This window comes from Nocardia barduliensis, assembly GCF_013315795.1.
GTDB lineage: Bacteria > Actinomycetota > Actinomycetes > Mycobacteriales > Mycobacteriaceae > Nocardia > Nocardia barduliensis.
Map to the genome: position 1 here is coordinate 1 of NZ_JABLTE010000049.1, position 54,283 is coordinate 54,283.

At 69.4% G+C, this 54,283-nt stretch carries 49 protein-coding genes; 37 read left to right on the forward strand and 12 right to left on the reverse strand.

Annotation, left to right across the window (positions count from 1 at the left end; all coding sequences use genetic code 11):
* From HOV91_RS21235 to HOV91_RS21265, 7 genes are all read left to right on the forward strand, one after another.
* The coding region (locus HOV91_RS21235) for a flavin-containing monooxygenase (RefSeq protein WP_174187161.1) at positions 1-1,453 on the forward strand (1,453 nt) is incomplete at its 5' end.
* Between the two features lie 180 nt (positions 1,454-1,633).
* Complete coding sequence (yajC, locus tag HOV91_RS21240) at positions 1,634-2,002, forward strand: preprotein translocase subunit YajC (protein ID WP_174187162.1); 369 nt, start codon at positions 1,634-1,636, stop codon at positions 2,000-2,002.
* A gap of 120 nt (positions 2,003-2,122) precedes the next feature.
* Positions 2,123-3,805 (forward strand): protein translocase subunit SecD, encoded by a 1,683-nt coding sequence (secD, locus tag HOV91_RS21245; protein ID WP_174187163.1) that lies wholly within the window; start codon positions 2,123-2,125, stop codon positions 3,803-3,805.
* A 7-nt stretch (positions 3,806-3,812) separates the two neighbouring features.
* Positions 3,813-5,048: a protein translocase subunit SecF gene (gene secF / locus HOV91_RS21250; protein WP_174187164.1), complete on the forward strand. Its 1,236-nt coding sequence runs from the start codon at positions 3,813-3,815 to the stop codon at positions 5,046-5,048.
* A gap of 17 nt (positions 5,049-5,065) precedes the next feature.
* Positions 5,066-6,787 (forward strand): ABC transporter substrate-binding protein, encoded by a 1,722-nt coding sequence (locus tag HOV91_RS21255; protein WP_174187165.1) that lies wholly within the window; start codon positions 5,066-5,068, stop codon positions 6,785-6,787.
* Between the two features lie 37 nt (positions 6,788-6,824).
* Positions 6,825-7,397 (forward strand): adenine phosphoribosyltransferase, encoded by a 573-nt coding sequence (locus HOV91_RS21260; RefSeq protein ID WP_174187166.1) that lies wholly within the window; start codon positions 6,825-6,827, stop codon positions 7,395-7,397.
* Positions 7,398-7,716: 319 nt separating this feature from the next.
* Positions 7,717-9,306 carry an ATP-binding cassette domain-containing protein gene (locus tag HOV91_RS21265; RefSeq protein ID WP_174187167.1) on the forward strand — a complete coding sequence of 530 codons (1,590 nt, stop codon included), beginning with the start codon at positions 7,717-7,719 and terminating at the stop codon, positions 9,304-9,306.
* Between the two features lie 93 nt (positions 9,307-9,399).
* On the opposite strand, the gene HOV91_RS21270 is transcribed toward HOV91_RS21265, so the two are convergent.
* Positions 9,400-9,813, reverse strand: a complete 414-nt coding sequence (locus tag HOV91_RS21270; RefSeq protein WP_174187168.1) for a nuclear transport factor 2 family protein — start codon at positions 9,811-9,813, stop codon at positions 9,400-9,402.
* 80 nt (positions 9,814-9,893) lie between these two features.
* On the opposite strand from HOV91_RS21270, the gene HOV91_RS21275 reads away from it, so the two are divergent.
* The 4 genes from HOV91_RS21275 to HOV91_RS21290 all read left to right on the forward strand — a co-directional run bounded on the left by HOV91_RS21275 (position 9,894) and on the right by HOV91_RS21290 (position 13,495).
* A complete protein-coding gene (locus HOV91_RS21275; protein WP_174187169.1) occupies positions 9,894-10,403 on the forward strand; it encodes a winged helix-turn-helix transcriptional regulator in 510 nt (169 codons plus the stop codon).
* Between the two features lie 133 nt (positions 10,404-10,536).
* The gene (locus tag HOV91_RS21280; RefSeq protein ID WP_174187170.1) at positions 10,537-11,484 is read left to right on the forward strand and encodes a hypothetical protein; all 948 of its coding nucleotides are present in this window, start codon (positions 10,537-10,539) and stop codon (positions 11,482-11,484) included.
* A complete protein-coding gene (locus HOV91_RS21285) occupies positions 11,471-12,751 on the forward strand; it encodes an adenylosuccinate synthetase (RefSeq protein WP_438822682.1) in 1,281 nt (426 codons plus the stop codon). The genes HOV91_RS21280 and HOV91_RS21285 overlap by 14 nt, the downstream gene beginning before the upstream one ends.
* Positions 12,752-12,859: 108 nt before the next feature.
* Positions 12,860-13,495, forward strand: coding sequence for an NUDIX hydrolase (locus HOV91_RS21290; RefSeq protein WP_174187171.1), 636 nt, complete (start codon positions 12,860-12,862; stop codon positions 13,493-13,495).
* A gap of 174 nt (positions 13,496-13,669) precedes the next feature.
* Here the strand turns inward: HOV91_RS21290 and HOV91_RS21295 are convergent, their stop codons facing one another.
* Both HOV91_RS21295 and HOV91_RS21300 read right to left on the reverse strand, forming a co-directional pair.
* Entirely contained in the window at positions 13,670-14,002 is a 333-nt protein-coding gene (locus HOV91_RS21295) for a YnfA family protein (RefSeq protein ID WP_174187172.1), read from the reverse strand.
* A gap of 14 nt (positions 14,003-14,016) precedes the next feature.
* Positions 14,017-14,772: a metallophosphoesterase family protein gene (locus tag HOV91_RS21300; RefSeq protein ID WP_312884722.1), complete on the reverse strand. Its 756-nt coding sequence runs from the start codon at positions 14,770-14,772 to the stop codon at positions 14,017-14,019.
* Positions 14,773-15,044: 272 nt separating this feature from the next.
* Here HOV91_RS21300 and HOV91_RS21305 point away from each other — a divergent pair, with 272 nt between their 5' ends.
* The 19 genes from HOV91_RS21305 (at position 15,045) to HOV91_RS21395 (ending at position 36,216) form a co-directional block, all read left to right on the forward strand.
* Positions 15,045-16,022 (forward strand): alkaline phosphatase family protein, encoded by a 978-nt coding sequence (locus HOV91_RS21305; RefSeq protein ID WP_174187173.1) that lies wholly within the window; start codon positions 15,045-15,047, stop codon positions 16,020-16,022.
* Between the two features lie 359 nt (positions 16,023-16,381).
* A complete protein-coding gene (locus tag HOV91_RS21310; RefSeq protein WP_174187174.1) occupies positions 16,382-18,790 on the forward strand; it encodes a RelA/SpoT family protein in 2,409 nt (802 codons plus the stop codon).
* A gap of 298 nt (positions 18,791-19,088) precedes the next feature.
* Positions 19,089-20,687, forward strand: coding sequence for a cutinase family protein (locus HOV91_RS21315; protein WP_174187175.1), 1,599 nt, complete (start codon positions 19,089-19,091; stop codon positions 20,685-20,687).
* 57 nt (positions 20,688-20,744) lie between these two features.
* A complete protein-coding gene (locus HOV91_RS21320; RefSeq protein ID WP_174187176.1) occupies positions 20,745-21,713 on the forward strand; it encodes a DUF8176 domain-containing protein in 969 nt (322 codons plus the stop codon).
* Between the two features lie 15 nt (positions 21,714-21,728).
* On the forward strand, positions 21,729-22,607 hold the full coding sequence (locus HOV91_RS21325; protein WP_174187177.1) for a MinD/ParA family ATP-binding protein: 879 nt from the start codon (positions 21,729-21,731) through the stop codon (positions 22,605-22,607).
* On the forward strand, positions 22,604-23,266 hold the full coding sequence (locus HOV91_RS21330; protein ID WP_043727602.1) for a DUF6668 family protein: 663 nt from the start codon (positions 22,604-22,606) through the stop codon (positions 23,264-23,266). The genes HOV91_RS21325 and HOV91_RS21330 overlap by 4 nt, the downstream gene beginning before the upstream one ends.
* 51 nt (positions 23,267-23,317) lie before the next feature.
* Positions 23,318-23,614 (forward strand): hypothetical protein, encoded by a 297-nt coding sequence (locus HOV91_RS21335; protein ID WP_043694168.1) that lies wholly within the window; start codon positions 23,318-23,320, stop codon positions 23,612-23,614.
* Between the two features lie 8 nt (positions 23,615-23,622).
* Positions 23,623-23,898 carry a hypothetical protein gene (locus tag HOV91_RS21340; protein ID WP_181724852.1) on the forward strand — a complete coding sequence of 92 codons (276 nt, stop codon included), beginning with the start codon at positions 23,623-23,625 and terminating at the stop codon, positions 23,896-23,898.
* Positions 23,899-23,926: 28 nt separating this feature from the next.
* Positions 23,927-24,580 carry a DUF8175 domain-containg protein gene (locus HOV91_RS21345; protein ID WP_246350502.1) on the forward strand — a complete coding sequence of 218 codons (654 nt, stop codon included), beginning with the start codon at positions 23,927-23,929 and terminating at the stop codon, positions 24,578-24,580.
* Positions 24,577-25,389 (forward strand): DUF8175 domain-containg protein, encoded by an 813-nt coding sequence (locus HOV91_RS21350; RefSeq protein WP_174187178.1) that lies wholly within the window; start codon positions 24,577-24,579, stop codon positions 25,387-25,389. The genes HOV91_RS21345 and HOV91_RS21350 overlap by 4 nt, the downstream gene beginning before the upstream one ends.
* A gap of 23 nt (positions 25,390-25,412) precedes the next feature.
* On the forward strand, positions 25,413-26,216 hold the full coding sequence (locus HOV91_RS21355; RefSeq protein ID WP_174187179.1) for a DUF8175 domain-containg protein: 804 nt from the start codon (positions 25,413-25,415) through the stop codon (positions 26,214-26,216).
* Positions 26,217-26,254: 38 nt separating this feature from the next.
* Positions 26,255-27,679 (forward strand): conjugal transfer protein TraG N-terminal domain-containing protein, encoded by a 1,425-nt coding sequence (locus HOV91_RS21360; protein WP_246350504.1) that lies wholly within the window; start codon positions 26,255-26,257, stop codon positions 27,677-27,679.
* A complete protein-coding gene (locus tag HOV91_RS21365) occupies positions 27,676-29,166 on the forward strand; it encodes an SCO6880 family protein (RefSeq protein ID WP_174187181.1) in 1,491 nt (496 codons plus the stop codon). The genes HOV91_RS21360 and HOV91_RS21365 overlap by 4 nt, the downstream gene beginning before the upstream one ends.
* A 7-nt stretch (positions 29,167-29,173) precedes the next feature.
* Positions 29,174-31,318, forward strand: coding sequence for a putative type IV secretion/conjugal transfer ATPase (locus HOV91_RS21370; RefSeq protein WP_174187182.1), 2,145 nt, complete (start codon positions 29,174-29,176; stop codon positions 31,316-31,318).
* Entirely contained in the window at positions 31,315-31,623 is a 309-nt protein-coding gene (locus HOV91_RS21375) for a transposase (protein WP_174187183.1), read from the forward strand. Before HOV91_RS21370 ends, HOV91_RS21375 begins: the two co-directional genes overlap by 4 nt.
* A 37-nt stretch (positions 31,624-31,660) precedes the next feature.
* On the forward strand, positions 31,661-33,325 hold the full coding sequence (locus HOV91_RS21380) for a peptidoglycan DD-metalloendopeptidase family protein (RefSeq protein WP_174187184.1): 1,665 nt from the start codon (positions 31,661-31,663) through the stop codon (positions 33,323-33,325).
* A gap of 86 nt (positions 33,326-33,411) precedes the next feature.
* Positions 33,412-33,954 carry a hypothetical protein gene (locus HOV91_RS21385; RefSeq protein WP_312884723.1) on the forward strand — a complete coding sequence of 181 codons (543 nt, stop codon included), beginning with the start codon at positions 33,412-33,414 and terminating at the stop codon, positions 33,952-33,954.
* 43 nt (positions 33,955-33,997) lie between these two features.
* A complete protein-coding gene (locus HOV91_RS21390) occupies positions 33,998-35,833 on the forward strand; it encodes a type IV secretory system conjugative DNA transfer family protein (RefSeq protein ID WP_174187186.1) in 1,836 nt (611 codons plus the stop codon).
* Positions 35,830-36,216 (forward strand): DUF4913 domain-containing protein, encoded by a 387-nt coding sequence (locus tag HOV91_RS21395; RefSeq protein ID WP_245559981.1) that lies wholly within the window; start codon positions 35,830-35,832, stop codon positions 36,214-36,216. The genes HOV91_RS21390 and HOV91_RS21395 overlap by 4 nt, the downstream gene beginning before the upstream one ends.
* An 81-nt stretch (positions 36,217-36,297) precedes the next feature.
* On the opposite strand, the gene HOV91_RS21400 is transcribed toward HOV91_RS21395, so the two are convergent.
* Positions 36,298-36,846, reverse strand: coding sequence for a hypothetical protein (locus HOV91_RS21400; RefSeq protein ID WP_174187187.1), 549 nt, complete (start codon positions 36,844-36,846; stop codon positions 36,298-36,300).
* A 409-nt stretch (positions 36,847-37,255) separates the two neighbouring features.
* Positions 37,256-38,134, reverse strand: a complete 879-nt coding sequence (locus HOV91_RS21405) for a peptidylprolyl isomerase (RefSeq protein ID WP_312884724.1) — start codon at positions 38,132-38,134, stop codon at positions 37,256-37,258.
* A gap of 140 nt (positions 38,135-38,274) precedes the next feature.
* Between HOV91_RS21405 and hisS the strand changes: the two genes are divergently transcribed.
* The 3 genes from hisS (at position 38,275) to HOV91_RS21420 (ending at position 41,450) form a co-directional block, all read left to right on the forward strand.
* A complete protein-coding gene (hisS, locus tag HOV91_RS21410; protein ID WP_174187189.1) occupies positions 38,275-39,546 on the forward strand; it encodes a histidine--tRNA ligase in 1,272 nt (423 codons plus the stop codon).
* A 135-nt stretch (positions 39,547-39,681) separates the two neighbouring features.
* On the forward strand, positions 39,682-40,329 hold the full coding sequence (locus HOV91_RS21415) for a hypothetical protein (protein ID WP_174187190.1): 648 nt from the start codon (positions 39,682-39,684) through the stop codon (positions 40,327-40,329).
* A 116-nt stretch (positions 40,330-40,445) separates the two neighbouring features.
* Entirely contained in the window at positions 40,446-41,450 is a 1,005-nt protein-coding gene (locus tag HOV91_RS21420) for a malate dehydrogenase (RefSeq protein ID WP_174187191.1), read from the forward strand.
* A 33-nt stretch (positions 41,451-41,483) separates the two neighbouring features.
* Here the strand turns inward: HOV91_RS21420 and HOV91_RS21425 are convergent, their stop codons facing one another.
* From HOV91_RS21425 to HOV91_RS21440, 4 genes are all read right to left on the reverse strand, one after another.
* A complete protein-coding gene (locus HOV91_RS21425; RefSeq protein WP_174187192.1) occupies positions 41,484-42,563 on the reverse strand; it encodes a 2-oxoacid:ferredoxin oxidoreductase subunit beta in 1,080 nt (359 codons plus the stop codon).
* Positions 42,560-44,560: a 2-oxoacid:acceptor oxidoreductase subunit alpha gene (locus HOV91_RS21430; protein ID WP_246350506.1), complete on the reverse strand. Its 2,001-nt coding sequence runs from the start codon at positions 44,558-44,560 to the stop codon at positions 42,560-42,562. Before HOV91_RS21430 ends, HOV91_RS21425 begins: the two co-directional genes overlap by 4 nt.
* Before the next feature lie 110 nt (positions 44,561-44,670).
* A complete protein-coding gene (locus tag HOV91_RS21435; RefSeq protein WP_174187193.1) occupies positions 44,671-45,687 on the reverse strand; it encodes an Rv2578c family radical SAM protein in 1,017 nt (338 codons plus the stop codon).
* A 31-nt stretch (positions 45,688-45,718) separates the two neighbouring features.
* Positions 45,719-46,723 (reverse strand): NAD-dependent epimerase/dehydratase family protein, encoded by a 1,005-nt coding sequence (locus HOV91_RS21440; RefSeq protein ID WP_174187194.1) that lies wholly within the window; start codon positions 46,721-46,723, stop codon positions 45,719-45,721.
* A gap of 212 nt (positions 46,724-46,935) precedes the next feature.
* Here HOV91_RS21440 and HOV91_RS21445 point away from each other — a divergent pair, with 212 nt between their 5' ends.
* Together HOV91_RS21445 and HOV91_RS21450 are read left to right on the forward strand one after the other, a co-directional pair.
* A complete protein-coding gene (locus HOV91_RS21445; RefSeq protein WP_174187195.1) occupies positions 46,936-47,265 on the forward strand; it encodes a type VII secretion target in 330 nt (109 codons plus the stop codon).
* Positions 47,262-48,875, forward strand: coding sequence for a hypothetical protein (locus tag HOV91_RS21450; RefSeq protein ID WP_174187196.1), 1,614 nt, complete (start codon positions 47,262-47,264; stop codon positions 48,873-48,875). Before HOV91_RS21445 ends, HOV91_RS21450 begins: the two co-directional genes overlap by 4 nt.
* A gap of 75 nt (positions 48,876-48,950) precedes the next feature.
* Here the strand turns inward: HOV91_RS21450 and HOV91_RS21455 are convergent, their stop codons facing one another.
* Entirely contained in the window at positions 48,951-49,487 is a 537-nt protein-coding gene (locus HOV91_RS21455; RefSeq protein WP_174187197.1) for a hypothetical protein, read from the reverse strand.
* A gap of 116 nt (positions 49,488-49,603) precedes the next feature.
* Positions 49,604-50,527, reverse strand: a complete 924-nt coding sequence (ypfJ, locus tag HOV91_RS21460; RefSeq protein ID WP_174187198.1) for a KPN_02809 family neutral zinc metallopeptidase — start codon at positions 50,525-50,527, stop codon at positions 49,604-49,606.
* A 188-nt stretch (positions 50,528-50,715) separates the two neighbouring features.
* Between ypfJ and aspS the strand changes: the two genes are divergently transcribed.
* Together aspS and HOV91_RS21470 are read left to right on the forward strand one after the other, a co-directional pair.
* On the forward strand, positions 50,716-52,509 hold the full coding sequence (gene aspS, locus HOV91_RS21465) for an aspartate--tRNA ligase (protein WP_174187199.1): 1,794 nt from the start codon (positions 50,716-50,718) through the stop codon (positions 52,507-52,509).
* A gap of 74 nt (positions 52,510-52,583) precedes the next feature.
* Positions 52,584-53,552: a DUF389 domain-containing protein gene (locus tag HOV91_RS21470; RefSeq protein WP_174187200.1), complete on the forward strand. Its 969-nt coding sequence runs from the start codon at positions 52,584-52,586 to the stop codon at positions 53,550-53,552.
* Positions 53,553-53,559: 7 nt separating this feature from the next.
* Here HOV91_RS21470 and HOV91_RS21475 read toward each other — a convergent pair.
* On the reverse strand, positions 53,560-54,283 hold a 724-nt coding region (locus tag HOV91_RS21475), incomplete at its 5' end, for a hypothetical protein (protein ID WP_217440979.1).

Consider the following 54,283-nt stretch of genomic DNA (forward strand, 5'->3'; position numbering starts at 1 on the left):
GTTCGGGGGCATGGGGGCGGGCATTCAGCTCGATCGGCTCGGCCTGAGCAATTACGTCATTCTGGAGCGGGAGGACGATCTCGGCGGCACCTGGCACGTCAACCACTATCCGGGTCTGGCGGTCGACATCGCGTCGGTCACCTACTCCTATTCGTTCGAGCCGAATCCGCACTGGTCGCGGCTGTTCGCGCCGGGCGCGGAGCTGAAGAAGTACGCCGAGCACGTCGCGGGCAAGTACGGCCTGCGCCGCCGGATGCGCTTCGGCACCCTCGTCGACGGCGCGCGCTGGGACGACGAGCAGCAGCACTGGGTGGTCTCGATCGCGGGCGGGGAGACCATCACCGGCCGGTATCTGCTGACCGCGACCGGGTTCCTCTCCCAGCCCTACACTCCGCCGTTCCCCGGCATCGATTCGTTCCAGGGCAAGATCATCCACACCACCGCGTGGCAGGACGACTTCGACCTCACCGGCCGCAGGGCCGCGATCATCGGCACCGGTGCCACCGCCGTGCAGCTGGTGCCCGAGGTGGCCAAGAAAGCGCAGGCGCTCACGGTGTTCCAGCGCACCCCCATCTGGGTGGTCCCGAAGATCGACACCGCGATCCCCGCGCCGGTGCGGAAGCTCTTCGAACGGGTTCCCGTCACGCAGAAGGCCGCGCGGCTGGTCAACACCAGCCTGCTCGAGGCCCTGATGGTGGTCGGGGTGCTGCACTTCAAGCAGGCCAAGCTGATGAACAAGGGTGCGGGCGCGCTGGCCAAGGCGCATCTGCGCGCGTCCGTGCGCGACAAGCAGACGCGCAGGCGGCTGACGCCGGACTACGATTTCGGGTGCAAGCGGCCGACCTTCTCCAACCACTACTTCACCACGTTCAACCAGCCGCACGTGCGCCTGGAGACCAACGCGATCGAGCGCATCGAGCCGGACGGCATCGTCACCGCCGACGGGCACAAGACCGAGATCGACACGCTGATCCTGGCCACCGGCTTCAACCTGTGGGACGTGAACTTCCCGGCCATCGAGATCATCGGACGCGACGGGGTGAATCTCGGAAAGTTCTGGCGGGACAATCGTTTCCAAGCCTACGAGGGCATCACGGTGCCGAAGTTCCCCAACTTCCTCAGCCTCAACAGCCCCTACTCCTACAGTGGTCTGTCCTACTTCACGACCATCGAGGCGCAGATGAAGCACATGGGCCGATTGTTCGGCGAGCTGCGCAGGCGGGGCGAGCACACGTTCGAGGTCACCGAGCGGGCCAACGCGGCGTTCCTGGACCGGGTCACCGCCAAGCTCGGTTCGTCGGTCTTCTACGGCGGCGACTGCGCCACCGCGCGCAGCTATTACTTCAACCAGCACGGCGAGGCCGCCCTGTTGCGGCCGACCAGCACACTCAACGCGCACCGCGAAGCGGTCAGCTTCCCGCTGGAGGACTACGTCTACGGCAAGACCGCCTGACCCGCGGGCCACATCGCGCACGAGTTCGCCCGCCGGAGTGTGTTCCGGCGGGCGATTCGGCGTGCGGGGGGAAGTTGTGGCTGTCCAGCGGGTGTGCGGGTGTGGCGTCCGCGCGACGAACTGGCAGACTGTGTGGGTACTTGTCCATCCCACCCACAACACTAGGGACTGACTTCGACGATGGAACTGCTGTTTCCGCTGCTACTGGTAGCCCTGCTCGTGCCGATGTTCCTCGGTGTCCGCCGTCAGAAGCGGGAGGCCGAGAAGGTCGCGAGCATGCAGGACAACCTGAAGATCGGCGATCAGGTCATCACCACGTCGGGTCTGTACGGCACCGTGGTCGAGCTCGACGACACCACGGTCGACCTCGAGATCGCCGAGGACGTGGTCACCACGTGGCTGCGTCAGGCCATCCGTGAGGTGCGCGCCGAAGACGCGGTGCACACCGATGCCACCGGCGCGGACGCCACGAGCTCGGACGACTCGGACGCGACCGCCGCCGTCGAGGAATCCACCGAGCAGACCGAGACCCGCCTGACCAAGGACTGATCGTTCCGGTTGTGCCCCGGCTCGCCGGATGTCGCCGCGGCCCTCCGTCCGCGCACCCGGCGTCGCTGGCGTCTGCCTGCTCGTTCCATCCTCGACTTCCCGCCTAGGAGATGACCTACCGTGCCACCCTCCCAAGGATCGGCGCACCCGCTCCGGCTGCTCGGCGTCTACGCCGCGCTGCTGGCCGTGGTCTACGCGCTGGTGTTCTTCACCGGTGACAAGTCCCCGACGCCCAAGCTCGGTATCGACCTGCAGGGTGGCACCCGGGTCACGCTGTCCGCGCGCACGCCCGACGGCAGCAAGCCGAGCCAGGACAGCCTGAAGAAGGCGCAGGACATCATCGAGAACCGGGTGAACGGGCTCGGCGTCGGCGGCTCCGAGGTCGTCATCGACGGCGACAACATCGTGATCACCGTGCCGGGCGACGACGGCCAGCAGGCGCGCGCGCTCGCCACGACCGCCAAGCTCTACATCCGCCCGGTGCTGCAGGCCGTGCCCGCCACAGGACGGGGCGCCACGCCGCAGACCACGCCGGGAACGCAACCCGCGCCCGCCGCGCAGCCGGAGGCGACGCAGCCCGCGACGCCGGAGTCCACGCAGACGCCGGAGACGACGCAGTCCGTTCCGCAGCAGCGGGTGTTCCCCGCCCAGCAGCCGACCGAGCCGCCCACCGACCCCGGCCTGACGCCCACCGAAGAGGCCACCAAGGAGATCCAGGCGGCCAAGGCGGTGCGGCAGAGCACCGACCCGGCCGTGCAGCAGGCCGCGCTCGCCACCCTGGACTGCGGGAAGGCCGATCCGCTCACGGGCAATGACGACCCGGCGTTGCCGCTGGTGACCTGCTCGACCGACGGCACCGAGGTCTTCCTGCTGGACAAGAGCCGCATCGACGGCCAGGAGATCAAGGACGCCACCTCGGGTCTGAACCAGCAGCAGGCCAGGCACGAGGTCTACTTGGACTTCAAGTCCGGCGGCAGCGACGCGTGGGCGGCGCTCACCGGCGAGTACGTCTACAAGCGAGTCGCCTTCGTGCTCGACTCGAGGGTGGTCAGCGCGCCGGTCGTGCAGCAGGGCCCGCAGCAGGGCGGCCGCACCCAGATCTCCGGCAACTTCACCGCGACGTCGGCGAAGGAACTGGCGAACACGCTGAAGTACGGCTCGCTGCCGCTGTCGTTCCAGACCTCCGAGGCCGAGACGGTCTCCGCCACGCTCGGTCTCTCGTCGCTGAAGGCGGGCCTGCTGGCCGGCGCGGTCGGCTTGGCGGTGGTGCTGCTCTACTGCCTCGTCTACTACCGGATGCTCGGCTTCGTCACCGGTTTGTCGCTGGTGGCCTCCGGCTTGGCCGTCTACGGCATCATGGTGCTGCTCGGGCGCTGGATCGGCTTCACGCTCGACCTCGCCGGTATCGCCGGTCTGATCATCGGCATCGGTATGACCGCCGACTCGTTCGTGGTGTTCTTCGAACGCATCAAGGACGAGATGCGCGAGGGCCGCAGTTTCCGTTCCGCGGCGCCGCGCGGCTGGCAGCGCGCCCGCCGGACCATCCTGTCCGGCAACGCCGTCAGCTTCATCGCGGCGGCCGTGCTGTACGTCCTGGCCGTCGGCCAGGTGAAGGGCTTCGCGTTCACCCTCGGTCTCACCACCATCCTCGACGTGGTGGTGGTCTTCCTGGTCACCTCGCCGCTGGTGCTGCTGGCCTCCCGGACGGCGTTCTGGTCCAAACCGTCGGTGAACGGCCTCGGCGCGATCCAGCAGGTCGCCCGCGAGCGGAAGGCGGCCGCGGCCGCCCTCGGGAAGGCGTGAGGACGCGATGACCAACAGCCACACCACCCCCTCGCTCGACAAGCCGGGCGCCACCGAGATCACCGACGTGTTCGAGGCGGTCACCGAGCCGCGGCCGCCCGAGCACAGTTTCTTCAACCGCCTCTACACCGGCACGGGCGCGATCGACGTCATCGGCAAGCGCCGGATGTGGTATCTCATCACCGCCGTGATCGTGCTCATCTCGCTGGGCAGCATTCTCTTCCGCGGCTTCAACTTCGGCATCGACTTCGAGGGCGGTTCGCGCATCCAGTTCCCCGCGGGGAACGCGACCACCAGCGAGGTGGAGGACGTCTACCGCGGCGCCATCGGCACCGACCCGGTCTCGGTGCAGACCGTCGGCACGGGCGGGTCGGCCACCATGCTGATCCGTTCCGAGGCGCTGGACCAGCGGCAGGTGGAGGCGGTGAACACCGCGCTGTTCGCGAAGTTCCAGCCCAAGGACAAGTCCGGCAACCCGAGCCTGGCCGCGATCAGCACCTCCGACGTCAGCGAGACCTGGGGCAGCCAGATCACGCGCAAGGCGCTCATCGCGCTCGCGGTGTTCCTCGTGCTCGTCGCGGTCTACATCGCGGTCCGCTTCGAGACGCACATGGCACTCGCGGCGCTGGCGGCGATGGCGTTCGACGTCAGCGTCACCGCGGGCGTGTACTCGCTCGTCGGTTTCGAGGTCACCCCGGCGACGGTGATCGGCATCCTGACCATCCTCGGCTTCTCGCTCTACGACTCGGTCGTCGTGTTCGACAAGGTCGAGGAGAACACCCACGGTATCCTGCACCTGACCAGACGCACCTACGGTGAGCAGGCCAACCTCGCGGTGAACCAGACGCTCATGCGCTCCATCAACACCGCACTGATCGGCATCCTGCCGATCGTCGGCTTGATGGTGATCGCGGTCTGGATGCTGGGCGTCGGGACCCTCAAGGACCTGGCGCTGGTGCAGCTGGTCGGTCTGCTGGTCGGCACGTTCTCCTCGATCTTCTTCGCGACTCCGCTGCTGGTCTCGATCAAAGAACGGTGGGGACCGGTGGCGGCGCACACCAAGAAGGTGCTGGCCAAGCGGGCGGGTGCGGCGAGCGCCCGCGCTGGCGTCGCGGCCGAGCGCCGGGCAGGCATGGCGGCGGGCCGGGAGATCGACGAGTCTCCCCGCGGCCAGCGCGCGCCCGGGCAGGCGCCGCGACCAGGCGCGCGCCCGAGCGGGAAACGGCAGAAGCGGCGGAACTGACACCAGGCAGGGGTTTGATGCGACAGCCACGCAGGGCGGTACGACTGATCGGAGCGCTCGTTGCGGGCACGGTGGCCGCCGGGACGGTGGTCGGCTGCTCCAGTAAGAACCAGGTGCCCTCCATCGGTTACGCGACCGATGCCACCATCGCCACCTATAACGGCGGCAGCACGCTAGGGGCGAGCTCCGGCTCGCCCGCGGTGTTCTCCCGGGTGCTCACCGGCTTCTACTACACCGGTCCGGACGGCCAGCAGGTCGCCGACACCGACTTCGGCACCGCCAAGGAGGTGCCGGGCGAGTCGCAGACCATTCAGTACCGGCTCAACCCGGACGGCGTCTACTCCGACGGCGTGCCGACTTCGTGTGACGACCTGGTGCTGGCCTGGGCCGCCCGCAGCGGGCGGTACACCAAACCGGGTGACCGGGGATCGGTTCCGCTCTTCGATGCCGCGAGCACCAGCGGCTACGCCGATATCGAGCGGGTCGACTGCCAGCCCGGCTCGCGGGATGCCACGGTGGTGTTCCGGCCCGGTCGGCGTTACCAGCCGTGGCGCAACTTGTTCACCGCGGGTGAGCTGATGCCTGCCCACGTCGTGGCTCGGGTGGCGAACGTGCCGAACGTCGTGTCGGCGTTGCAGACCGGCGATCCGAACGCGCTGGGCCGGATCGCGGAGTTCTGGAACACCGGCTGGCTCATCTCGGCCGACGGCAAACTGGACCTGTCCCGGTTCCCGTCCTCGGGCCCCTACCGCATCGAATCCTTCGGCAGCACGGACGGTCTGGTGCTGGTGGCCAACGAGCGGTGGTGGGGCAACAAGCCGGCGACCGGGCGAATCGTGGTGTGGCCGAAGACGTTCGACTTGAAGAAGAAGGTCGGCGAGAACGCCGTCGGCGTGCTCGACATCGGCGCGAACTCGGTGAAAGACCTGAGCCTGGGCGGCTTCTCGGTGCAGACGGTGCCCGGCCGAGGCGCCGAGCAGCTGGTGCTGACGACCGGTGGAGTGTTCTCCTCGGTCGAGGCGCGCCGGGCGTTCGCGCTGTGCCTGCCGCGGCAGGCGCTGTTCGACAAACTCGGCAAGGTGCCGGACGCGCCGAAGACGGGACTCGGCTCCGGCCCGCTCAACGCGCACGTGGTGCAGCAGGATTCGCTGTTCTATCCGGCGGTCATCGCCGCGTCCAACAAGTACTCCGGTGGCGACGTGGCGAACGCGACCAGGGCGGTGGCGGCCTCCGGTGCGCCGAACCCGACCGTCCGCATCGGATACCTGACTCCGGACGATCGCCGCGCGCAGACCGTCGCGATGATCGCCGATGCCTGCAAACCGGCGGGCATCACCGTGGTGGACGCCGGCTCGCCCGACTTCACGCCCGCCCGGCTCGCCGAGGGCAAAGTGGACGCCGTGCTGGGCAGCACCGCGTCGGCGCCAGGTCCGGCGGGCTCGCTCGCGGGAGTCACGGCGACCGGTGCGTTGCGCACCGGTAGCGGGCTGAATGTCGGTCGCTTCGGCAACGGCCGCTACGATGCGATCACCGATCAGCTGGGGGCCGACGACAACTCGGGCGCGCAGTTGAATCTGCTCATCGAGGCCGAGAACCTGCTGTGGGCGGAGCTGCCGAGCATCCCGTTGTTCGCCACCCCGCGCACGATCGCCTTCGGCAAGGGGTTGCGCAACGGGATCGCCGCCCCCAACCAGGCCGGATCCGGCTGGAACATGGACCGGTGGGTGCTCGAGCGGTGACAGACGGTGTGGGTGATGTGATCATGGAGAGGTGTCGATGAGCAAGCACGCGGCGATCGAATCCGAGGACGTAGCCGCCGAACGGACCACCAAAGCCGCCGAGGTGGTCGACCGTTTGACCCGTTGGCACGACGATTTCCCCACGGCCGGAGTCCGTTTCGCTGATCTCACCCCGGTATTCGCCGATGCCGAAGGTTTCCGCGCGGTGGTGGACTGCCTGGCCTCGTGCGCGCCCGACGCCGATCTGGTGGCCGGCGTCGACGCCCGCGGCTTCCTGCTCGGTGCCGGTGTCGCCGCGTCCCTCGGTACCGGTGTGCTCGCCATCCGCAAGGCGGGCAAGCTGCCGCCGCCGGTGATCAGCCGGGAATACAGCCTCGAATACGGCACCGCCGCACTGGAGATCCCCGCGGACGGTATCGACCTGTCCGGCCGCCGCGTTCTGCTGCTGGACGACGTCCTGGCCACCGGCGGCACCCTCGCCGCCGCCGCCGAGCTGTTCAAGCAGGCCGGTGCGGAAGTGGCCGCCGCGGCGGTCGTGCTGGAACTGAGCTTCCTCGGCGGGCGTGCGCGGCAGGGTGACTACCCGCTGACCTCGATCGTCGAGCTCTGAGTCCGTAACGGCACAGGCCGGCGCGGCGCTGGTGCCGGTGTTCGCGTGGACACTGTTGTCCCGGCAGTTTGGGGCCCCGTTCCGCTGCGAACGAGGAAACGCCCCGATCCGCTGCTTGCGACCGTGGCCGCCGCGATCGGCGTGTCGCGCTGACGCGCAAGTGTGATCCGAATTGCACTGGCGCATCCGCCGGAGTTGTGTTTAACCTGTACAGGTCTTATTCCCGTTGATCGGAGTTCTGCCGTTGCTCATCTGAGGTAGCCACACGTGCGGCCCGCATTCGCGCGCCGTGTCTCGTCGCAACCTCCGGGAGCTTGGCATGACCAATCTTTCTTTTTCCGATCTCACTTTCGGCTGGCCGGACGGCACCCCCGTTTTCGAGGGGCTCGACGCCGTCCTCGGTCCTGGTCACATCGGCCTGGTCGGCGGAAACGGCGCGGGCAAATCCACTCTGCTGCGGTTGATCGCGGGGGAGCTGAAGCCCGTCCGCGGGTCCGTCGCGGTCACCGGACATCTCGGGTACCTGCGCCAGGACATCGGCCTGGGCGCGGGTCAGCGCGTCGACGCGGTGCTCGGCATCGCGCCGTTGCGAAAAGCGTTGCATCGCATCGAATCCGGGACCGGAAGTGACACCGATTTCGACCTGGTCGGCAATCACTGGGACGTCGAGGAACGAGCCTTGGCGTTGCTGGCCCGGCTCGGCCTGCACTATGTCGCCGACTCGGTGCAGCGGCTCGATCGCACCCTGGACACGCTGTCCGGCGGTGAGACGGTGTTGCTGGGACTGGTCGCCGAGCTGCTCGCCGAACCCGACGTGCTGCTGCTGGACGAACCGACGAACAACCTGGATCAGGTGGCTCGCGCACGGCTCTACGACGTGGTCGGGCAGTTCTCCGGCACCGTGCTGACGGTCAGCCACGATCGTGAGCTGCTGGAGCGGATGACGTCCATCGCGGAGCTGCGGCACGGCGAACTCCGGCTGTTCGGCGGGAACTTCAGCGAGTACGAGCGAATCGTCGCCGCCGAGCAGGAAGCGGCTCGCGCGGCGATCCGTGACGCGCGCAGCGACGTTCGCAAGCAGGCACGCGAACTCGTCGAGGCGCGCATCAAGCTGGACCGCAGGCAGCGGTACGGGCAGAAGATGTGGGACCAGAAGCGGGAGCCCAAAATCATCATGAGCGAACGCAAACGGCAGGCGCAGGTGTCGGCGGGCAAGCTGCGCAACAACCACATCGAGAAGCTCGACACCGCCAAAGAACAGCTCGAGCAGGCCAAGGAGCTGTTGCGCGACGATCGGGAGATCCGGGTGGAGCTACCCGACACGCGGCTGTATCCCGGCCAGGAGGTGATCGAACTCGACCAGGTCGAGCTGGCGTGCGGGCCGACGGTGACGCTGCGGGTATCCGGTCCGGAGCGGATCGCGTTGACCGGCCGCAACGGCGTCGGCAAGACGACGCTGCTGCGGCGTATCGCGCAGGAGGGGCCGAAGGTGCCCTGGCGCATGCTGCCACAGCGACTGGACGTGTTCGACGAGCGGCGCTCGGTGTTCGAGAACGTGGCCGCGGCGGCGCCGCACGCGTCCGCGGAACGGATCCGGGCACAGCTGGCCCGCTTCCTGTTCCGCGGCGCGGACGCCGATGTCGCGGCCGCGGCGCTGTCCGGCGGCGAGCGGTTGCGTGCGGCGCTGGCCATGCTGCTGCTGGCCGATCCGGCGCCGCGGCTGCTGCTGTTGGACGAGCCGACCAACAACCTCGACCTGCCCAGCCTGGAACACCTCACCCAGGCGCTGGCGAGCTTCGAGGGCGCGCTCATCGTGGTCAGTCACGATCTGCGCTTCCTCGACGAGATCGGGGGGACCCGGCGCCTCGAGCTCACCGCCGAGGGCTTGACGGAGACACTGGTGACCTGACGCGCCGTCGGCTTCGGCGGCGACCAGATCGGCCCGCACGCCCGCGGGGGCCGGGCACCGGATCGTCGCGCCCGGCTCCCGGTGCCTGGCCTCTTACGCCGATCGGGCCGCCCGCCGCAGGATGCCGGGATGTCTCAGCAGGCCGGGCGCCAGCCGCACGGCGAGATAGGTGAGTGTGAGCCAGGGCCGCAGGTGCGGCTGCAATGTGCGGATACGGCCCTGTTCGTCGAGTCCGAGCACCAGCGCTTCGGTGAGCCGGAACGGTCCGATCGTGGCGGCGGCGAGCAGGACGCGCCGTGCGCCTACGCCGATCTCCTCGGTCCAGCGCAGGCCGGTGAGACTGCCGTAGGCCGCCGTGAGCAGCACGCGCAGGTCGTCTCGGCCGCGGAACACCAGTCGGCCCGACAGCGGCGAGACCAGTTCGGCGTCGGGCGCCAACACCTGGGTCAACGCGTCGATGTCACCCGTCTCGGTCGCCCTGCGGAATTCGGCGATCGCCTCGGACATGTGCCTTCACCCCTTCGCTCATCGATTGACCCGAACCTAGTGCAAGTCACTTGCGAAAAGCAACGGACTAGACTGGGCGAATGCCCAAGGCCGCTTTCTCCGACATCGTCTGCTCGATCGCGCGCACGGTCGACGCGGTCGGCGAGCGCTGGACGCCGCTGATCCTGCGCGACCTGTTCGTCGGACTGAGCCGCTTCGAGGATCTCCGGCGCGATCTCGGCATCGCCTCCAACGTGCTCGCCGCTCGCCTGGACGCGCTACAGGAGCACGGCATCGTCGAAAAGCGCGCCTACCAGTCGAATCCGGTCCGCTACGAGTACTTGCTCACCGAACGCGGACGTGACCTGTATCCGGTGCTCACGATGCTGATCACCTGGGGTGACAAATGGCTGGCGGGCGCGGAAGGCCCGCCCGCCGTCGTGGTCCATCGGGAATGCGGGCGAGCGACCTCCGGTGTGGTGGTGTGCCGGGAATGCGGCGAGCCGCTCACCGCGGGCAACGTTCGGTGGCTGCCCGGTCCGGGCGGCCGGCAGGGGCCGGGAACGATGCTGATCGGCGGTTTGCTCGAAACCGGAGGCGGCACCGGCTGAATCGGGACGTCCCGCGCGTCCGCGCAGGGGGCCGCGCGCTGTGCAGGCAGGCGCGCTCCCAGCCGGTCGTGGCGGCGACCCTTGACCTCTAGTTTTGGTCGTATAGACTAAAACAAGGAGAGGACGTGATCACATGGGATACGGACACTGGGACGACTCCGCCTATCACGCGGCCAAGACCTTCCGCGCCGCCCGCGGCATCGACGATTTCGGTTACACGGCCCAGATGCGGGCCGAGTCGCCCGCGAACTGGCAAGTGCATCCGATGCTTGACCCGCTCGGGGTCACGGTGCGCGAATGCCGGGATTCGGCCGAGCACGGCAACTCGCTGCCCATCGCGGTGCTGTTCGACGTCACCGGGTCGATGGGCCGTGTGCCGCGGATCATGCAGGACAAGCTGGGCACCTTGCACGGATTGTTACGGCGCAAGGGATATGCGCAGGACCCGCAGATCCTGTTCGGCGCCATCGGGGACGCGGATACCGACCGCGTGCCGCTGCAGATCGGTCAATTCGAGTCCGACAACCGGATGGACGAGCAGCTGCGCGCCGTCTTCCTGGAAGGCGGCGGCGGTGGGCAGAAGTCCGAGAGCTACGAGCTGGCGGCCTATTTCCTGGCGACGCACATCGCGACCGACGCCTGGGAGAAGCGGCGCAAGAAGGGCTACCTGTTCCTGATCGGCGACGAGCTGAACAAGCCGCGGCTGGCCTCCCGGCACATTCGCGCGGTCATCGGAGACAGTGTGCGGCAGGACATCTCGGTGGAATCCGTCTACCGCGAGCTCGCCGAACGCTGGTACGTCCACTACATCCTGCCCGACCAGTCGAGCTACTTCCACGACCCGGAGATCGCCGAGCACTGGCGCGGCCTGCTCGGCCAGAACTTCCTGCGCCTGGACGACCCGGCTGCGGTGTGCGAACTCATCGCGCTGACGATCGGACTGGCCGAAGGGCGCGTCGACCTGTCGGCCGGATTGGCTGACCTGCGGGACGTCGGGTCGGTGGCCGAGGCCGCGTCGGTCGGCAAGGCGCTGGGCGCGGAGGGTGGGCGGCCGCGGGCATTGCCGCGTGGCCGTGGCTGAAACCGGGCCCGCGCTGGACGGATCGCACATCATCGTGGTGGATCTCGGTTTCGGGGACGCGGGCAAGGGCGCGACGGTCGACTGGCTCTGCGCCCCCGAGTCGGGATTCGACGTCGCCGCCGTGGTCCGGTTCAACGGCGGCGCGCAGGCGGCGCACAATGTGATCGCCGACGGGCGGCAGCACACCTTCGCGCAGTTCGGGTCGGGGACGTTCGCGGGCGTGCCGACCTTGCTGTCGCGGCACATGCTGGTCGAGCCGATCGCGCTGGCCGCGGAGGCGCGCGGGCTGGCCGCGCTGGGTGTGCGCGACCCGCTGTCGCTGTTACGAATCGACGGGCGGGCGCTGCTCACCACGCCTGTCCACATCGCCGCCAACCGTGCTCGCGAGGACGCGCGGGGTTCCGCGCGGCACGGTTCGTGCGGTCGCGGGATCGGCGAGACCGCGGGATATGCGCTCGCGCACGACGCTCCATCGGTGTCGGATTGCCTGCGCCCCATGACGTTGCGGCGCAAACTGCGTGCGCTGGCGGCGTTCTACGCGCCGCTGATCGCCGCGAGCGACCATCGTTACGAACCGATCGACGATCTGGTCGAGATGTACCGCGAGTTCGCCGCGGCGGTAGCCATCGTGGGCGACGATCAGCTGGCCCGGTTCGCCAGGCGGGGCCGGGTGGTGTTCGAAGGCGCCCAAGGCGTCCTGCTCGACGAGTGGCGCGGGTTCCATCCGCACACCACATGGTCGACCGTCGAGCCACGCAACGCGCGGGCCATGCTCGCCGCGATCGGCGCGTCCGGTTACGTGCTCGGCGTCACCCGGACCTATCAGACCCGCCACGGCGCCGGTCCGTTCCCCACCGAGGATTCCGGCCTCGACCTGTCCGAGCCGCACAATACGGCGGGCCGCTACCAAGGCGAGTTCCGTCTCGGGCACTTGGACGCGGTGCTGCTGCGCTACGCCGTCGAGGTATGCGGCGGCGTCGACGGGCTCGCGGTCAATCACCTCGATGTGCCCGGGACGCGTTACGCCGCAAGGGCTTACACCGTTGACGGAGTGGTGGTGGACGCGATGCCTGTTGGACGCTGGCAGGACCTGGACCACCAGCGCGAGCTGGCCGGATCGTTGTCGCGCGCCGCGCCGATCCTCACCGAATTGCCCGCCGATCCGGTGCCGTGGCTGGCCGGGACACTCGGTGTGCCGGTCGTCCTCACCGGTCACGGGCCCGATCGCCGGCACCGCACCCGCACGGCGTATCCCGCCGCGGCGTGAATCGTCCGCGGTGGCGCACCGCCGGACCGTCGACGCGCGGAGTGGACGCTCGGCGTGCGGAGTGGACGGTCCACGCGCCGAGTGGACGGTCGGGCAGGATGGGTGGCCGTGGAGCAGTCCGTTGTGTCGGTGGATGTCGTGGCGTTGCGGTTCTGGGACGAGGACGGTGCGGTGCGGTTCGGGATCGCTCCCCGCGTGCGGGAGCCGTTCGCGGGGCAGTTGGCTTTGCCCGGTGTGCTGCTCGGACGGGGGGAGCGGCTGGCCGTCGCGGCACGGCGAGCGGTGCACGCCAAACTGGGTGTGCCGGAGGCCGCCATCGGGTCGGTGGGGCAGCTGGTGACCTTCGACGAACCGAACCGCGACCCGCGCGGACCGACGCTGTCGATCGCGATGTGGGCGGTGGTGGGCCCGCACGAGGGCCCGGCGCGGTGGACCGGGTTCGACGAGGTGCCCGAGCTGGCGTTCGACCACGATCGCATCGTCGCGGTGGCCCGCGGTGTCCTGACGCGGCTGCTGTGGAAGGACCTGACGTTCACCCGCGCCCTCCTCGGCGCGGAGTTCCCCGCGACGAGGGCGGTGGCGGCCACGGCCGCGCTGGCGGGAGCCCGTCCCGACCCCGCGAACCTGAACCGCACCCTGGCGGCAATTCCCGGCTTGGCGCGCACCACCGAACGGCGTCGCGTCAAAGCGACCGGGCGACCCGCCGCTGTGTGGGCCTTCGGCGAGGAGGAGGGAACGGCATAGCCACCGCGGTCGTCGTTCGGTTCGGGCGTGAACGGGGCACGTGCGGTGTCGGCGCCGCCGTGGGTCGAAGGCGACATCTCAGCGCAGTGGGGCGTGCATGACTCAGCGCTGTGGCGCGGACACGATTCAGCGCTGTGGGGCGTGCATGACTCAGCGCTGTGGGGCGTGCACGACTCAGCGCCGTGGCGCGTACATGATGACGGCGACGCCGACGAGGCAGACCGCCGCGCCGAGGTAGTCCCAGCGGTCGGGACGGAACTTGTCCACCAGCACGCCCCAGGCCAGGGAGCCCGCCACGAAGACGCCACCGTAGGCGGCGAGGATGCGCCCGAAGTGCGGGTCCGGCTGGAAGGTGGCGACGAAGCCGTAGGCGCCGAGAGCGAGGACGCCCGCGGCGATCCAGACGACGCCGCGCTGTTCGCGCCAGCCCTGCCAGACCAGCCAGGCGCCGCCGATCTCGGCGAGCGCGGCGAGGGCGAACAGGAGCAGCGAGCGTGCGACCGTCATGGCGGTGACGGTACTCAGCCGGCGGCGGCCGGAGGGCGCGCGCCCGGAACGACCTCGTACACCGCGTACGCGCGCCCGAGTACCGGGTGGGAGACGTTGCGCACCGGCACTCCGGCCTGGGTGCGCCCGAATTCCGTGCCGCCGTGGGCATGCCCGTGGACGGCGAGCAGCGCGCCGCCCGCGTCGACCGCTGCGGCCAGTTCGTGGCAGCCGAGTCCGGGGTAGATCTTGGGCGGTTCACCGGCCAACGTGTCCAGGACAGGCGCGAAATGTGTGAGGGCGATACGGGTTTCGCAGTCGATCGAGTCGAGTGCCTGGCGCAGGCGCAGGGCGTCCAGTGGGCCGCGGCGCATGCGGGCGCGATGTTCGGCGGAACCCTCGTCGGGTGCGCCGGGATAACCGGGGAAACCACCGCTGCCGCCCATGACTCCCGCGACGCCCAGCCGGATTCCCTTGATTTCGAGGGTGATCGCGGTGCCGTCCAGAACATGGACGCCCAGCGCGGTGAGCCGCGCCGCGATCCGGTAACCCGATCTCCGGTCGTGGTCGTGGTTGCCCAGCACCGCGACCACCGGTACGGGCACACCGTCGAGTTCGGCGCACAGCAGATCCGATTCCGCTTCGGTGGCGCCGTCGGTGAGATCGCCTGCCAGCAAAAGGATGTCGGCGTCCGCGGCCAGGCGGAGGAAATCGGGACGGAAACGTCCGGAGACAGCCGCGCGCATATGGAGGTCGCCGACTGCCGCGACGCGTATGCATCCTGCGGTCACGACGGCCAGCCAGCCATATCGGCGAAGGCTGTGTCAAGCGACGGTGCCGTGCCGCGAGTGGTGAGCGATGGGCACGCCGATCGCGTCGCACCTCGGAAACTCGGCGTTCACCTGGCTGCGGCCCAACGTGAAGTTCGGATATAGCTTTCCGCTATGCCCTGTTCAAGGCATGTTCAGTGAGGCTACGGGCAGTGTGGCCACCGATGAAACATCCATGAACACTGCTGCGGCAGGCTATCGCCCGAGCCGATTGATCCCGCATGGTTCGCGGTATGAGCCGAGCGCGACTGCTGCCGAAGGTTATCGCCGTCGCCGCGGCCGTATTCCTTCCGCTGTCCGGCGCGGTCGGCGTCGCCCAGGGGGAGGCGCAAAGGGCCAAAGTAGTCGTGATCGGCTTGGACGGCCTGATGTACAGCAAGATCGAGCAGGCGCAGGCACCGAATCTGCTGCGGCTCAGCGGCGCGGGCCTGCTGAGCCGTTCCTCGATCGCCCCGCACATCACCATCTCCGGTCCCTCCTGGGCCAGCGTGCTGACCGGCGTGTGGGATCGCAAGCACGGCATCACGAACAACCAGTTCACCGCCGCGCCGTTCACGCGGTACCCGACGGTCTTCACCCAGCTCGAACGCGCCCGGCCCGCGCTGAAAACCCAGTCCATCGCGACCTGGGACCAGATCGCGACCATGACCGGCAGCGGCAGCCCGCGCGCCGACGTCGTCGTCTCCACCGCGCCGGTGCCGGACGATCCCGACGAGTCCCGCACCGATGCCGCCACCACCGATGCCGTGGTGACCGCGATCGGCAGATTCGCGCCCGATGTGCTGTTCACCCACCTGGACCAGGTGGACCGCGCCGGTCACGACGCCGGCGGCGCCTCGCGCGCCTATCTGGACGCCGTGACCCGCATCGACGCCCTGGTCGGGCGCATCGTCGCCGCCGTGGACGCCCGCGCCGCCGCACACCCCGCCGAACGGTGGACCGTGCTGGTCACCGCCGACCACGGTCACACGGCCGAAGGCGGGCACGGCGGCCAGTCGCCGGACGAGACGACCAACTTCGTCATCGCTCGCGGCCCCGATTTCCGGCCCGGCGCCACCAGTACGCGGGCGACCCTGGTCGACATCACGCCCACCGTGCTCGACATCTTCGACGTCGCCCCCGCGGCGGATATCGACGGGCGCTCGCTCGTTCCCGAGCCCGTGCCCGCCCGTTCCCCGTCCGTCGAACCCCAGCCCGCCGCCATTCGCTGACCGAGGCCGAGCTGGTCGGCTCCCGTGTCCTCGGTTGTTCCAGAGCAGCGGCGATATCTGGTGTGAACCCCACGGTTCTGGCCGAATCAGGCGTAAAAAGGCTGGTCGGCACCGGTGCGGCGGTGCGGTCCTCCTGCTGCGCTCGAGGGAGGGAGCTGCGCCCAGCAAATCGGGTGTGTCCGATATGCACCGGTTGCAAGGTGTGCCCGGAACCGCCCAGCTTCGACAACCGTCGATTCCGGCGCGCAGCCTTCGTCAGCTGAGCGGACGTCGGCGCTGCGCCCGGACTAAAGTTGGTGGTCCGGGAGGTTGCACCGGTCGGATAGGGTGGTCCGATCGAGGCGCGGAGAGGTGGTGGCATGACTCAGCATCTGGGCGAGGCGAAGGTCGAGCAATCGACGTCGGGCCCGCAGTCGAACGGTGCGGGCGCCACCGACGCCGCGCAGCCCCCGAAACCGGCCACACCGGCGAACGCGACGCCGCCGCGTCAGCCGGGCGCCTCCTCGGCCGTCCCGACCTCGGCTTCGCGCCGGGTGCGTGCCCGCCTGGCCCGCCGCATGACCGGTCAGCGCGGCATCGCGGCGGTCAAGCCGGTGCTCGAGCCGCTGGCCACCGTGCACCGCGAGCTGTACCCGAAAGCGAATCTGACGCTGCTGCAGCGCGCCTTCGACGTGGCCGACGAGCGGCACAAGCATCAGTTCCGCAAATCCGGCGACCCTTACATCACCCATCCGCTCGCCGTGGCCAACATCCTCGCCGAACTCGGCATGGACACCACCACGCTGGTGGCCGCGCTGCTGCACGACACGGTGGAGGACACCGGCTACAGCCTCGAGCAGTTGACCGAGGACTTCGGCTCCGAGGTCGCCCACCTCGTCGACGGCGTCACCAAGCTGGACAAGGTCAACCTGGGCGCTGCCGCCGAGGCGGAGACCATCCGCAAGATGATCATCGCGATGGCCCGCGACCCGCGCGTGCTGGTGATCAAGGTGGCCGACCGGCTGCACAACATGCGCACCATGCGTTTCCTGCCGCCGGAGAAGCAGGCCAAGAAAGCCAAGGAGACGCTGGAAGTCATCGCGCCCCTGGCCCATCGCCTCGGCATGGCGACGGTGAAGTGGGAGCTGGAGGACCTGGCCTTCGCGATCCTGCATCCGAAGAAGTACGACGAGATCGTCCGGCTGGTCGCCGACCGCGCGCCCTCCCGCGACACCTACCTGGCGCGGGTGCGCGCCGAGATCGTCAACACGTTGGCCGCCTCCAGGATCAACGCGATCGTCGAGGGCCGCCCGAAGCACTACTGGTCGATCTACCAGAAGATGATCGTCAAGGGTAAGGACTTCGACGACATCCACGACCTGGTCGGCATCCGCATCCTGTGCGACGAGGTGCGCGACTGCTACGCGGCCGTCGGCGTGGTGCACTCCCTGTGGCAGCCCATGGCGGGCCGGTTCAAGGACTACATCGCCCAGCCGCGCTACGGCGTCTACCAGTCGCTGCACACCACTGTGGTCGGCCCGGACGGCAAGCCGCTGGAGGTGCAGATCCGCACCCAGGACATGCACCGGACCGCGGAGTTCGGCATCGCCGCGCACTGGCGCTACAAGGAGACCCGCGGCAAGCACTCCAACGACACCGCCGAGGTCGACGACATGGCGTGGATGCGCCAGCTGCTGGACTGGCAGCGGGAGGCCGCCGACCCGGCCGAGTTCCTGGAGTCGCTGCGCTTCGACCTGAAGTCGCCGGAGATCTTCGTCTTCACGCCGAAGGGCGATGTCATCACGCTGCCGCAGAAGTCGACGCCGGTGGACTTCGCCTACGCCGTGCACACCGAGGTGGGCCACCGCTGCATCGGCGCCCGGGTGAACGGACGCCTGGTCGCGCTGGAGCGGCAGCTGGAGAACGGCGAGGTCGTGGAGGTGTTCACCTCCAAGGCGCAGAACGCGGGACCCAGCCGCGACTGGCAGAACTTCGTGGTGTCGCCGCGCGCCAAGGCCAAGATTCGCCAGTGGTTCGCCAAAGAACGGCGCGAGGAGGCGCTGGAGAGCGGCAAGGAGCAGATCTCCAAGGAGGTCCGCCGGGTCGGGCTGCCACTGCAGCGGTTGATGAGCGTCGACGCGATGACCGCGGTCGCCCACGAGCTGCACTACACCGACATCTCCACGCTCTACACCGCCGTCGGCGAGCACCAGGTCTCCGCGCACCACGTGGTGCAGCGGCTGATGGCGCAGCTCGGCGGCATCGGCGACGTGGAGAACGAGCTGGCCGAGCGCTCGACGCCGTCGACAACACCGAGCAGGCAGCGGGTCACCGGCGACGCGGGCGTACTGATTCCCGGCGCACCGGGCACGGTCGCCAAGCTGGCGAAATGCTGCACTCCGGTGCCCGGTGACGAGATCATGGGTTTCGTGACCCGCGGCGGCGCGGTGAGCGTGCACCGCACCGACTGCACGAACGCCGGTTCGCTGCGCGATCAGGCCGAACGGATCATCGAGGTGTCCTGGGCGCCCTCGCCGTCCTCGGTGTTCCTGGTCGCCATCCAGATCGAGGCGCTCGATCGCACGCGGCTGCTGTCGGACGTGACGAAGGTGCTGGCCGACGAGAAGGTCAACATCTTGTCCGCGTCGGTGGCCACGCACGGCGACCGGGTGGCGATCAGCAAGTTCACCTTCGAGATGGGCGATCCGAAACACCTGGGGCACTTGCTGAACGTGGTGCGCAACGTGGAGGGCGTCTACGACGTCTACCGCGTCACCTCCGCGGCCTGACGGTCGTCACCACGCCTGGCGGTAGCTGTTAATTAACTGTCGACGCAAGGGGTTTCGCGTGCGCCGCGGGGCTCGGGTTGCCCTCCGCGCCGTGCAGTTCGGAAACTTGTCGGACTGATTCCGGGAACGCGCCGCGGTGTGTCGCGTTCATGTCGGTGTGTCCTGGAAGTTTTCCGTCGATTCGGCAGTAATAGCCGGAATCTGTTACCGTCTATTGCGTTTCATGGCGTTTTGGTGGCTGCGGCAGACGACTTGATTGCGGATCGCTATGACTGGATACACGGCAAGACTCTCGGGGATGCTGGTAGCACTCGCCGTGGCTGTGGCGACCGCCGGTGTCGCCGCGGCGGAGCCGTCGCATCCCGCCGGTCCGTCCACCGACATCCGCCTCGCGACCTGTCCGGCGTTGTACGCGTTGGGAATTCAGGGCACCGGCGAGTCCTCACCGGACGCGGCGCCGACCACCGACACCGGCATGCTCTCCACCGTCTTCCGCCCGATGATGGCGAAGGCTCCCGACACCCGCTTGGTCGACCGGGCTTATGTGCCATATGAATCCGGCTTCGGTGGTGTGACCGCCGGTGGTGCGGCGCCTTACTCGGAATCGGTGGCAGGCGGCCTCGACCGTTTGCGGAGCATGGCCGAAACCGTCGCCGACACTTGCCCGAACACCCGCTTCGCGATTGTCGGGTACTCGCAGGGCGCGCACGTCGCGTCGATGTTCGCCCAGGAGATCGGCCAGGGCCGCGGCGTACTGCCCGCCGAGAAGATCGCCGCCGTCGCGCTGTTCGGCGACCCCACCCGCAATCCGGGCGCACCGCTGTTCCCCGGGGCGCCGGGCAAGGCGACGCCGGACCCCGCCCCGGGAACCTCGGGTGACCGGCTGGGCTCCATCGCCGCCCTGCCGCAGGCTCCCGCCACCGGCGGCGGCATCGGCCCGGAACGGGACAAGGCCGCCAACTTCGGGGCGCTCACCGGCCGGGTGGCGAGTTTCTGCGCGGCCGGCGATCTCGCCTGCGACGCCCCGGACGGCGCGCCCATCCTGAAAGCGGTCGCCAACGTGGTCGGCCAGTCCAAGCTCAGCGGTGGCGACCCGATCGCCTCGCTGGTGTCGATCGCGCAGGCGCTGGCGTTCACCTCGATCAAGACCGCGACCCGAGTGGTCGACGAGGACGTGCAGGGCAATTCGCTGGCCACCCTGGCGATCTCGCCGCAGAAGTCGATCTCGCAGCGTCTGGCCGACGCCTCCGACCCGCGCACGCCGCTGAATCTGCCCGGGGCGTTGCAGGCGCTGCTGAAGGTCGGCATGATCGGGTTGAATTCCGTCGTAGCGGTGGTCCGAGCGGTCATCGCCCCGGCGAACATCTCCGAACTGGCCACCGCGGGCCTGGCGAATCCGGCCGCCGCGCTGCTGCAGCTGGGCGTCAGACTGCTCGGCGCCATTCCCCAGCTGATTCCGCCGACCACCGGAGTCCGGCTGGTCACCCAGGCGTTCGACGCGGTGGTGCAGAACATCACCGACAACAGCGAGCTGCTGAACACGGCCACGTGGGTGCGCTACTGGGACACCGTTCAGCGCCACACCGCCTACGGCAGCGCGACCGTCTCGGCCAACGGCGCCGCGCCCACCCAGTTCGTGGCGGACTGGTTCGCAGCCGTCGCCCGCGACGTCGCCGACGCCTTCGGCGGCAATGCCGAACCGCGGGGCGTGCTGGAGAAGCAGCCCACCGGATTCTTCGGGGACGGCTCCGGCGCGTCTCCCACGCCGAGTTCGTCCGGTACGGGACAATTTCCGTTCGGGACAGGAGCCGATGGCGCCTCATCCGGCGGCGTGACATCGATTCCGCCCACCGACCGACCCGGCATACCCGACGCCTACCCGTTCTCCACGAACTGATCGCCGAGAGGGTCCGACGATGCGATACTGCGTGCCCTGCTCTGCGGGAATGGGGGAATGTTGAAGTCGTACAAACAGCTTTCCCGCTGGTACGGCGCTCTGGAGCCGGAGGCCGACGCGCCGGAGACAGTCGAGCGTGACGAGCCGAACGTCATCGCCCCCGCGGACGATGACGGGCCTTCCCGCTATCCGGACTACATTCGCGACGACGACGAGCCGTGGCAGCGCAGACCCGACGAGGTCCCGGCGGATCTGCCCGCGCAGCGCAGCGAATTCACCGGCGGGTGGTCGGACTGGGTGGTGACCGGCCACGCGCCCGGTCCCGACGACGACTACGTCGCGCCCCCGGCGGTCGGTCCGGTCCCGTTCCCGTGGGCCGACGACGACGAACCCGAACCGGAGGAACGGCCGCGTCCCGCGGTGTCGCGTGCGTTGCGGCAAGCCGCCCGTGACCACCCCGCCGTGCGCCGCGCCCGGCTGCTGATCATCGTCATCGTGGCGGTGCTGGTCATCGCCGTGGCCGCGGTGGGCGTGCTGTTCCTGCTGCGCGCCGCGGCCGAGCGGGCCGCCTCGCCGCGGGACTCGCACATGTCCGAGTCGGTGCAACTCACCGTCGGCGGCGCGCAGGCGGGCGCCGATCCGCGCGCGATCAGCGCGGGCGCCTGCCCGACCGAGCGCACCGACACGGTCGTGCGCAGCGCGGAGGCGGGCGGCACGGGCTCCGGGCCGGACGCGGTGCTGTCGTTCCAGCACGCGTACTACGTCGAACGCTCCGGTGAACGAGCCCGCGCGGCCGTCGCGCCGGATGCCGACGTCCCGCCTGCCTGGGTCATCCAGCGGGGGATCGACTCGGTCCCGGTGGGCACCGCGCATTGCGTGCGAATCGTGAGCAGCGGTGACAACCGGTATTCGGTGGAGGTGACCGAGTACCGGCCCGGCGGTGTGCCCGCCACGTACAACAGACAGACGGTCACCACCGCGGTGATCGACGGCCGCACCTTGATCACGGGTATCGCGGCCGGATAAAGGAGAGCAGAGGCGATGGGAGAGGACTGGAGCCGCTGGCTCGACGAGACGCCCGGCGAGGGCGCGGCGTCGGGCCGGCCGGTGCGTTCCAAGGCTCCGGTGGTGCGGTTGCGGCGCGGCAAGGGCGGCGGCTCCGAGGCGGATCAACCGGCGCAGCGGCCGATTCTGGTGGTCGGTGGGTGCGGTGGCGCGGGTACCACCACGACGGCGTTGGGCTTGGCGGGTGAACTCGGCACGGGTGGGACCCCGACGGTCGCGGTGGACGCCACGTCGGCGGGCAGCGATCTCGCGCTGCGCGGCGCGGACGAGCATCTGCACCCGATCAGTCTGCAGAGTTGGCTGTACGGACGCGGTGACGACGAGCCGGCGCCGTTGAAGGAGTGCCTGTCGCGCGCGACCTCGGGTATCGGTCTGCTCTGGCGGGATGCCGCGCCGTTGCGCAGGCGTGCGACCTATCTCACGGTCGCGCGGGCGGTGCACGACGCGGGATACACCGCCGTCTACGACGGAGGGCACCCGATTGCCGCCAGGCAACTGCTGCCCTTGCTCGACGACGCGGATGTGGCTCTGGTGCTTGCCATTCCGGCCCGCACCGACGCGGCCAACCGGCTGCGGGTCGCCCTGGAATGGCTCGACGACCAGTTCGGCGACGCGGGGGAGGGACACGGCGGCGGCGTGGTCGGAGACACCACCATCGTCATCTCGCACCAGTACCCGGGTGACGATTCCCGGGTAGCGGATTATTTGCGCGAGCACCTGTCCGGCTGGGTCCGCGACATCATGGAGATCCCCTACGATCCGCACCTGGCCCGTGGTGAACTCGTGCGGCACACCTCGCTGGCCACCGAGACGCGCCGGGCGTATGGGCGCCTGCTCGCCGGGGTGGCATCATGACCGCCGCCATGATTTTTCCCCGCCAGCCCGACCCGACGCCCGCCGGTGTGATCGCCCCGCCGGAGTCCCGCCGCGCCGCCATCTGGGACCGTCCGGTACCGGGTGTCGGCCGTGCGCCACTGGTCTGGCTGCTGGGTGTGCACGGGGGTGCGGGAGCCAGTACCCTCGCGCATGTGCTTGCGCCCGCGGCGGATTCGGGCCGCCGCTGGCCCGGCGTCTTCGACCGCGAAAGTCCGTTCGTCGTCCTGGTCGCCAGGGAGACCATCGCCGGTCTGTCCCGCGCCCACGACCTTCTGCGCCAGCATCTTTCGGGTTTCGCGGGCCCCTCCGACGTGCTCGGCCTGATCACCGTCGCCGCGCGCCCCGGCCGGATGGCTCCCGAGATCCGGCGCTACCGCGACGTGGTCGGCTCGCTCGCCGGACAGGTGTGGCAGGTGCCGTGGTACGAGGAGTGGACGCTGGTCGAACCGGAGCAGCTGCCGGTGTGGTCGCCCGGTGATCCGCTGCCACCGCGCAAGCGCAAGCTCGATCTGCTGGAGGAAGTCCCGCTCGATGTCCGGGAGCTCGGCGCCGACATCGTGGCGGCCGCTCGGACGGCACTGGAGGAGGCCAGCTACGACCGCCGGTCACCGGATCTGCGCAAGCCGCCCGACGAGTGAACGTCCGCATCGAAACGGCGACAACCACCCACTATTCGAGAAAGGCACCCGATGAGCATGCTCCTCCTCGCCGTGCAGGACACGTACGGCACCGTCCTCGCGCAAGTCGGTAATCCGACGCCAGAGGCGCCGCCGGGCTCGGAGAAGATCCTGCAGCTGGTGCGGTATCTCACGTGGTTCGTCCTGCTGTCCGGGATCTGCGGCATCGTCTACGCGGGCGGCAGGTTCGCCTGGGAGAAGTGGACGGGCGGCGGTCTGGAGTCGCCGAAGATGGTGGCGGGCGCGATGATCGGCGGCGTGGTCGCCACCAGCGCGGGCACCATCATGAACGCCGTCATCGGCACCTGATGCCCGCGATGAGTACCGTGCGCATGCTCGCGGCCGAGCCGCTGGCCTACAAGCAGATGCCCGCCGACGTTCTCGCACCGCTGATGCAGCTGCTGAACTGGCTGCTGTGGTTCGTCCTGCTGGTGTGCCTGGCCTGGATGATCGTGTCCGCGGGGAAGCTGTGGCTGACCTTCCGTAGCGATCTGGCCATGAACGACGCCTCGCACGGCGTCCTGATGAGCCTGCTGGGAGCTGTGGTGGCGAGCACGGCGTCGGGCATCGCCCTGGCGTTCCTGCCCGCGTGAGCCGGAGCGGGACGGGGACGACGCGGGAATGAATTCGACAGTACTGCGGCCGGAGGACGCCACGGTGTGGCGGCGGGAGATCCGCCGCCCCGCGGCGGGAGTCGTCGGCGCCGCGCTGCTGTTCGCGGCGGTCGGCTGCGGCGGCGAGGAGACGGCGGTGCCGGACCTCACGGCCGCTCCCACCAACGTGCGGTGGCAGCCGTTCCAAGGTGTTTCGCTGCCGCACACCGACCAGGGGCCGCGGTCGACGGCCGACGGCGCCGCCACCGGTTTCGAGCACTCGCCGCGCGGCGCGGGCGTCGCCGCGCTGACCCATGCGGTGCGGCTGGCGGTAGCCGCCGACACCCAATGGGCGAAAGTGGCGGCGCGCGAAGTGGTTCCCGGCCCGGCCAAGGACGAGTGGGCGATCAATCGGGTGCAGCTGTCCATCACCGGCCCGGCGGCCCCCGAGTTCGCGCCTCGCTTGCTGGGCTACAAGATCACCGGATACACCGAGCGGCATTCCACCGTCGAGGTGTACACCGAATACTCCGACAGCTCGAAAGCGGTGCACCACACGACCGTCGAGTGGTTCGGCGACGACTGGAGATTACGACTGCCCGACCCGGACTCGACCGTCCGGCCCATCGATTCGATCGACGCATTACCCACCGACATCGTGAAATTGGAGGCACCGACGTGAGCGACAGGGAGTCGTACGCGCGCGATCGTGTCTCCTTCGGCGTGGTCGCCTCCGCCGCCGTGCTGGCGCTCATCGTGGTGGTCGGCATCTTCGTCTTCGTCAGCCGGGGCGACGAGCAGGTCGGCGGCGCACCCGCCGTCACCGAGGGCTCCGGCGGCACCGGCTTCGCGACCCCCGAGGTGGACATCCTCGGCAGGCGCGTGGACGTCCCGAACAACGCCGCGGGACAACCGCTTCCGCAGGATCCTTCCCGGCAGCGCAAGCCCAGCGATCCGGACTGGCTGACCGCGGCGCCGGAGGGCACCACCGAACCGCACGGCTGGCAGCGGGTGTACGGCGCCTCCGTGCCGTTCTCCACCTCCGACGGCCCGACGCGGATCGAGGACGACCTGGCCGTCGGCTACGCGCACACCCCGCAGGGCGCGGTGCTGGCCGCCGCGCAGATCACCTATCGGCTCAACGCGCGCCCCGCCGACCGCGACCTGTACGTGCGCCAGGTGCGGGTCTCCGCTCAGCAGATCGCCGCCTACGACAAGGCGCTGGCCGACGACCGCCTGCCGGAGCAGCAGCCGGAGAAGGTGACCCGTTACTTCGTCGCCTCGGACGCGTTCAAGGTGGACGACTACGCCGACGACCTCGCCATCGTCCGCCTGGCCACCAGGGGGCCGGTCGTGGACGGCAAGCAGCTCTGGGCGGCGACGCGCCTGGTCATGGTGTGGGACGCGGGCGACTGGCGCCTGAAGCCGTCGACCACCAACAACGCGCAGACCGAGTACGTCGAGTCGTTGCAGGGGTGGACGAGATGGTGAGCCGTAGGAGGTCTTCCGATCGCATGCCACTGGCCGTCCTGGGCGCGGGTGCGGTACTCGCGGTGGCGGTGGCCGCGGTCGTCACCGTGGTCGCCGTTCGGGACGACGCGCCGCACGATCAGGTGCCGCTGACGACATCGGCGTCGGAGAACCCCGGCGGGCGGGCTTCCGGGGCGTCGTTCGCGGGTTCCGCCAAGGACTCCTTCGGGCATCGGTTCGATATCCCGACCGACCCCGCCGGACAGGCTCTTGCGCAGTCGGGCGCGCTACGGACGCCGGCCGATCCGGAGTGGCAGACCGGTGCGCCCGGCGGGACGAACCAGCCGGGCGGTTGGCAACAGGTCTACGGCGGCCCGGTCATTCCCTTCTCGACCACCGATGGACCGGCGCGCATCGACAACGGCGTGCCGTCGGGATTCGCCAAGACGCCGCAGGGCGCCGCGCTGGCCGCCGAGCAGATCTACTGGCGGACCGTGGCACGGCCCACCGACCGCGCGCTGTGGCGGCAGTTGGTGATCCTCACGCCCGAGGAGCTCGCCGATCGGGAGCGCAAGATCGCCGAGGGCAAAGTGCCGGACGTGTTGCCCGAGAGTGTCAAACCACTGCTGTACGCGTCCGACGCTTTTCGAATCGAAAGCTATGGTGACGATTTCGCTGTTGTTCGTGTCGCCCGCAAGACCCGTGAGTTCCTGCACGGTGGGCGAAGTTGGGTGGCCATGAGACTCAACGTGGTATGGCGGGACGGTGGCTGGAGACTGAAGTCGTCCGCGGGCGACGCGCAGCCGCTCGAGACGATCGGTTCGATCGATGGGTGGACACAATGGTGAGGCGGCTAGTCACAATTCTCGCGGTCATCTTCACGGTGATGATCGCGACTCCGACCGTGGCCTACGGCCAGAACTACGGTTTCGACGAGACGTGCAACGAGATTCACGACTCTCTCGACGGCCTCGGACTGCCCGGCTTCACCCTCGGTGACGCCGCGTCGGCCGCGTGCAAGGCGGGCAACGCCGCCACGCATCCGGGCCAGGCGGCGACGGCGGTGAAGGACAAAGCCTGGGATTCGACCTTCGGCAAGGTGGTCGATTCGCTGATGAACGGTCTCGGCGAGGCCATCATCCTGGCGCTGACCTTCTGGATGAAGGTGCCCAACGAGGCGGTGAGCGATTCGGGCTCGCTGTTCACGAAGATCAACGACTACACCTATCAAGCGCAGATCCTGCTGTTGATAGCGTCGGTGATCCTCTCCGGGGCGCGCTTGGCCGAAGCCAGACGCGGGGCCGCGATGAACGAGGCGGCCGAATCGTTCCGGATGTTCACCCGCGTCGTGTTCAGCTCCTGGATGCTCGGTGCGGTGATCGTCGCGGGTACGCAGGCATCGGACCGCTTCGCGGAGTGGATCATCGACGACTCGACCAACGGCAACGCCAAAGACCTCGCCGAGCTGATGGTGAAAACCAGTAAGCTGCAGGCGTTCTCGCCCGGCCTGGTGCTGATCATCGCGATCGTCGGCCTGCTCGGCGCGCTCGCGCAGATCGTGCTCGCCATCGTCCGGCAGGGCCTGCTGGTGATCGCGGCGGGAGTGCTCCCGCTGGCGGCGGCGGCCTCCGGCATGAACATCGGCAAGCAGTCCTACCAGAAGCTCATCGGCTGGATCATCGCCTTCATGCTGTGGAAACCGGTGGCGGCGATCGTCTACATGATCGCCTTCACCACGGCGGGTCACGTCGACGGCCTCACTCCGACCGGTGGTCTGCCCGACGGTGAGCAGGCCCAGCGCATGCTGGTCGCGATCGTGCTGCTGTGCAGCGTGGCGTTCGTGCTGCCCGCGCTCATGCGACTGGTCACCCCGGCCGTCGCCATCGTCGGCAGCGGCGGTTCCGGTTTCACCGCGGCCGGCGGCACCCTGATCGCGGTCGCGGGTTTGGGCGCCATGGGCACCAAGGCGGTCGGCGTCAAGGGCACCGCCGCGGCGGGTGCGCCCGGCTATGTGAGCGGCGGCGGGACCGGACCCAGGCCCGGCGGCGCGGGCCCGCGCGGCGGCGGTGTGCCGCGGCCGACTCCGCCGCGCGGCGGCGGTGGTGGTCAGGGCGGCGCGGCCCCGCGCGCCTCCGGACCCGCGGGCGCGGCCGGAGTACCGTCCGGAGCGGCAAGGGCGGCAGGCCGGATCGGGGCGGCGCGCGCCGCGAGCGGTGGGCTGAACAGGGCAGATCAAGCCATGGGTGACGTCGCGGGCGATCGCTGGACGAACCGTTCACCCGACCTCGGGAGGAGCACCATTCCGCGATGACACTCACCGACACCTACGAGCGGCGCTCGTACGGGCTCTGGCAGAAGCCGCGCAGCGCGGGCCTGTTCGGCCTGCGCTGGGAGGAAACCGTTCTCGGCTTCGCGGTCGTGATCACGGCGCTGATCACCGCGATGGTCGGCGGCTTCCAGTGGGGCATGATCGTCGGCGGCGTTGGTGTCGTCGTGATGGTCCCGCTGGTGTGGCGGACCGGAGGTCGTTCGGGCTACGAGACGGGATTGATGATGTTCAACTGGATGCGCTCGCGCAATCGCGGCGAGCACGTGTACCGCGGCGGCCGCTTCTCCCGGATCCCGGGCGGCGTCACCCGCCTGCCCGGTCTGCTGGCGCCCTCCAAGTTGTACGAGGGCATCGACGCGGGCGGCTACAGCTTCGGCATGATCCACCTCCCGCAGTTCGCCCAGTACACGGTGGTACTGCGCGCGTGGCCGCAGGGCCACGAGGCGGTGGATCAGCCCGTGATCGACCGGTGGGTGTCGGCGTGGGGCACCTTCCTGGCCTCGGTCGGCCAGACCAGCGACATCGTCGCCGTCGTGCCGGTCATCGATACGGTGCCCGAGACCGGAAACCGTTTGCTCACCGAGGTTTCCACGATCACCAGGCCGGAGGCGCCGGAGCTGGCCCAGCAGGTGATGTACGAGCTGGCCACCGAGCTGCCGCAGGAGCGGGTGCAATTGCTGCCGCGGGTGGCGATCACGTTCAAGGCCACCACCGCCGAGCGCCGCAAGAACCCGGCGGAGGAGGCCGTCGAGATCGGTCGCCGCCTGCCCGGCATCTGCGCCGCGCTGGCCGAAGCCGGTGTGCGCGCCCAGCCGATGTCGGCCGACGAGGTGATCTCGTTCATCCGCCGCAGTTACGACCCGGCCTCCCAGGCGGATCTCGAGGTGGCGGCGGGCGAACCCGAAGGGCACGGCCTGGATTGGGCGGACGCGGGCCCGGTGTCCCACGACGAGAAGTGGGACCACCTGGTGCACGACGGTGGCCGGTCGGTCACCTGGGAGATGGACGCCGCTCCCGAGGGCGCGGTGGACGAACGGGTGCTGCAACGGCTGCTCGCACCGAATCCGGAAGTACCGCGCAAACGTATCGCGATCGTGTACCGTCCGCACTCGGCCGCCGACGCCGCCGAAATCGTCGACGACGATTTCAAGAACGCGTTGGTGGCCCAGCAAAGTGAACGCGGAGTCGTGTCCGCGGCGGCGACGCTGCGGGTGGGCGCGACTCAGCAGGCCCGCGAGGAGCAGGCCAGGGGTCACGGTGTGACCCGCTTCGGGGCGCTGGTGACCATCACCGAGCCCTTGCGCGGTGACCTGCCGCGCATCGAAGCCATCACGCGCGATCTGTCGACGCAGGCGCGCTTGAAGATTCGGCGGTGTTACCGCTACCAAGCGGCGGCCTTCGCGGCTTCGCTCGGTTGCGGGGTGATCCTGCCGGAGCATGCGACTATTCCGAAGGCACTGGCGGGGTGAGCGATTCATGGCACGCGACTACGAGCCACCCGTACGGGAACGGGACGAGGACGCACGCCGCAGGCGACTCGAGCAATCCGGCCGGGACGAGTGGGGGCAGCGGCCGGAGCGGCGGCGCCCCGCACGGGATTCGGCGCGGGTGAACGGCGAGGACCGGCTGGGCGTCGACCCGTCCGACCGGCGGGCCGCCGAGCGGCGCGCGCGAGCGGGCGCGGGCCGTGCCGACGCTGTGCGCGCCGACCGGGCGCACGCCGACCGGTCCCGCGGCGAGCGGAGTTCCCGCACGTCCCGTGACGCGGCCACCGAGCGCATCGCCGCACGGCCGGATCGCAACGGCGGGAGGAACGGCCGGGTGGCACGGCCCGCCAAGGTCGACTACACCGCCGACCGCGCCATGGGCACCCCGTACACCGACAAGGCGGCCCGCCGCGCTAAGGCGAAAGCCGATCGGCGCAAGCAGTCCGGCCCACCGCTGCTCGACGACGCCACTCGCGCCAAGCTGGAGATGATCGCCCGGGAGGGCAGTGGCCTGCGCGCGGCGTTCGCGCAGTTCCGGGTCCGCACCGACGACATCCGCCGCCGCAACTACGCGGCCCGCGCTGAGCAGACCATCGAGGACGGATTCGACCGCAGCACAGCGCAGCTGACCGACCGCGGCTACGCCGGACCGGGCGGCGGCCGCATGAACGTGGTCGGCCGCCCGGTCGAGTACCGCGCCACCACCGCCCAGGTCGCCGGTCTGTGGCCCTGGTCGGTCGGTGCGGGCGCGCCGCTGATCGGCACGCCCCTCGGATCGCATCTGCACACCGGAGCGCCGGTCTGCTTCGATCCGATGAACTGGTTCATGCGCGGAAGTTTCATCACCGCCCCCAGCCTGTTCGTGCTCGGCCTCAACGGTTTCGGCAAGTCCTCGCTGGTCCGGCGGATCGTGCTGGGCGGCATCGCGCAGGGAATCACGCCGCTGATCCTGGCCGACGTCAAACCGGACTACCGGAAGATGGTCGAGCTGGTCGGCGGCCAGGTGATCGACCTGGGTTACGGACACGGCAAGCTCAACCCGCTGGCGGCGGGTGTGCTCGGCGCGGTCGTTCCGCGCCTGGAGGAGTTCCCGGCCCTGCAGTTGCAGGTGTTGCAGGACCTGCGGGCCAGGCAGGTGACGTTGATCGCGGGCCTGGTCGAACTGGTGCGCGGCGACCGGGTCCGCGACTACGAGGAGACCTTGATCTCCACCGCGCTGCGCATCCTGTACCGGCCGGGCAGCGGGTACACCCCGGACAAACCGCCGATCATGGAGAACCTGCTCGAGGTGATCGTCGGTGGCGGCGAGGAATTGATGCTGGACGCGGGTTCCGACGACCCGGCGGAGTACCAGGAAGCGATCAAGGGGCTGCGCCGCTCCCTGCGCGCGCTCACGCAGGGGCCGTTCGGCGCGGTCTTCAACGGGCAGACCACCGTGCCGATCGACACCAGCGCGGTCGCGGTGTGCATGGACGTCTCGCACATTCCGACCGGCGACAAGAAGCTCAAGGCCGCGGTCATGCTGGCCTGCTGGGCCGACGGGTTCGCCTCGGTCGAGGCCGCGCACGTGCTCGCCGACGCGAAGCTCGGCCCGCAGCGCTATTTCCAGGTGGTGATGGACGAGCTGTGGCAGGTGCTCGGCCTCGGTGACTTCATGGTCGACCGCGTCGACGAGCTCACCCGGTTGCAGCGCGGCATCGCCACCGCGCTGATCATGATCAGCCACACCATCAAGGACCTGCAAGCGCTCGGATCGGAAGCCGCCATCGCGAAGGCGCTCGGTTTTCTCGAGCGGGCGCGCGCCAAGATCTTCGGCGCGCTCCCGGCCGAGGAGATCAAACGGCTGGACAGCACGGTTCCGTTCACATCGGCCGAGGAGGAGATGGTGACCGGGTGGTCCGCACCGCAAGCGCTGACCGGCGAGGCGCTCAAGCCGGGGCAGCAGCGGCCGTCCCCGCCCGGTACCGGCAAATTCCTCTTGAAGATCGGTGAGGACCGCAGGCCCGGCATCCCGTTCCACATGGAATTCACGCTGTCGGAGAAGGAAAGCGGGATCCACGACACCAACCAGCGGTTCAGCGAATTCACCGAATCGACCGCGCGCGGAACGGACTCGCCAGGGAGTGCCGCATGATGCCGCACCGGTCCTACCGTCGCGTCTCTCCGGAGGTGCGCCAAGCGGCGGTCGAGCAGGTCATCGCGCTGACCGGCAAGCTGCGCAGTGAGTCGGAGGCCTGCCGCGTGGTCGCCGAACAGATCGGCGTGCACACGAATTCGGTGCGCAACTGGGTGCGCGCGGCCGAGGGCCCCAGTCTGGAGCGGATGGACGCGGTCGCGCTACGGCGCAAAGTGGCCCTTCTGCAACAGCAATTGGCGGCCGCCGCCGAGATGAACCGCACGTTGGCCGACACGCTCAACGAAGCCCGGCGCCGGACGTGAACGACGGCTGCGCGCGGCACGATGCCGGAGTGCGGCGGTGAGCGGCAAATCGGCGTTGTGGACGGCGCTGGGCGCGGTGCTCGGTCTGGTCACCATCGTGCTGGTCATCGTCATGCCCGCGGTGGACGACCCCTGCGAGGGGGGCTCGGTCCTCGGCTCGCAGTCCGCGCTTCCGCCGCTGGGCGGATACGCGCCGGGTGATCAGCGCGCGGCCGCCACCGCGACATCCGGTGTCTCCCAGACCAATCCGGCCGCAACCGCCACTCCCTCGCTCGCCGCGGGGGTGGGTCGCCTGCGCCGCACGTTGCCGATGGCCACCGGAACGTTCACCGTGTCCGATACTTTCGGTTCGCGCGGCGGAGCCCACCGGGGCATCGACTTGGCCGCGGCCGACGGCACCCCTATCTTCTCGGTGTCCGACGGCCGCGTGGTCGCCGCCGGTCCGGCCTCGGGATTCGGCAACTGGATCGTGGTCGACTCGGTGGATACCAACGGCCGTTCGTACTCGGCGGTCTACGGCCACATGTGGGACTCGGGCGTGTTCGTCCGGCCGGGTGACACGGTGACCGCGGGGCAGCACATCGGCGCCGTCGGCTCGGCGGGTGAATCCAGCGGCCCCCACCTGCATTTCGAGATCGTCCCGGGCGGCAGGTTCACCGGCGGGCGCCAGATCGACCCGCTGCCCTGGCTGGAGGGCGCACCGACCCCGGACGTCGGCGGTGCGCGCGCCTACTCCAGCGACCCGCGTTGCAGCCTCGGCTTCGGCACCGCGGGCGGCGCGCTCGCCGCGGGCAAGGTGCCGCAGGAACTGGAGATCTGGTATCGCCGTGCGGGTTCGATCTGCCCGCAGGTCACGCCGTCGCTGCTGGCCGCGCAGGGCAGGCAGGAGTCCGGCTTCCGCCGCGGCGCGACCTCGCCCGCCGGGGCGCAGGGCTTGGCGCAGTTCCTGCCGACCACGGCGGTGAGCATCAATCCCGATGACGGTCAGCCCTATGTGATCGACGCCGACGGCAACGGTGTGGCCAGTGTGTGGGACGACGGGGACGCGATCATCGGCCAGGGCCGGTACATGTGCGCGATCGCGCACAAGATCCAGCGGTGGCAGGCCGAGGGGAGGGTGCAGGGCGACCTCGTCGCGTTGACGCTTGCGGCGTACAACGCGGGTGAAGGCGCGGTGCTTGCCTCCGGCGGCATGCCGAACCAACTCGCGGCCCACTACGCCGAGACCCAGCCGTACGTGCGCAATATCCTCGCGATGGAGGCGGAATACCGGGCGCCGGGTTCGCTCGGCCGGTTCACTCCCGGGCAGGGTTCCACCGGCGACCAGATCGTCGAAGCGGCGCACGAGTGGCTCGGCACCCCCTATGTCTGGGGCGGTGGCGGGCCCCAAGGACCGAGCGGCGGGGGACTGGACGGGCCGGGCCTGACCGCGGCGGCGGTGTTCGCGGCCTCCTCCGGCACCGTGACGCTGCCACGCACGGCCGAGCAGCAGTGGGAGGCGGGCGCCGAAGTGCCGATGAGCAGAGCGCAGCCGGGAGACCTGGTCTTCAGCTCGTTCGGCCCGCGCGGACCCGCGCAGGTCGGCGTCTACGTGGGCAACGGGCGGATGATCCAGTCGGTGCCCGGCGCGGATGCCCGGTCGCCGGGCGGTGTTTCGGAAGTCGCGGTACCGGGGGACGGACGGGCGAGGAGGGTGCTGTGAGCGTTGACGGGCCCGAACACGCGGCCGCGGGACTGCCGCGACCGCCCCGGGTGCGGCTAGCCTGGATGGATAGAGCGAATGCACGTGTGAAACTGGTGGTGATGCTGGTGCTGAGCGCCGCGGTGCTGAGTGCGGCCTGTGGCCGTGCGGACCGCGCGGACGCGGGATCCGATGCGGCGCACCCCGCTACGTCCACACCCCGGCTACTGGAGGGCGTCCCGGCCCCGGACCCGGTGACGCCCGACGGCGTGGCGGTCGCGGCGCTGCGCGAGATCTACAGCTGGCAACCCGCCACCGAGACTCAGGGCGCTTCGCTGGGCCGGGCGCGGAAGTTTCTCGGCCCCAGCCTGATTCGTATGCTGGATGCGGCGCCGACCGCGGTGGAGACACCGAAGTCGACGTTGCAATGGTCGGATTGGGCGAGGGAAGGGGCGCGGGTGGAGGCGTTCACTTTCGCGTCCGGTGAGAAGGCGCCGACCCTGAGCGACCCGAACGTCCAGCAGTTCAAGATCGGGATCGAGCAGACGGCCGTCTATCCGGACGGGCGCAAGGAGCCGTTGCCGCCCGCCACGGTGATCGCCACCGTCGTGCGAACCCCCGACGGCTGGCGGCTCGACGCGTTCCGCTGACCACCCGCTTTCCGTTACCGGACGGCCGACCCAGGAGGCACACATGGCCAAGAAGAAAAAGGTGACGGATCCGGCCATCCCCGGACCCGACGTCAGCCTGCTACTGACCTACGCAGGCTTCGCGATCTTCGGAACCCTCTGGCTCGCCTTGCATCTGGGCAACCTGCTCGCGGGCAGCCCGCAGAAAGTCCCGTTCAATCCGATCGCGATCGCGGCGGATCTGGCGCGGGGCAGGTTGCAGTGGCCGGGCGCGGCCACGGCGATCGTGCTGCTGGTGATCCTGAGCGTGGTCGCCTATCTGGTGATTCGCAAGGAGTTGCAGAAGCGCCGGTCCAAGGGCAGGTTGCCGGTCGACGACAAGGCCGACGTGATGGGCAACGGCGGCGCCATCTCGATGCTCACCGAGGCGGGCGTCCGGGAGAAAGCCGAGCAGCTCGGGGTGAAACTCGGTTACAACGACTCCCCCGGTGTGCCGATCGGCGTCGGTGTGGCCGACGGTGTGATGCTCTACGGCTCGTACGAGGATCTGCATCTGGACATCTGGGGGCCGCGCCAAGGCAAGTCGACCTCCCGGGTGATCCCGGCGATCCTCACCGCGATCGGCCCGGTGCTGGCCACCTCGAACAAGCGCGACGTGGTGGACGCCACCCGAGACGTGCGCGAGGCCAAGGGAAGTCCCACCTTCGTCTTCGATCCGCAGGGTGTCGCGGGTGAGGAACCGACCTGGTTCTGGGATCCGCTGTCCTGGGTGGACGCCAGGCGGGAGGGCTGTGAGATGCGTGCGGCGCGGTTGGCGGGCCACTTCGCCGACGGCGACGACGGCCGCGACACCAAGACCGACGCGTTCTTCGATCCCGAGGCCGAGGACCTGCTGGCCGGATTGTTCCTCGCGGCCGCGGTGGGCGACCGCAACGGCAGCAGGCCGATCGTGCAGGTGTGGGAATGGGTGACCAACCCGCAGGACACCGAACCCATCGAGTTGCTGCGCGCCGCACGCCACCACTACACGGCCTCGGGTCTGTCCTCGCAGTACAACACCGACCCGCGGACGCGCAGCGGCATCTTCGGCACCGCCAAGAAGATGATCCGCTGCCTGAAGCTGTCGAACGTGCACCCGTGGATCACCCGCGGCGGCGACCGCAGGGAATTCGACGAGCTGGAATTCCTGGAGAACAACGGAACGCTCTACAGCCTGTCGCTGGAAGGCCGCGGATCGGCCGCGCCGCTGGTGAGCGCGCTCACCGAAGCGGTGGTGGACGTGGCGATGCGGAAGGCATCCCAGTCGGCCGGTGGGCGCCTGGCGATTCCGATGCTCGCCGTGCTCGACGAGGCCGCGAACGTGGTGCGCTGGAAGGATCTGCCCAAGCAGTACAGCCACTTCGGCTCGCGCGGCATCGTGGTGATGACGGTGCTGCAGTCCTGGGCGCAGGGCGCGCGCTGCTGGGGTGAGAGCGGCATGAACGCGCTGTGGTCGGCGGCGAACATCAAAGTGCTCGGCAGCGGCGTGGACGACACCAAGTTCCTGCAGGAGCGTTCGGACGTGCTCGGCGAGTACGACGCGATTTCGCAGTCGGTCTCCGAGTCCAAGGGCGGCAAGAGCTATTCGCGCTCGCTCGGCTCGTCCAAGACGTTCTCGGTCAACGGTCTGGCGACGCTGCCGCGTGGCCGGGCCATCCTGTTCCCCTCCGGGGCGCCGCCGGTGCTCCTGCGCACCGTGCCGTGGTGGGAGGGTGAGTACGCTGCCGACGTGAAGAAGTCCATCTCGCGTCACGACCCGCAGCGCAAGACAGAGATCGCGGACGTGATCGGCTCGCCTTCGCTCAGCAAGTCGACGCCGCCGCCGGAATACGGACAAGTCGAGGAGGTTCGGCCGCTGTGACCGAACAGCAGCAACAACCGATGATCTACGCGAGCGTGGTGGAGTTCGTCGAGAACTACCTCAGCCTGGTCTATCGGCGGCAGGTCACCGATCTCAGTGACACGGTGTGGTGCCCGGAGTGGTGGCAGCACGCCGAGGCAGTCGCCCGACTAGACGCGCTGTGGCGCGCCTGGGAGCACTACCGGCTGGACGGGCGCACCGGATTGAGCGTCTGGTTCCTGGATCACGCGGATCCGCACATGTCGAAGCTGTTCGACCCCAAGGGTCCGTTCAAGTACTGCAGTGTGCGCAACGGTCACAAGGACATGCTCAGCCCGCTGCCGCTGAAATCGCCGCAGCACGGCATGTTCGGCGATCCCACGATGGGCGAGTTCCACACGTAACTCGCTGCGCGGCAACTTTTCTCGCGGTGACCCGGGAAACGCGAACGCCCGCCGGATTCCGGCGGGCGTTTGTTCGTGCGGCTATCGCGTGCGTTCCAGGCCGCGGGAGTCCAGTTCCCGCGCCCGGGTGACCGAAGGCGCCTCGTCGGGGCGGCTGCGTACCGCCTCGCCGGGCGGTTGCGCCTGCCCCACTTCGATCAGCATCCGCACCGCGGCGAGTTCCGGTGCGACACCCATTTTGGCTAGATGGGCCGCGATCGCCATTCGTCGCTCCGCCGAGTCGTATTGCATAGCCGGCTTGGCGCCGACGGCGGCATTGGCGGCCATCCGGGATGCCTCCGCTTGCGCGGAGAAGCGGTCCTTCTCCAGGGACACGCCCTTTTCCGCGATCGGCTTCTCGATCAGCCGGGCCAGTTCGGTGTTGCGCGGATCCTTGGCCTTCGCGTCCCGAGCTTCCCGGATCTGCAATTCCTTGGCCTCTTTGATGCGGGCCTCGGTGAGCTTGGCGCGCGCTTCGGCTTCCTTCTGACCACGCTCGCGGGTCCGCAAGGCGACGAGCGTCGCAAGCTGCAACATTGTCCTCATCATGGCCGCGGTTTCCCGGCCGATGTCGTCCAGTTCCTCGGACATGGCTGCTCCCCGATGCTGCAGTGATCACTATGGATGGTTGTGGTGCTTCGTTACGGACGCCGCCACGCGAACTGTAGTCCCGCGCAGCGGGTCCCGCCTGCAAACGTGGACACCCCGGAGGGCTCGCGGCGCGGCACTCCCGGTCCGGGATCGCCCGGCCGAAGGGTGACTACGCTGCGGGAACTCCTTGTTTCGAGATTACCCGACAAAGGTCGGCACAATCGAACGAGCGTGCTGCTTCATCAGCATATATCGCACATTTCCGGCGTGTCTCCTGGCGCGCCGGATGATCTTCGGGTTGAGGGGTAGCCTAACTGAAGAAAGGTTCGGTGATCCTCGTTCCGGCCGAACGGGGCTGACACGGCTCGGGCCCGCGGCCGAAATCGGCGGCGGGCCCGAGTACTCACGCTCAGCGATCGATGCGCACCGACTGGATGGTGACCGGCTGCTTGGGCTTCCCGTCGCCGGGACCGTTGGAGTCGTCCTGGCCCATTGCGGCGATCTTGTCGAGGGTGCCGAGGCTGTTGTCGTCCACCGTGCCGAAGATCGTGTACTGCGGCGGGAGCATCGAATCGGCCTGCACGATGAAGAATTGACTGCCGTTGGTTCCGGGACCCGCGTTGGCCATGGCCAAAACCCCGCGTTTGTAGGAGATGGGCTCCGTGGACGCTGCCGGATCATTCGGAGCGTACTGATCGGTCGGGTATTCGTTGTCGAATTCGTAACCCGGACCACCCATCCCGGTGCCGGTGGGGTCGCCGCACTGCAGGACCTTCAGGCCCTCGCCCGCGGTCATCCGATGACAACTGGTGCCGTCGAAATAGTTCTGCGCCGCCAGGCTGACGAAGCTGTTCACCGTGCACGGCGACTCGGCGTTGTTCAGGGTCAGCCCGATCGGGCCCTGGCTGGTCTCCATGCTGACGCTGACCTTGGCATCGACGCCCGTGGTGGGGATGCCGTCGGCCTTCGGCTTGTTCACCGGCTTGTCCGCGGGTTTGGCGCTGTCGCGGTAGGCGCAGTCGACCGTCGCGGCCTTGGCCTTGGCCGACGGCGGAGGGGCCGCGGTGGGCGTGCTGGACAGCGAGGCGTCGGCGGCGTCGGAGCTGCCGCTGTCGTCGCCGCGGGTCAAGAAGTACACCCCGGTCACGGCAGCGACCACGACGACGACACCGAGAACCGATCCGGCGATCGTGAGTTGCTTGCGCCTGCGCGCCCGCTCGGCCCGGTTGGCGAGCTGACGTTCCAGCTTGCGTTTCGCCGCTGCTCGTCGCTGTTCGTTGGTCGGCACTACCACGTTCCTCCCGTATCCGGTTACATCGGGATAAGAGTGTGCCATTTCTTCCTGAGACTGCTCGGCAACCTTCCTGTGCGGCGTTCGCGCGGAACCGGTTGGACTTGCGGGGGCGTAGTGGTGGAAACTGGAGCATCGTGACCAAGACCAGCAGCTTTTCCGCCCCGAAGGGGGTACCGGACTACGTGCCACCCGGCTCGGCCGAGTTCGTCGCGGTGCGCGACGGCCTGCTGCGCGCCGCCCGACTGGCCGGATACGGGCATATCGAGCTGCCGGTCTTCGAGGACACGGGCCTGTTCGCCCGTGGTGTCGGGGAGTCCACCGACGTGGTCACCAAGGAGATGTACACCTTCCCCGACCGCGGCGATCGCAGCGTCACCTTGCGTCCGGAAGGGACCGCGGGCGTGATGCGCGCGGTCATCGAGCACGGCCTCGACCGCGGCCAGCTGCCGGTGAAGTTGTGCTACGCGGGGCCCTTCTTCCGCTACGAGCGCCCGCAGGCCGGCCGGTACCGGCAATTGCAGCAGGTGGGCATCGAGGCGATCGGCGTGGACGACCCGGCGCTGGACGCCGAGGTGATCGCCATCGCCGACGCCGGGTTCCGCGGTCTCGGACTCGACGGTTTCCGGCTCGAGATCACCTCGCTGGGGGACGAGACGTGCCGCCCGCAGTACCGCGAACTGCTGCAGGATTTCCTGTTCGGCCTGCCGCTGGACGAGGAGACCGAGCGGCGCGCCCAGCTCAACCCGCTGCGCGTGCTCGACGACAAGCGTCCCGAAGTGCGTGCGATGACCGCGGACGCGCCGCTGATGATCGATCACCTGTCGGAGTCGGCCAAGGCGCACTTCGAGCAGGTGCTCGGCCACCTGGAGGCGCTGGGCGTGCGGTACGTGGTGAACCCGCGCATGGTGCGTGGGCTGGACTACTACACCAAGACCACGTTCGAGTTCGTGCACGACGGTTTGGGCGCGCAGTCCGGCATCGGCGGCGGCGGCCGCTATGACGGGCTCATGGCCGAACTCGGAGGGCAGCCGCTGTCGGGTATCGGGTTCGGCCTAGGCGTCGATCGCACCATCCTGGCGCTTGCGGCCGAGGGCAGATCCGCCGGTGACCAGGCGCGCTGCGAGGTCTTCGGCGTGCCGCTGGGCGACGCAGCAAAACAGCGGCTGGTGGTGCTGGCCGCGCAGCTGCGGGCCGCGGGCATCCGGGTCGATCTGGCCTACGGTGGGCGCGGCGTGAAGGGCGCGATGAAGGCGGCCGACCGCTCCGGGGCCAAGTTCACCCTGGTGCTCGGCGACCGGGACCTCGCGGAGAACACCGTGGGGCTCAAGGACATGGCGACCGGCGATCAGCGGCAGATCCCGCTGCCCGAGGCAGTCGGCGTGATCCGGGAGTCGCTGGCCGGGTAGCGGGGCTGTGTCGGGTTTCCCGGCACCGGCGCCGCTCGCACGGTACTGTGCGTCGAACCCGTCGCTGACCGGGCGGTGGGCGCGGTAGCGCGTGACCGGCGCACGACGGCATCGGAGTCGCGAGAAAGCGGAGCAGTGTCCACGAATCCTGATGACCAGCAGGCGCTCGCACCGGTGGGGCTCGATCTGGTCGCGCCGGAGCTGTACGCGCCGATGCTGCGCCGTCTGGCGCTGGCCGCGTCGGGCATCGGGCTCGGCGCGGCGCTGCTGGCCGCGACCGTGGTGAGCTGGCCGATCGCCGCGGCCATCGGCCTCGTCGTCGGCGCGCCCACCGTCCTGTACGCCGTCGCGCTGCGCCGGCGGCGGATGTGGGTGACCGGAACGACGATTCACGCCCGCAGGCTGTTCGGTGAACGCCAGGTGGAGATGTCGGCGGCGACCGGCGTCGAGATCCTGGTGTTCCCGGCCAGATTGAGCCGGATCGCCCTGCGGGTCACCGCGGGGGAGGTCGCGCAGGTCGTTCCGCTGGCCATGTACACCGATGCGGGCAGCGGTCGCGAACTGCACCTGCTCGGTCTGCGCAGGCTCGCCGACGCGCTGTCGGCCAGCCAATTGGCGGCGGCCGTAGCGGTTTCCGAGATGCTGGTGCAGCAGTTGCGGGCCGAGGCGCGGGACGCCGGGCTGGAAGAACGGCCGCTGTATCGCGCCGTGCGGCTGGCGCGGGCCAAAGACGCGGTGTCACCGGTCGTGCTGACCGACACCGAGGTCGCCACGCTGAGCTGACCGTCCGGCTCCGAGCCACGGAGCCGGGACTGTCGGGTAGCTCACCGTTGGCCTTCGAGGGCGGTGAGAGTGGCTAGGGTTGGCAGCAGAAGTCCGCCGACCGCAAGGAGTTCGTCGTGAGCACCGCCGCTGGGACCGTGACCGTCACCGTGACCGGAGCCGCGGGGCAGATCGCCTACGGCATGCTGTTCCGGATAGCGTCCGGCGCGATGCTGGGCCCGGACACACCCGTGCGGCTGCGGCTGCTCGAGGTCCCGGCCGCGGTGGCGTCGCTGGAGGGTGTCGCGATGGAACTGGACGACGGCGCGTTCCCGCTGCTGGAGTCCGTCGACATCAGCGACGACCCGTGGATCGGCTTCGCGGGCGCCCACATCGCCCTGCTCGTCGGCGCCCGGCCGCGGACGGCCGGAATGGAACGCTCGGATCTGCTGGCCGCCAACGGCGCGATCTTCACCGAGCAAGGCGCCGCGATCAACGCCAGCGCAGCGGACGAGGTGAAGGTGCTGGTGATCGGCAACCCGGCCAACACCAATGCCTTCATCGCCATGAGCAACGCGCGCGACGTGCCCGCCGAGCGCTTCACGGCGATGACCCGGCTGGACCACAATCGCGCCATCGCGCAGCTGGCCAAGAGGACCGGTGCGCCCGCCGCCGACATCGCCCGCGTCGCGATCTGGGGCAATCACTCCGCCACCCAGTACCCGGATATCGCGCACGCCACCATCGCGGGACGTCCCGCCCTCGACCTCATCGGCGACCGGGCCTGGGTCACCGGCGAATTCGTGCCCACCGTGCAGCAGCGCGGCACCGCCATCATCCAGGCCCGCGGCGCGTCCTCGGCGGCCAGTGCGGCCAGCGCCGCGATCGATCACATCCACGACTGGGTGCGGGGCACCCGCGACGGCGACTGGGTCTCCATGGCCGTGCCCTCGGACGGCTCCTACGGCGTGCCCGAAGGGCTGATCAGCTCGTTCCCGGTCACCTGTGCGAACGGCGAGTACCGGATCGTGCCCGATCTGGTACTCGACGAGCTCGCCCGTCCCCGGATCGAGGCGTCGGTCGCCGAACTGGAGCAGGAACGCGACGCCGTCATCGACCTCGGCTTCGCCAAGCGCGCCTGATCCGACCCGCAGCGCCCGGGGACGGGCGGCGGGTTATCCGACCGTCCAGGTCTCGGGCCCGGTGAGCAGGGACTGGAGCGAATCCGGACCGACAGGGTTCTTTTCCCGGGCCGTCTCGGTCTGGTAGCGCACCCCGTCGTCGTAGGTGGGTCGCGAGACATTGCGGAAGACGCCGGTGACGACGTGGTCGAGTCCTTGATCGGACAGCCGGGACAGCGCGTAGGCGTATTCCGGGTCGTCGGCGTAGGCGTCGTGCACGACGATGTCGGATTCCGCGACACTGTCGGTGCGGGCCACCGCGAGCCCGAAGCCGCGGCGAACCACCGCGAATTCGCCCTCGGCGCCGAAACGGATCGGCTCGGCGTGCCGCAGCGGGATGAGATGGTCCGCCGCGTTGTCCCGGCGCAGCGCGTCGAACGAGCCGTCGTTGAAGATCGGGCAATCCTGCAGGATCTCCACGAACGACGTGCCGCGGTGCTCCGCGGCGGCGCGCAGCACCTCGGTCAGCCCCGCGCGATCGGAATCCAGCGCGCGGGCGGCGAAGGTCGCTTCCGCGCCCAGCGCCACCGACAGGGCGTTGAACGGGTGGTCCACCGAGCCCATCGGGGTCGACTTGGTGATCTTGCCCTGCTCCGACGTCGGCGAGTACTGCCCCTTGGTCAAGCCGTAGATCCGGTTGTTGAACAGCAGGATCGTCATGTTCACGTTGCGGCGCAACGCGTGGATGAGATGGTTGCCGCCGATGGACAGCGCGTCGCCGTCGCCGGTCACCACCCAGACCGACAGGTCGGGCCTGCTGACCGCCAGACCGGTCGCTATCGCGGGCGCGCGACCGTGGATGGAGTGGAGGCCGTAGGCCTCCAGGTAGTACGGGAAGCGGCTGGAGCAGCCGATCCCGGACACGAACATGAGATTCTCCCTGCGCAACCCGAGTTCGGCGAGGAAGCCGCGCACCGTCGCCAGGATCACGTAGTCCCCGCAGCCGGGGCACCAGCGCACCTCCTGATCAGAGGTCCAGTCCTTCACCTTCTGCGGTCCGTCCGCGGACGGCACCCCGGACACTCCGGTCAATCCCAGATCGGTGCCGACCAGCGAGGTCTCCACGATGGTCATGCGTCACCCCCAGCTGTGCGGTGGACGGCTGCCTGGCCCGCGCTAAGTCCGGCGCGGGCCTCGGGACGGACTTCGTCCGGCAGCGTTCGGTAAGTGGCCCGCGCCCGCGCGGCGAAGACCTTGTTCTGTTCCATCTCCTCGATCGACCCGTCCAGCGCCGCGTCGATGACCCCGACCAGTTCCTGGGCGGAGAACGCGGTGCCCGCGATCTTCGTCCACGGCCGCACGTCGACCAGGTACTTCGCCCGCAACAGCATGGCCAGCTGGCCGCCGTTCATCTCCGGCGCGACCACGACGCGATAGCGGCGCAGCACCTCACCGAGGTTGGCGGGCAACGGATTGAGATGTCGTAGCTGCGCATGGGCGACCGCGACGCCGCGCCGTCGCGCGCGTCGGCACGCCTCCCCGATCGGGCCGTAGGAACTGCCCCAGCCGATCACCAGCAGCTCGGCGGTGCCGTCCGGATCGTCGACCGTGAGATCGGGCACGTCGATGCCGTCGATCTTGGCCTGACGCAGGCGAACCATGAGTTCGTGATTGGCCGGGTCGTAGGAGATGTTTCCGCTGCCGTCGGCCTTCTCCAGCCCGCCGATCCGGTGGGCGCGGCCTTTCGTGCCGGGGACGGCGAGCGGCCGCGCGAGCGTGCCGGGATCGCGCGCGTACGGCTGGAACGAGTCGGCGTCGTCGCCTCCCGGTTCGAACGCCGGGTCGATCGGCTCCAGCTCGCTCACCCGCGGAATGGACCACGGTTCGGAGCCGTTCGCGATCGCGCCGTCGGACAGCAGCAGCACCGGCGTGCGGTAGGTGAGTGCGATCCGTGCCGCCTCCACGGCGGTGGCGAAGCAGTCCGCGGGGGAGCGTGGCGCGAGCACCGCCACCGGCGATTCGCCGTTGCGGCCGTAGAGCGCCTGCAACAGGTCGGCCTGCTCGGTCTTGGTCGGCAGGCCGGTCGACGGCCCGCCGCGCTGCACATCGATCACGATCAGCGGCAGTTCCGTCATCACCGCGAGGCCGATGGTCTCGCTCTTGAGCGCGAGTCCGGGACCGGAGGTACTGGTGACCCCGAGCGCGCCGCCGAGCGAAGCGCCGAGCGCCGCACCGATTCCCGCGATCTCGTCCTCGGCCTGGAAGGTGGTGACGTCGAAGTTCTTGTGCCTGCTCAGTTCGTGCAGGATGTCCGAGGCGGGCGTGATGGGGTAGGTGCCGAGGAAGACCGGCAGTCGTGCCAGCTGACCGGCGGTGATCAGGCCGTAGGCGAGCGCGGTGTTCCCGGTGATCTGGCGGTAGGTGCCCGGCGGCAGCTCGGCGGGCGCGATCTCGTAGGTGGTGGCGAAGCTCTCGGTGGTCTCGCCGTAGTTCCAGCCCGCCCGGAACGCCAGCACGTTGGCCTCGGCGATGTCCGGCTTGGTCGCGAACTTCTCCCGCATGAACTGCTCGGTGCCGCCGATCGGGCGCCCGTACATCCAGGACAGCAGGCCGAGGGCGAACATGTTCTTGGCGCGCTGGGCGTCCTTCTTGCCGACTCCGGTCGATTCGGTGGCGCCGAGGGTGAGCGAGGTCATCGGAACGCGGTGGACCACGAAGTCCGACAGGGTGTCGTCGGCGAGTGGATCGGCGGGATAGCCGACCTTGGCCAACGCCCGCTTGGTGAACTCGTCGGTGTTGACGATGACGGTGGCGCCGCGCGGGAGATCCTCCAGGTTCGCCTTGAGCGCGGCGGGGTTCATCGCGACCAGCACGTCGGGCTGGTCGCCCGCGGTGAGGATGTCGTGGTCGGCGATCTGGATCTGGAACGACGAGACGCCGGGCAGGGTGCCCTGTGGCGCTCTGATCTCGGCGGGGAAGTTGGGCTGGGTGGCCAGGTCGTTACCGAAGGCGGCGGCCTCGTGGGTGAAGCGGTCGCCCGTCAGCTGCATTCCGTCGCCGGAATCCCCGGCGAACCGAATGACGACCTTTTCCAATTTCGCTGTGCCGACATCTTTTTGGTGTGAAACCATATGCCTGCTTCACTTCCTCGTCGCTGAGAGGTGCCATCGCCAAACTACTCCGTCGAATGCGGTGCGCGCCCCCGAAGCGCGCGGACCGGCGAGATTCGGCGATGCTGGCGTCAGGCGAACAATGCCAGTTGCGAGCCGGTCGTGTGCGTGGTTCGGCGTCGTGTCTCCGGTTCGGCTCGCGTGCGCGCCATCAGACCGTGCTCCGCCAGCAGCGGAGCGACTCGCGCGCGCAGCCAGGCGGAGTACTCCGGCGTGACGTAGGCTCCGCGGCGATACAGCTGGCGGTACCGGCGCAGCAGCGCCGGATGGTGCTCGGCCAGCCAGGACAGGAACCAGCCCCGCGTGCTGCCGCGCAGATGCATGGGGAACGCGACCGCCGAGTCCGCCCCGGCATCGGCGATCGCGCCGAAGATCGCGTCCAGGTGCGCCCGCCCGTCGGTGAGGCAGGGGATGACCGGAGCGACCAGGACGTCGACCGCGAACCCCGCGTCGGCCAGCGCGCGCACCAAGTCCAATCGGGCGCGCGGTGACGGTGTGCCGGGCTCGAGGCTGCGGTGCAGATCCTGGTCGAGGATCGCGATGGACACCGCGAGGCGGACCCGCACCTCTCCGGCGGCGGAGGTGAGCAGCGGCAGATCCCGGCGCAGCAGGGTGCCCTTGGTGAGGATGGAGAAGGGTGTGCCGGATTCGGTCAGTGCGCGAATGATGCCCGGCATCAACCGGTATCGTCCCTCGGCGCGCTGGTAAGGGTCGGTGTTGGTGCCCAGCGCCACCGGTTCGTGGCGCCAGGACCGCCTGCCGAGTTCCTTGCGCAGTACCGCGGCGACGTTCGTCTTCACCACGATCTGCGAATCGAAGTCCCGGCCCGCGTCCAGGTCCAGATATTCGTGCGTGCCGCGCGCGAAACAGTAGCGGCAGGCGTGCGAACACCCGCGCATCGGATTGACCGTCCATTGGAACGGCACGTTCGCGCCCTCGGGCACCCGGTTCAGCGCGCTCTTGCAGAGCACTTCGTGAAACGTGATGCCCTCGAACTCCGGCGTCCGCACGGTGCGCACCAGACCGGCCCGGGACAGCCCGGGCAAGGCGCCGTCCTCGGCGTCCAGGGTCTGGTTTTGCCACCGCACCCTCTCAGTCGAACATGTGTTCTAGGAGCTGTCAAGCGATCTGCCTGGTGTCGGGCGGGGTGAGCCGGGCCGGGTCGGCGAAGAAGGTGACCAGGTCACGCACCGTGTCGTCGAGCGGGCGCGGCTGGTAGCCGAGTTCGCGTTCGGCCTTGCCGTGATCGACGACGGGCGCGGAGATCAGCGCGCCGAGCGCGGCCTTGGAGACGATGTCGGAATTGAACAGCTTGCCGATCGGCGCCAGCACCGGGATGACGCCGGACACCAGCTTGGGGGAGATGGCGAACCTCGGGCCCCGCTTGCCGCCGTGCGCCGCGGCGACGCGGCACAGTTCGAGCATCGAGATCATCGCTCCGCCGAGCAGGTAGTTCTCGCCGGTGCGGCCGTGTTCTCCGGCCAGCACCAAGCCCTCGGCGACATCCCGCACGTCGACCAGGTCGAAGCCGCCGCCGATCATGGCGGGCACGCGTCCCAGCGCCGCGTCCTTGAGCGTCCGGTTGATGCGCGAGAGCGGTTTGCCGTGGTCCAGCGGGCCGAAGACGCCGGTGGGGTTGCACAGCACGGCGTCGAGGCCCTGATCGATCACCTTCCGCAGCGCGACCTCGCCCGCCCATTTGGAGCGGTCGTAGACCGGCAGTGCGGGGTCGGTCGAGCGCGGCGCGCTCTCGTCGATCCGGCCGCCGCAGCTGTATTGGTCGAACGCGTGGATCGAGCTGGCGTGCACCATCCGGCGTGCCCCGACGGCCAGCGCGGCCTCGGCGACCACCCGCACGCCCTCGGTGTTCACCCGCCAGGCCAGGTCGTTCTTCTCGGCCAGGGTGATCACCGCGACCAGGTGGTAGATCACCTCGGCGCCGTCCAGGGCGGCGCGCATCGAGGCGGGGTCGAGCACATCGCCCCGCACCCAGGTGACGCCGGGCGCCGCCGGCTCGTCGGGAATCGCCCGATCGATGGCGGTGACCTGGTGGCCGCGACCGGTGAGGAGGCGGAGCAGATTCGTGCCAAGGTAGCCGGCTGCGCCGGTCACTGCGACCTTCATGGAAGTCGAGAATATAGAACTTGTTCTAATTTGCAACACGTTCCAATTCGGTCCGGTTCGTCCGGTCCCGCGGCGCGTTCGGGCTCGTAACATGCCGGTACGGTCCGCTATATTGAGCGCAACCGTAGCGGCCCTTGCCGATTCGGCAGGGAGCCGGCGGATCACGACAAGTTCATGACGCAGATCTGTACGACGATGTGGGGGGCAACTCGATGAGTGATCTCTCGGTAGAGACCGAAGCGGTCCGGGCGTTCGCCGCCACGAACGCCGGAATCGCCGGTGATCTCGCGGGGGCGGGTAATTTCGACGCGGTGCGCAACGTCTCCGCGCTGGTTCCGGTGTTCGGCTTGATCGGAGCGGACTACCTGGCGATGTTCGCCGCGGCGCAAGTGTTGCAGGCCAAGGACATCAACGATCTGTCGGCCAAGTACGCCAAGCTGTCGGAGTCGGCTTTCAGCGCCGCCGCGGCCTACGACGCCGTCGACTGGTCCAACGCGGGCGCGCTCGGGTCGATCGCGGGCCAGATCGGGGGCGCGGTATGAGACCGCTGGACAGCGGCGTCATCGCGCCGCAGGACGAGGCCGTCGCGCACGCGGCCGAACAGAACGTCGCCATCGGCCAGCAGAGCGTGCTCGAGGCGCTACAGCAGAACCCCGCCCAGGCGATGCTCGATGTGCCGCTGCCGCAGCTGCCCGAAGATCTCCCGCCCATCGAGCCGCCCGCGTTCGTGCTGTCGCGCAAGATCTCCGAGGATCAGCAGTCGGCCGGCGCCATACCCGCCGGTATGCCCGGATTGAACGGCGCGCCGGGCGCGGAGCACGCAGCAGGCCTGCCGTACGAGGCGTCCGCGCTGCTCGGCGATATGCACACCGCGGTCGAGCACATCGCGGCTCCGGTGGTCGAGTCCGCGCTCCAGCAGGCGCAGGGGGTGCTCGACGGCACGATCGCCGCCGCGCCGAGCGCGATCACCAGCGCGGTGAGCCAGGCTTCGGCCCCCGCCGAGTCGCTGCCCGCGCTGCCCGCCGACCCGGTCGCCGCGCTCATGCAGGGCGTCGCGGTTCCCGCGTTGCCCGGCGTCGACCTGCTGATGAAGCCGATCTTGGACTTGCTCGGCAGCTTCGGCACCGGTGTGATCGGCGCGTTCGATCCCACCGCGATCCTCAGCCAGTCCTCCAAGGTCATCGAGATGGCCATGCAGGTGGGCAAGGGCAGCATCAGCACGGTGGACCAGCTGTGGCAGAGCCAGGCCGCCCGCAATGCCCAGGCCGCGAGCCAGCAGGCGAACGTGGAAGGCCAGGAGACCGGCAAGCGCGGCATCGACATCTCCGAGATCACCCAGCGGGCCGCCGCGGTGGTGCAGCAGGGCAATGCCCAGTTGCTCGGCATCGCGTCGTCGTTCGCCACCCAGGCCACCGCGTTCGCGCCGGTGATCCTCACCCCGCCCGCGCAGGCGGCATTGATCGCCTCGGCCACCGAGCACCTGGGCAACGCCGTGGGCGTGGTCAACGCCACCCGCGGGGATCTGGCGGGCAAGACCGCCGAGCTCAGCGGCATGGTGCAGCAGCTGGTCGCGCCGGGCGGCGGTCCCGCGCCCCAGGAGGTGGCGCAGGCGCTGGCGCAGAACGTCGGCCAGCCGATCCTGGAGCAGGCGCAGTCGACCGCGTCGGATACCGCGACGAAGGCGGCGGGCCTGGACTCCGTCACGCCGGGGACGTCGAGCCCGACGACCACGCCGTCGTCGGTGTACAACACGCACAGCCCGAGTTCGAACAACGGTGTGCCCAGCGGACTGCTCGGCAGCAGCCCCAACCGGTCCGGAAGCCCGAGCACGCCCTCGGTGCCCAAAGCGAGCGGCCTGCCCGGTACCACTGTTCCGCCGATTCGCTCCGTCGCCGGGGTCCCCGGTGTCTCGCTGGGTACCGGCACACCCGCAGGCACCACACCGGCCGGGTCGAGCAGCTTCATGGGCGGCCCGGCCGCCGCCGGGCAGCGGAGCAACGAAGAGGAGCACTCGCGCACGGTGCAGCCCTACCAGAGCCCCACCGGCAACGACGACCTCACCGGACCGCTCGGCGAATCCACGCCGGACGTCATCGGCGCGACGCACTCGGACGAGATCATCAGTTCGGACTACGAACAGGACCAGTTCTGACCCGGCCCTGGGCATTGGTTCGCGGCACCCGGCCCGAACGGATCGTTGCCGTTCGGGCCGCGTGACGAGCGAATGTCAGTTGTCCTGGACGAACGCGTCGAGCAATTTCTTGTAGAGGTCGGCGAAGCGTTTGCGAGCGGCCTGTTGCTCGGCGCCGAGCCCCTCGCTGGTTTCCGGGGAGTACACCACCAGATGCACGTCCTGCGCCGGTGACTGGGGCATGTAGTCGATGATCCGGCTGCTCTGATCGATGGGCCTCGGCACACCGAGGTCCGCCGTGGCCAACGCGTTGGTCTCGGCCAGCGCGGCGCTCAGCACGTCGGGCGGGATGCGACCGTCGATCCGCTTCGGCGGAGTGTCGGGACGGCGATCGGCGGCCACGGCATCGGGGCTGCTGACCGCACGGCCGTCGGCGAAGATCTCCAGTTGCGGACGGAGATCCGTGCGGGCCTGCCAACCGTCGGGGATGGTGGTCAGCGTGAACAACGCCAACGGTGCGGCGATCGGCGGTAGCGCACTGGGGCGATCCAGGGCCGGGTCGGCCGTGGCGGCGCCCGAGCCCGCCGCGACGATCAGCAGCACAACCAGCAGAACAGCTTTCGTAACTCGCATCGATCCCATCTTCCGGTGCTGTCCGTGTTCGCCTGCGGCGCAGGCGGACTGCCGTAGATCATGACAGCGCGCCGGCCCTGGCGGTACCGGCGCGCTGGGTCGGGTCCGATCCGGATCTACCGCAGCGCGGGCGGATTGTTCAGATCCTGTGCCGAATAGGTGTCACACGCACGGACCTGGCCGGTGCGGTAACCGGCGAGGAACCACTTCTGGCGCTGCTCGGACGAGCCGTGTGTCCAGGCTTCGGGATTCACCCGGCCCTGCGCCGCGCGCTGGATGCGATCGTCGCCGACCGCCGCGGCCGCCGACAGCGCGTCGTCGACGTCCTTGTCCGACAGCGGCCGCAGGAAAGGCTGGTCGCTGCCGGGCGCGGGCTGCTTGTCCGCGAAATGCGCCCAGATGCCCGCGTAGCAGTCGGCCTGCAATTCGGTGCGGACCGCGCCGGACTCCGGACCGCGGGGATCGCGTTGTGCCCGGCCGAGGTCGCCGAGCTGATTCTGGATGTGATGGCCGATCTCGTGCGCCACCACGTATTCCTGTGCGAGCGGACCGCCGCTCGCGCCGAAGCGATCCACCAGATCCTGGAAGAAGCTGGTGTCGAAGTAGGCGGTCCGGTCGGCCGGGCAGTAGAACGGGCCCACGTCGCTGGTGGCGTTGCCGCAGCCGGTCGAGGTGGCGCCGGAGAAGAGCACGACTTTCGGCTCGGCATAGCGCTTTCCTGCCTGCTTCGGCAACTCGGCCGACCACACCGCGTCCAGGCTCTGCGCGGTGAGCGCCACCCGGCAGTCGACGTACTTGTTGGCGTCCGCGCCGGTCTTGCAATGACTCGGCGTGCCCGCCGTGCCCGGTTGCGTCTGCGTCTGTCCGGGCGAGCCGGTGAACTCGCCGAGGATGGAGCCGGGGTCGCCACCCAGTAGCAGCGTCAGGACCAGCACGATGAGTCCGCCCGCACCGCCGCCCAGCGCGAGTTTGCCGCCAAGGCCGGGACCGCCGGAGGAAACCCGGTCCGGATCGATCTGCATGCCCTCGTTGAAGGTCATCGTCGTCGCTTTCTCGCTTGTCCGTCGGGGCCGCGCGCCCTCGGTCGTACGAACTCGATGCACGCTCCCGCGAATACAGCTTGGCACGGGCGCGGCGATATCAGTTTCCACTCGGGGAATGTGTCTCACTACGATGGTCTCGCACCTGGTCACACCGCGCCCGGTGCCGAGTCGTCGAAAGGAACCCCGTGCTGCGCACCCACTTGGCTGGTTCGCTGCGAAGCGAGCATGCCGGTCAAACCGTCACTCTCACCGGCTGGGTGGCCCGGCGGCGGGACCACGGTGGGGTGATCTTCATCGATCTGCGCGACGCGTCGGGTGTCGCGCAGGCGGTGTTCCGCGAGGGCGAACCCGCCGAACAGGCGCACCGGCTGCGTGCCGAGTACTGCGTGCGGGTCACGGGCACCGTCGAAGCGCGGCCGAGCGGCAACGAGAACCCCGAGCTGCCCACCGGCGCGATCGAGGTGAACGTCACCGAGCTCGAGGTGCTGAACGAGAGCGCTCCGTTGCCGTTCCAGCTGGACGAGCAGCCCGGTGAGGAAGCGCGCCTGAAACACCGCTACCTGGACCTGCGCCGCGAAGGCCCCGCACACGCCATCCGGCTGCGGTCCAAGGTGAACGCGGCCGCCCGCGAGGTGCTCGCCCGCCACGAATTCGTCGAGGTCGAGACCCCGACGCTGACCCGGTCCACGCCCGAGGGCGCGCGTGACTTCCTGGTGCCTGCCCGTTTGCAGCCGGGCAGCTTCTACGCCCTGCCGCAGAGCCCGCAGCTGTTCAAGCAGCTGCTCATGGTCGGCGGCATCGAACGCTACTACCAGATCGCGCGGTGCTACCGCGACGAGGACTTCCGCGCCGACCGCCAGCCCGAGTTCACCCAGCTCGACATCGAGATGAGCTTCGTGCGCCAGGAGGACGTGATCCTGCTGGCCGAGGAGATCCTCGTCGCGCTGTGGAAGCTGGTCGGCTACGAGATCCAGACCCCGATCCCGCACATGACCTACGCCGAGGCCATGCGCCGTTTCGGCACCGACAAGCCCGACCTGCGCTTCGGCGTGGAGATCACCGAGTGCGCCGACTATTTCGCCGACACCCCGTTCCGGGTGTTCCAGGCGCCCTACGTGGGCGCGGTGGTCATGCCGGGCGGCGCGAGTCAGCCGCGGCGCCAGCTCGACGCCTGGCAGGAATGGGCCAAGCAGCGCGGCGCCAAGGGGCTGGCGTACATCCTGGTGAACGAGGACGGCACGCTCGGCGGGCCGGTGGCGAAGAACCTCAGCGAAGCCGAGCGCGAGGGGCTGGCCAAGCACGTCGGCGCGGTCCCCGGCGACTGCGTGTTCTTCGCCGCAGGCGCACCGAAGGCGCAGCGGGCGCTGCTCGGCGCGGCGCGGGTGGAGATCGCCCGCAAGGTCGGGCTCATCGACGAGGACGCGTGGTCGTTCGTCTGGGTCGTGGACGCTCCGCTGTTCGAGCCGACCGTGGAGGCCACCGCGAGCGGCGACGTGGCGGTGGGCCACTCCGCGTGGACCGCGGTGCATCACGCTTTCACCTCACCCAAGCCGGAGTCGCTGGACACTTTCGACGTCGATCCGGGTTCGGCACTGGCCTACGCCTACGACATCGTCTGCAACGGCAACGAGATCGGTGGCGGATCGATTCGTATCCACCGCCGCGACGTGCAGGAACGCGTCTTCGAGGTCATGGGGATCAGCCACGAGGAGGCGCAGGAGAAGTTCGGCTTCCTGCTGGACGCCTTCGCCTTCGGCGCTCCGCCGCACGGTGGCATCGCCTTCGGCTGGGACCGGGTCACCGCGCTCTTGGCGGGGGAGGACTCGATCCGCGAGGTCATCGCGTTCCCGAAGACCGGCGGCGGCGTCGACCCACTCACCGACGCGCCCGCGCCGATCACCGAGCAGCAGCGCAAAGAGGCGGGTCTGTACGCCAAGCCGGAGCAGAAGAAGGCTGCCGCCGCCGAGACCGCGTCGTAGCGGAGCCCCCGCGCGGACGGTACCTTCTGGTCAGCCGCGTCCCTGCCCGAGGACGTCGATCGCGAGGACATCCGTTGCTGCACTTGCGCCTGATCAGCCCGCCGGAGATCACCGACGCGGTGCTCGCGGTGCTCGCCGCCGATCCCGGGGTCACGCACGTGACCCTGGCACGCGGTGTCGCGCTGGAGCCGAAGGGCGATCTGGTGCAGGCGGACGTGGCCCGTGAGGCCGCCAACGACGTCCTGGACGACCTGACCGCGCTGGGCGTCTGCCGGTCCGGCGGCTTGACGCTGACACCGGTCGAGACGGTCCTGTCGGACGCGGGGGAGCGTGCCGTGCACGAGGCGCCCGGCGATCCGAGCGACGCGGTGGTGTGGGAGGAACTGCTCGCGCAGACCCACGAGGAGTCCAGCCTCAGCGCGACGTTCCTGGCGTTCCTGACGATCGCCTGCCTGCTCGCCACTGTCGGCGTCGCGACCGATTCGCCGGTGACCCTCGTCGGGGCGATGGTCGTCGGCCCGGAATTCGGGCCGCTGGCCGCCTTCGCGGTGGCGATGGTGCGCAAGGATTTTCAGCTGGTCCGGCGATCGGCGTTCGCGCTCGCGGTCGGCTTCCCGGTGGCGATGGTCGTCACGCTGCTGGCGACAGTGGTATGGCAGCAGTTCGGCTGGATCACCGTCGACGGGCTGTCGAGCATCGACGATGTCGACTTCATCTACCAGGTCGGGCCGTTCTCCCTGGTCGTCGCGCTCCTGGCGGGAGCGGCGGGCATGCTGTCGCTGGTCACCGCGAAATCGGCCGCGCTGGTCGGGGTGTTCATCTCGGTGACGACCGTGCCCGCGGCCGGATTCGCCGTCTTCGCGGCGACTCTGGGCGAGTGGCGGGTGGCATGGCTGTCGGCGGGTCAGCTGGCTGTCAACATGGCGGGCATCGTCGTGGCCGGGGTAGTGGTTCTCGCGCTCCGGCCTCGCGCGGGCAGCGAGGCCGGACCGGTGGGGCGATTCAAGCGGTGGATCGGGACGCGCGCCCGGGTCGGCGGATGACCGGGCTTCAGTATGCGGCGACGGTGCCGCCGGTGAGCGTGCGATAGGCGTAGGTCACCGCGATGGTGGCGACCGGGCCCGCGACCAGCAGGCCGAGACCGCACAGCAGCAGGCCGAGGAAGGTCACCACCAGCACCGCCAGCGCGAGCAGCAGCACCTGCCAGGCGTTGGCCACCACCAGCGTGAAGCTGGACTTGAGCGCCTCGAACGGACCCTGATCCTGATCGACCACGAAATGCAGCGAGAACATGCACAGCCAGCCGGCGATCAGGCCGGGGAGCAGGCAGATCGCCGAGCCGAGGAAGGTCAGCGTGAACGCGAGCAGCGCGGTGAGCAGCACGTTGCCCGCGTTCATGAAGCGGAAGTAGGCGCCGAACGGGGGAGGTGTGCCGTCGGTCTCGAACAGCGCTCCGCGCACCATGGCCGCCTGCAGCAGCCATATCGCGGCCATGACCGCCAGGAACAGCAGCAGCAACGGCAGCATGGTCGTCGGATCGGTGAGCTGCACGACCAGCAGGAACGCCAGGTAGATGACCACGCCCACCGCGGTCACCCCGACCCACGCCCCCGGATTGGCGCGGAACCTCGCCCATCCGTAGCTCAGCGCCTGACCGACGTCCAGCGTGCTCGGCCCCACCGGCACCTGCTGGTAGCCGTAGACCGGTTCCTGGGCCTGCGCGGGGCCGGGCGGCGCCCAGCCCGGCCCGGTGCCCTGCGGTCCGTAGCTGGGG

Bases quoted from the DNA above. Each gene is read 5' to 3' on its own strand.
- yajC (WP_174187162.1), top strand. From the start codon at position 1,634: ATGGAACTGCTGTTTCCGCTGCTACTGGTAGCCCTGCTCGTGCCGATG.
- secF (WP_174187164.1), top strand. From the start codon at position 3,813: ATGACCAACAGCCACACCACCCCCTCGCTCGACAAGCCGGGCGCCACC.
- HOV91_RS21255 (WP_174187165.1), top strand. From the start codon at position 5,066: ATGCGACAGCCACGCAGGGCGGTACGACTGATCGGAGCGCTCGTTGCG.
- HOV91_RS21260 (WP_174187166.1), top strand. From the start codon at position 6,825: ATGAGCAAGCACGCGGCGATCGAATCCGAGGACGTAGCCGCCGAACGG.
- HOV91_RS21265 (WP_174187167.1), top strand. From the start codon at position 7,717: ATGACCAATCTTTCTTTTTCCGATCTCACTTTCGGCTGGCCGGACGGC.
- HOV91_RS21270 (WP_174187168.1), bottom strand. From the start codon at position 9,813: ATGTCCGAGGCGATCGCCGAATTCCGCAGGGCGACCGAGACGGGTGAC.
- HOV91_RS21275 (WP_174187169.1), top strand. From the start codon at position 9,894: ATGCCCAAGGCCGCTTTCTCCGACATCGTCTGCTCGATCGCGCGCACG.
- HOV91_RS21280 (WP_174187170.1), top strand. From the start codon at position 10,537: ATGGGATACGGACACTGGGACGACTCCGCCTATCACGCGGCCAAGACC.
- HOV91_RS21295 (WP_174187172.1), bottom strand. From the start codon at position 14,002: ATGACGGTCGCACGCTCGCTGCTCCTGTTCGCCCTCGCCGCGCTCGCC.
- HOV91_RS21305 (WP_174187173.1), top strand. From the start codon at position 15,045: ATGAGCCGAGCGCGACTGCTGCCGAAGGTTATCGCCGTCGCCGCGGCC.
- HOV91_RS21310 (WP_174187174.1), top strand. From the start codon at position 16,382: ATGACTCAGCATCTGGGCGAGGCGAAGGTCGAGCAATCGACGTCGGGC.
- HOV91_RS21315 (WP_174187175.1), top strand. From the start codon at position 19,089: ATGCTGGTAGCACTCGCCGTGGCTGTGGCGACCGCCGGTGTCGCCGCG.
- HOV91_RS21320 (WP_174187176.1), top strand. From the start codon at position 20,745: ATGTTGAAGTCGTACAAACAGCTTTCCCGCTGGTACGGCGCTCTGGAG.
- HOV91_RS21325 (WP_174187177.1), top strand. From the start codon at position 21,729: ATGGGAGAGGACTGGAGCCGCTGGCTCGACGAGACGCCCGGCGAGGGC.
- HOV91_RS21330 (WP_043727602.1), top strand. From the start codon at position 22,604: ATGACCGCCGCCATGATTTTTCCCCGCCAGCCCGACCCGACGCCCGCC.
- HOV91_RS21335 (WP_043694168.1), top strand. From the start codon at position 23,318: ATGAGCATGCTCCTCCTCGCCGTGCAGGACACGTACGGCACCGTCCTC.
- HOV91_RS21340 (WP_181724852.1), top strand. From the start codon at position 23,623: ATGAGTACCGTGCGCATGCTCGCGGCCGAGCCGCTGGCCTACAAGCAG.
- HOV91_RS21345 (WP_246350502.1), top strand. From the start codon at position 23,927: ATGAATTCGACAGTACTGCGGCCGGAGGACGCCACGGTGTGGCGGCGG.
- HOV91_RS21355 (WP_174187179.1), top strand. From the start codon at position 25,413: ATGCCACTGGCCGTCCTGGGCGCGGGTGCGGTACTCGCGGTGGCGGTG.
- HOV91_RS21360 (WP_246350504.1), top strand. From the start codon at position 26,255: ATGATCGCGACTCCGACCGTGGCCTACGGCCAGAACTACGGTTTCGAC.
- HOV91_RS21365 (WP_174187181.1), top strand. From the start codon at position 27,676: ATGACACTCACCGACACCTACGAGCGGCGCTCGTACGGGCTCTGGCAG.
- HOV91_RS21370 (WP_174187182.1), top strand. From the start codon at position 29,174: ATGGCACGCGACTACGAGCCACCCGTACGGGAACGGGACGAGGACGCA.
- HOV91_RS21375 (WP_174187183.1), top strand. From the start codon at position 31,315: ATGATGCCGCACCGGTCCTACCGTCGCGTCTCTCCGGAGGTGCGCCAA.
- HOV91_RS21390 (WP_174187186.1), top strand. From the start codon at position 33,998: ATGGCCAAGAAGAAAAAGGTGACGGATCCGGCCATCCCCGGACCCGAC.
- HOV91_RS21400 (WP_174187187.1), bottom strand. From the start codon at position 36,846: ATGTCCGAGGAACTGGACGACATCGGCCGGGAAACCGCGGCCATGATG.
- HOV91_RS21425 (WP_174187192.1), bottom strand. From the start codon at position 42,563: ATGACCATCGTGGAGACCTCGCTGGTCGGCACCGATCTGGGATTGACC.
- HOV91_RS21430 (WP_246350506.1), bottom strand. From the start codon at position 44,560: ATGGTTTCACACCAAAAAGATGTCGGCACAGCGAAATTGGAAAAGGTC.
- HOV91_RS21440 (WP_174187194.1), bottom strand. From the start codon at position 46,723: ATGAAGGTCGCAGTGACCGGCGCAGCCGGCTACCTTGGCACGAATCTG.
- HOV91_RS21445 (WP_174187195.1), top strand. From the start codon at position 46,936: ATGAGTGATCTCTCGGTAGAGACCGAAGCGGTCCGGGCGTTCGCCGCC.
- HOV91_RS21450 (WP_174187196.1), top strand. From the start codon at position 47,262: ATGAGACCGCTGGACAGCGGCGTCATCGCGCCGCAGGACGAGGCCGTC.
- HOV91_RS21455 (WP_174187197.1), bottom strand. From the start codon at position 49,487: ATGCGAGTTACGAAAGCTGTTCTGCTGGTTGTGCTGCTGATCGTCGCG.
- ypfJ (WP_174187198.1), bottom strand. From the start codon at position 50,527: ATGACCTTCAACGAGGGCATGCAGATCGATCCGGACCGGGTTTCCTCC.